This is a genomic window from Sphingomonas hominis, assembly GCF_013328205.1.
Classification (GTDB): Bacteria; Pseudomonadota; Alphaproteobacteria; order Sphingomonadales; family Sphingomonadaceae; genus Sphingomonas; species Sphingomonas hominis.
Genome location: NZ_JABULH010000005.1, coordinates 226723 through 283087, shown reverse-complemented (window position 1 = coordinate 283087; position 56365 = coordinate 226723). Strand labels below are relative to the sequence as shown.

Genomic DNA, 56365 nt, shown 5'->3' with positions numbered 1-56365 from the left:
CCGGATCGTCGTACACGCCCGCTGCCGCCGACGCTCCGTTAGAATACCATGAGCCCAGCGCCTCCTGCTTGGGCGCATAGGCGACGCCCGCCAGCACGGTCGCCGGCCCGATCGTGCCCGACACCTTGGCATAGGGCTCGATGAAGTCGGTGTTGTTGAACCCGCCGGGATACATGTACCAGGTCGCGCCGACGTCGAGCGCGACGCCTTCACTCAGCGTCGTCTTGTAGCCCGCGATCAGGTCGAGCTCCATGTTGGCGCCGCCGAACGTGCCCCAGCCGGCGAGGTTCGACCCCCAGGTGCCGATATAAACGCCGCTCTCGTGCGCGATCGTCAAGCCGCCTTGCACAGCAAGCTGCTCGTCCGATTGCGACACGCCGCGGAAACGATAGTCGGAGACGAGCCCGACACTGCCCGACACGGTGACGGCCTTGGGCGGCGCGGTTTCCTCCTGCGCCAGCGCAGGGGTTGCGAGTCCAGACAGGACCAGCGCGGATAACAGTACGTACTTCATGGGAACCTCCTTGTTGTAGAGGCTCCTCCTGCTCGCGGGACGCACCGCTCTCACCCCAGGCTAACGCCATGGTGGCGGGCGGTGCTGCACCTGCGAACGAAAAGCTATCCGCGCTTTTCGCTTACTTCAAGCAGCAACGTGCATTCAATGCGACGCGGCAGTCAGTATGGCGATCTTGCCACGCGCGCCGGTGATGTCGACCACCCCTCCCGACTGGCGACGCCGCTGCAACCAATCGCGCAGCATCTCCGCGCTGGTGTGGTCGGCAGCGCGCAAACCCGACACGTCGAGCTTGACCGGCATGCCGACCGGCGCGCGGTCGAGCGTGTCCGACAGCTTCGGCAGCGTCAGGAAGGTTGCGGTACCGTTCAGCGTGATGTCGTGGCGGTCGGCGCCGTTCTCGGTCACGTCGGCCTCGACAACGCCTAGCCGCAGCCGGCTGAGGTGCGGCACCAGCTCCAGCGTGGTCAGCGCGATGCCGACCAGCACGCCGGTCAGCAGGTCGGTGGTCACGACGGTGATCAGCGTCGCCGCCCAGATCAGCACCGGCAGGACACCGTGATCGCGCGCCAGATGCTTGGCATGGTCGAGGCTGACGAGGCGAAATCCGGTGACGACCAAGATCGCGCCCAGCGCCGCCATCGGGATCTCGCGCAGCAACCACGGCAGGATCGCGACGAAGCCCAGGATCCACGCACCGTGCAGGATCGCCGACAGCCGCGTCGCCGCGCCGGCCTGCACGTTGGCCGACGAGCGCACGATCACGCCCGTCATCGGCAAGGAGCCGGCGAGCCCGCACAGCATGTTGCCGACGCCTTGTGCGCGCAGCTCCTTATTATAGTCGGTGCGCACGCCGTCGTGCATCTTGTCCACCGCGGCGGCCGACAAGAGCGTCTCGGCCGAGGCGATGAACGCGATCGCCAGCGCGGCGGTCAGGATCGACGGGTTGAGCCACTGCGCCCAGAAACCCGCCGCCGGCGGCGCGATCGCCGCTGTGATCGAGGCCGGCACCTGCACCCGCGCGACGTCGAGCCCGAGCACGACCGCCAGCAGCGTGCCGGTCAGCACGCCGACCAGCGCGCCGGGTACCAGCCGCAGCGACGCCGGACGCAGCTTCTCCCAACCCAGCATCGCGAGGATCGTCGACAGGCCGATCGCGAAGGCGATCTCGGTCGCCTCCAGGTTGAACGGCGACAGGCCGAACAGGCGTGCCGGCGCGGCCGACAGGTTCTGCAATCCGCTCGGCAACGGCTTGGCGTCGAACAGGACGTGGAATTGTCCGGCGACGATCAGCACACCGATCCCGGCGAGCATGCCGTGCACCACCGCGGGCGAGATCGCGCGGAACCAGCCGCCGAGGCGGAAGATACCGGCTGCCAACTGGATCGCACCGGCGAGCAGCAGGATCGGGCCGAGCGCGCTCAGCCCCTGATCACGCACCAGCTCGTAGACGATGACGGCGAGGCCGGCGGCCGGACCGCTGACCTGCAGCGGCGAGCCCGCGAGCAGCCCCACGACGATGCCGCCGATGATGCCGGTGATCAGCCCCTTCTCCGGCGACACGCCGGAGGCGACCGCGATCCCCATGCACAAGGGCATGGCCACCAGGAACACGACGATCGACGCCGTGACGTCACGCGCGAGGAACTGGCGGGACGGCACCGAGACGCCGGGCCGGGCGATCACGTCGTGTTTCATCGCACGACGACCTGAAAATAGCTGCGCATCTTGTTCACGGCGACCTCTCCTGACGAGACCAATGTGAACGGATATCAACGGGGCGTTGCTGCGGTTACGCCGTTCCGTTTCATTGTATGTCCGGCAGCAGGATACAGGCTTCGAGCCCGCCCTCGCGTCGGTTGGATAGCGTCAACGTGCCGCCCTCGTCCGCCACCGCCTTCGCGACGATCGACAGGCCGAGCCCGAACCCCACCGTGTCGCGGCCGCGTGCGGGATCGAGTCGCACGAATGGTTCGAGCACTTCGTGCAGCTTGTCGTCCGGGATGCCGGGGCCATTGTCGGCCACGCGTATCACGACGCCTGCCGCTTCACGCGCCAGCGTCAGCGTGACGACCGATCCGTAATGCAGCGCATTCTCGACCAAATTGGTCATCGCGCGCTTGATCGACAGCCGGCGTACGCGCACCTCCAGGTGATCGGGCCCGTCGTAGCGCGCATCGGCGCCGCGGTCGGCGGCGTCGTCGATCACCGTTTCGCACAGCACCGCCAGGTCGACCATCGACGGCGCCTCCGGGTCGGCACCGCCGAGGAAGGCGAGCAGCGAGGTGATCATCGCTTCCATCTCGGCGACGTCGTGCAGGATCGCCTCGCGCGTCTCGTCGCGCGGCAGCGCTTCGGTGCGCAGGTGCAGCCGCGCCAGCGGGGTGCGCAGGTCGTGGCCGACCGCGGCCAGCGCCTGCGTCCGTCCCGCGATCAGCGCGCGGATACGCTCCTGCATGTCGTTGAACGCGGAGATCACCCGGCGCACCTCGCCCGGCCCATCGACCGCGACCGGCTCCACCGCGCCGTGCCCGACGCGGTCGGCCGCCGCCGCCAGCATCCGTAAGGGGCGGAAACTCCGCCTGAGCGCAACGCCCGCCAGCACCATCAGCGCGATTGCCGGGATCAGCGCCAGCGCGATCCGCTCGGCGGTGAAGCTGATCCCCGCCAGCGGCTCGCGCGTGCGGAAATACACCCAACTGCCATCGGCCAGCCGCATGCCCCCGGTCACCACCGATCGACGCCCGGGCGACAACAGCCGCAGCGTGAGACGCGCGTCGCGTAACGACGGCTCCCATTCGATCACCTGGCGCTGCATCTCATCGAGCGCGGGGGCGATGCGCGGGGTCGAGTGCGGAGTGGGCGACCAGATCAACGCGTAGCGGTCGGTGGTCAGCTCCGCTGCCATCGTGCCGCGCTGCGCGGGCGCGCGCTCGCCGATCAGGCGGCGGCTGATCACCAGATGCTCGGCCAAGCGATTGGCCTCGTCGTCGCGGACCGCGAAACTGCTGGCGCGCTCGTACAGCAAGGTGCTGGCGCCGAACTCGATCAGCAGCGTGATGAGCAGGATCGCAACCACCTGCCCCAGCAGCCCGGCCGGACGCTTCAGCAGCCGCACGCGCGGCTCCGTCGCGGCGACCGGCGCGCGTGCATGGTTACTGGCGCTCGACCGCGACGTTCAGCATGTAGCCGACGCCGCGCACCGTGACGATCGGCGCGGGGGTTCCGGCACTGCCCAGCTTGCGGCGCAAGCGGCTGACCAGCACGTCGATCGAGCGGTCCGAACTGTCGCCCAGCCGCGTGCGCGACAATTCGATCAAGCGTTCGCGCGCGATCACGCGCTGCGCATGGTCGGCGAGCACGACCAGCAGGTCGAACTCCGCGCCGGTCAAATCGACGATCGCGCCCGTCGGGCTGGTCAGCTCGCGCCGGGGCAGGTTGATCGTCCAACCGTCAAAGGTCAGCACGCCCTGTTCCGCGCTACCCGCCAGCCGGTCCATCGGCGGGCGGCGCAGCACCGCGCGGACGCGCGCGACGAGCTCGCGCGTGCCGAACGGCTTGGCGATGTAATCGTCCGCGCCGAGCTCCAATCCGACGACGCGGTCGGTCTCGCTCGCGCGTGCCGACATGAAGATGATCGGCACGTCGCTTTTCTGGCGCAGCGTGCGGCACAGGTCGATGCCGCTGGTGCCCGGCAGCATGATGTCGAGCAGCACGAGGTCGACGGGGCCGTTTTCCAGCGCGAGCCACATTTCGGGCGCGGCGGAAGCGGGGCGGACGAGGAAGCCGTTCTCCTGCAACGCACGCGCGGTCAGCATGCGAAGCGACGGATCGTCCTCGACGAGCAGGATGGTCGGGGCGGTCATGGCTACAGGCGGGTATCCATCGCATTGATCGCGGTCAATCGAGCGACGGCATCCATTTGCCCGCGGCGGCCCTTTCCTCACGCAAAAATGTCGCCCACGCGAAATTGGCTATTGCCGACCCCCAGGGCCGATGCTAGTGGCGCCGCTCCCCGATCGGAACGGCTTCTCGCCACTCCGATCCGAAGGCGCCAGAGCGGGCGTAGCTCAGGGGTAGAGCACAACCTTGCCAAGGTTGGGGTCGAGGGTTCGAATCCCTTCGCCCGCTCCAGCGTGTTGCCGCGAAATAGCGGCGCTATTTCGCGAACCAGCAACACGCCCGGCCAGCGACGCAAAGCGTCGACTGACGACGCGGCTCTGCCGCGGCGTGGCCCGGTACTACCCGCTAACCCACTGCCGCACCCGCGACGCGCGTGTAGCAGGCAGGCACCCCCTCTTAGTTGACCGCGGTTGCATCAGGATCGGGCAACCCGCCGTGATGCGTCGCGATTGCCGCAGCGTCAGAACGATTGCACCAACCACGACCGGCTAGTCGTGCGCGTCGACGTGATCGTGCAGCAGCAGCGTCGCCGTGACCTGTTTGGTGATGCTCGCCAACCGCCAGCGTTCGGCCACCCAGTGCGGCACGCCACTTTCTGGGCGTATCGTGCCATAGCTGCTGTCGAGCATTACCCGCCCGCCGCCCGCGATCAGCGCCGCGCGACAGCGTCGGGCGTTGCAGGCCCTTTCGACAACCTCGATGCGCGCAATGAGGTGGGCGTACCCGGTGCCGACCAACTCGACTCGGCTGACGAGAGCGGCACTGCCAGGATCGCCAGCAAGCCCCTCTCTCGCGATCAGTCGCTCCGCCGCGCGCAGCCGCCGGCGGTTACAGGTAATTGCCCAAATCAGCGGTCGGCGCGGGCTGGGGCGCGATCGTCGGTGCGGGCGCGGTGATCGCAGGCAGCGGCGGCGCGGGCTGCGTCACCTGACCGACGATCGCGTTCGTCTCCAGCTGGTCGAGTGCGCGGTGCGCGTCGACGTAGCGCTGCGCCGCCGCGGTCCAGTTCGCCGCGTTCGCCGCACCGGGCAGGCGCTTCGCCTCGCTCAGCGCACCCTCCACGTTGCCCGCGTCGATCATCCGCCTGACCCGCGCCAGTCGGTCGGCAGGCAGCGGCGACGGCGTTCCCGCCTCGTGGATCACTACCAGGTTGCGCAGTTCGGCGCCCAGGCCCGCCCACCAGTCGCTCTCGCGCGCGACCAGCACCGGCGCGGCAGCGTCGAGCCCCTGGCGCAGATCCTCCAGCGTCACCGGGTTGCGCGACGCGCGAATCACCGCCGCGGCCTCGCGCGGGTTGTTGGCGAAGCGCGCGCGCAACTGCTCCTCTAGATATCCCAGCCCCAGCCCGCGGTCGATCGCGCGCCTGGCGGCAAAGGCGATCAGGATCGCCTCGGCGCGGCCGGCGCGCGTTTCCGCGTCCGCCGCGCTGGTGCCGAGCGTGGCCGCGCGCGCTTCCAGGCTGGCGATCTGCGCCGCGAGCGAGGTTTCGCGTTCGGACAAGGTCTGCGCGTCGATCGTCGCGGGCGCTTGCGTCTGCTGCACCGGCGCGCGCGCGGGCGCGGCTGCCTGCGTGGTGCCGCGGCGCAGCCAGCCCGGCTCGTCGCGGATCGCGAAGATCATCAATCCCAGCCCGAGCGCCAGCGCGAGCGCCGCGATCAGCACCGCCGGCCCGAACCGCGATCGCCGCGGGCGGCTGCCGAACGGATGGTCGTCACTCATGCCGGGCGTTATCCCCGCGCCCGCACGTCGGGTCAATCGCGCGCATCGCCGCCTCGATCAGCCGCGCGTCGTTCGGCGCGTCGGCGACCGCGACGCGCGCCCAGCCCGTGCCCGCCGCGTCGGCGACGCTCGCGCTCAACGCCGCCACTCGCACCCGATCGCGCGGCAGGTCGGCGGCTAGTTCGGCGAAACGCGCCGCCGCGCGCGCAGAGTGAAGCAGCACCACGCCGTCCACCGCCGCCGACAACGCGCCGGGCGCAACCGCGACATGCTCGCTCGCGTAGGTGATGACGCGCGCCACGCCGGGCAGTTCGACGTGCTCGCGTCCCGCCAGATGGAGCAGCCGCGGGAACGCTCCCCCCGCCGCCGCGACCGCCGTCGCCGCGTCGCCGTCGCCCGTCACCGCGACGCGCAACCCCGCCGCCCGTGCCGCCGCCGCGGTCGCAGCACCCACCGCCACCACCGGCAGCGCCGCCAGTGCCGCGAGCCCCGCGCCGCCGACGCGCACTGCGTTGGCGCTGGTCAGCAGCAATGCATCGAACGCACCCGCGTCGGGCACCGTCCAGTCGAGCGCGCGCACTGCGAACAACGGCACGCCGATCGCCGCCACCCCGCGCACGCGCAGCGCCGCCACCGTGCGCGCATTGCCCGGCTCGGGCCTGAGCACCAGCGCGCGCGCCGCCCCGACCCGCGCCGCGCTCACCCCGCGAACAAGCGCCTGACCGCCGCCGGTGCGCGCGCCAGCAGGTCGCGCGCCAGCGCCGCACCAACCGTGTCGTCGCCGCGCAGTTCGCCCTCGACCGACTCGTCGCCGCGCTCGGTCAGCAATTGCGCGCGCAGGAACACGCCGTCGCCCTCGACCCGCGCCAGCGCCGCGACCGGCGAGTGGCAGTCCGCTGCCAGCGCCGCCAGCAGCGCACGCTCGACCATCACCGCGCAGTGCGTGTCGACGTGATCGATCGCCGCCACCAGTTCGCGCGCCGGTCCATCCGCCAGCGTCTCGATCCCGACTGCCCCCTGCGCCGGCGCGGGCAGCATCTGGTCGAACGCGATCGCCACCCCCGTGTCGTGCCGTCCCAGCCGGTCCAGCCCCGCCGCCGCCAGCAAGGTCGCATCGACCTCCCCCACCGCCAGCTTGCCGAGCCGCGTGTCGACGTTGCCGCGGAACAGCACTGTCTGGACATCGGGCCGCAACCGCCCGAGCTGCGCCGCACGCCTGGGGCTGCTCGTCCCGACCACCGCGCCCTCGCGCAAGGCGGCGATGCTGTCCGCCCCGATCAACCGATCGCGCACGTCGGCGCGCTCCAGCATCGCGGCGATCGCGATCGCTTCGGGCCGGATCGTCTCCACGTCCTTCATCGAGTGGACGCAGGCGTCGACCTCACCCGCCAGAAGCGCGCGGTCGAGTTCCTTGGTCCACAACGCCTTGCCGCCGATCTCGGCCAGCGCGCGATCCTGCACGCGGTCGCCGGTGGTGCGGATCACCACGATCTCGACGCCACCTGCATCAGGCGCCCAGCCGTGCGCCGCCATCAACGCGTCGCGCACCATCCCCGCCTGCACCAGCGCGAGCGGCGATCCGCGGGTTCCCAGCCGGAAAATGTCGTCAGCCATGCCGCGCCTATCGCCGAGCCGCCACGCGCCCGCAAGTTCGGCGCGCCCGCACGCTCAGTCGGGCACGCGCGACAGTCGGACATAGGAGGTCCCGACCTCCACCTCCAGCACCTGCGCCTCGGGGTCGAGTGCGATCGCCGGAATGTCGAACGGTTCCTGGTCGCTCGGGTGATAGGTGAAGCGAAAGCTGTTGGGGCCGCCCGGCCTCACCGCGATCGTCTGCAACACCTTCCGATCGGCCAGCCGCAGCAAATAGACCTCGCGCGCGCCGAGCGTCTCGTTCGCCGACACGACGTGGCGTCCGTCCGCCATCGCGTACAAGCCGCCCGCGTCCTTCCACGTCACGCCCAGCCCTTGTGCCGGGGCGCCATCGGGCAAGCGCACCGTCACCGACAGCGCCACTGCGGGATCGCGCACCGGTGCGCCGACAGGATCGAGCCGCACCGGTCCGGGCTGGTTGTGGATGTGGATCGTCCCCGCCTCGTAGGTCCACACACCCTCGGCGACGATGAAGTCGCACGCCTCCGGCCCTTCGGTGATGCGGTACGAGGCGCGGTGGTCCGCGCCCAGCCGCACGTCGATCGTCAGCCCGCCCTCGCTTTCCTTGTAGCGGAAATGCCCGACCAACACGCGCTGGTCGGTGATGTACGCCGGCAGGCTGTTCGACGGCAGCTGCGCCACAGCCGGCGTGGACGCCAGTACGAATGGCACCAAACAGTATCGCAGTTGGCGAGCACGCATCGCTTCGATCCTCTTGTTCGCCGCCAATTTATTCACCGCCAATCGATCGCGCCGTGCACGGGTTCCACGCCATTCCCCCCCGCACCGCGATCCCCTACATGACGCTTATGCTCATCCTCGGCCTTGAATCCTCCTGCGACGAAACCGCCGCTGCGCTGGTCACCGGCGACCGGCAGGTGCTGGCGCATCGCCTGCTCGGCCAGGAGGCGGCGCACGCACCCTATGGCGGCGTGGTGCCCGAGATCGCGGCGCGTGCACACGTCGAGGCGCTGGAGCCGCTGGTCGCCGCCGCCCTCTCCGATGCGGGCGTAACGCTCAATGACGTCGACGCAGTTGCCGCGACTGCGGGCCCAGGGCTGATCGGCGGGGTGATGGTCGGGCTCGTCACTGGCAAGGCGCTGGCGCACGCGGCCGGCAAGCCGCTGGTCGCGGTCAACCATCTGGAGGGCCACGCGCTCAGCCCGCGGCTGTCCGACCCTGACCTCGACTTCCCGTACCTGCTGCTGCTCGTCTCGGGCGGGCATTGCCAGTTGCTGCTGGTCGAGGGCGTGGCGCGCTATCGCCGGCTCGCCACCACGATCGACGACGCCGCGGGCGAGGCGTTCGACAAGACGGCCAAAATCCTGGGGCTCGGCTTCCCCGGCGGCCCCGCGGTCGAGCGTGCCGCACGCGAAGGCGATCCCCGCGCGGTGCCGCTGCCGCGCCCGCTGCTGCGCTCGCCTGAGCCGCATTTTTCCTTCGCCGGCCTGAAAGCCGCGGTCGCGCGCGCGGCCAACGATCACGCGGCCGTCGACCTCGCCGCCTCGTTCCAGGCCGCGGTGGTCGACTGCCTGCTCGACCGCACCCGCCGCGCATTGGATCGCGCCGGCCCGGTCACTGCGCTGGTCGTCGCCGGCGGGGTCGCCGCCAACGGCGCGATCCGCGCCGCGCTCCAGGCGCTCGCCGCCGAGCACGATCTGCGCTTCGTCGCGCCGCCGCTCTGGCTGTGCACCGACAATGCCGCGATGATCGCCTGGGCGGGGGCGGAGCGCTTCGCCGCCGGGCTCACCGACCCGCTCGACGTGCCGGCTCGTCCGCGCTGGCCACTCGACCCACACGCCGAAGCCGTGCGCGGCGCGGGGGTGAAGGCGTGAGCGCGCCGATCGGTGTCGTCGGCGGCGGCGCCTGGGGAACCGCGCTGGCGCAGGTCGCGGCCGGTGCGGGCCACGCCGTCCGGCTGTGGGCGCGCGAGGCCGACGTCGTTGCCGGCATCAACGACATCCGCGAGAACGCTGCTTTTCTTCCCGGCATCGAGCTGTCGCGGGCGATCGAGGCGACGCAGGACTGGTCCGCGCTCGCCGACGCGCGTGCGATCCTTATCGTGACCCCGGCGCAGCACATGCGCGCGGTGCTGGGCCACCTGCGCGATCACACCGCGCCGCTGATCCTGTGCTCCAAGGGGATCGAGGCGGGCACGCTGCTCCCCTTGCACGAGGTCGCGCGGCAGGCGGTGCCCGGCGCGCCGATCGCCGTTCTCTCCGGCCCGACCTTCGCGCACGAGGTCGCCGCCGGCCTTCCCACCGCGGTCACGCTGGCGGCGGAAGACGCGGACCTCGCCGCCGACCTCGCCGCCTTGGTCGCGCAACCCACCTTTCGCCCCTACGCCTCGACCGACGTGATCGGCGCGGAGATCGGCGGCGCGGTGAAGAACGTGCTCGCGATCGCCTGCGGCGTGGTCGACGGCGCGGGGCTGGGGCAGAATGCACGCGCCGCGCTGATCGCGCGCGGCTTTGCCGAGATGACGCGCTTCGGCCTCGCGCGCGGTGCACGCGCCGAGACGCTCGCCGGCCTGTCGGGGCTCGGTGACCTGGTGCTGACCTCTTCCTCGACCAGCTCGCGCAACTTCTCGCTCGGCCGCGGCATCGGCGCGGGGACGCCCGCGGCCGCGCTGCTGGAGAACCGCCGCACCGTGGCCGAGGGCGCGCACACCGCACCCGTCCTGCGCGAAGCCGCCGCGCAGGCGAGCGTCGACATGCCGATCACCGAGGCGGTCTGCGCCCTGCTCGAAGGCGCGCCCGTGACCGCAACGATCGACCGCCTCCTCTCCCGCCCGCTCCGCACGGAGGCGTGAGGGAGAGCCAGTCGAGCGTGATGCCAAGCCGAGTACGGAGCTTATCCACAGCTTTGCCCACAGGGAGGAGAGCGGTTCGCCGCACCGGCGAATTGATCGTCTCAGACACGAACGCAGTTTGGATCGCCGTTGCGCGACGGCGATTTGTTCGAGAGCCGTGGATAACATCGGCAGAACTTTTGGTTCGTGATCTTTAAGGCGCGCAACGCCCGAGACGCGAGTTCACCGCGTGGCGCGCTCTAAGGAAAAGGCGAGGATCCGCTAGAAGGCAAGGCGTCGGCTACGGCACTGGCCTATGACACACGGTCAACGCTAACCTGACCGGTGGCGGAGTGGTCGTACCGCCTCACCGAAACGCGCCGCCCTCGACGTTCGTCCACCGCCATCATCGCCACGATCCTCGGCCGACCTCAGCGATCGTCCGCGTCTCTTGCCCGTTCCCGGTCATCACGAGGCGCGACCAGGTTCAACCGCGTCAGCAGCATTGGCAGGTCCTCGGTCACGAAGGTGTCGCGCGGCGGTGACCACGCGGCACGCAACGCGTCGCGCACTGCGACGAACGGCTCCACACGTGCCGCCGTGCTCGGCAGCGAAGCGGTGGCCCCGCCATCACGCTCCTGCAAACGGAAATCATGGTGAACGGGACGGTCGTCCCGCATCGGCTCGGTCATGGCACACGCAACTGGAAAAAGGGGTCGTGGCGGCGACGGCAGGCCGTCTCCGTCCGGTCATGGCGATTGAACGCGCCAAGCCGCCGCCGGTTGCTACAAAGCTGCGCGTAGCCGCCACGGCTCGCCGCATCGCCAGCATGGACCACCGCTGTCCTACACGCCCGCGGTCACGCACCGTGCTGCACCTTGGGCCACCGCGCCGTGCAGGAGAAAGCGTTCGTGAACCTCCACTTCCTCCACTTCGCATTTCTGCAATCGTGTGCCTCGCATCATGCGAAGCGCCGCGCGCGCACTCATCCGATCACGCCTGACACTCGCTCCAGCCACGTGACCGAGCGAGTACGCCACACCTGTCACCTCGCTGCAAACACCTCTGCGAGCCTCCACTTCCTCCACTTCGCCAGCCAGCAACCGCCGTCAGCGCGCGCAGGCCAGGCTCGCCGCGTCGATCGCGGTTGCCGCGCCGTTCAGCGCGTAGGTGTCGGCGAAAGGGCGCCCGCCGGCGGCGATCCCCGACACGCTCATGCTGCGCCCGCCGCGCATCGCGGCGACAATCGCGCGGTCGGTCGCGGCATCGGGCGCGCGCGCACCGCGCGTGTCGCCGCGCAAGCCGAAACGCCGCTCGCCGATCACCAGCGTGATGGGCGTGCCCGGCTGCCGCGCCGTCGAGAAACGCACGAATACCGCTTGCCGCCGCGTGCCGTCGACCCGCGCTGCCACGCTCGCGAAGCCGCCACGCCGATCGGTGCCGCCGCTTGCCGTCGCCGGCTGCGCCAACGCGAAGCAGCGCCGCGGTGGCCCGGCGTCGCGGATCGCACCCCAGCGTTCCCACACTCCGACCGCCTCGCGCTCCCCCGCCAGCAGCGCCGCGGCGAGCCAGATCACGCCACCGCTCAAGCCGGCGCGTGTCCGGTGCCGCGATGAACCAGCGTCTCGACCCCGCCCGCGATCATCGACACGCTGCCTTGCGGATCGCCGGGCAGCACAGGCGCGCCGCACGCGCCCACCGGCGCACCGGTCGCGACCCCCCGCAGCACGCGGCTGGAGATGCCGTGCATGATGACCAGCCGGTCGCCGGGATCGTCGTTCGTGTCCGCCAGCCAGCCGCCGACCCGCTCGGCGATCGCCTCGTACCGCTCGCCGTCGGGTGCGCAGCGCAACAGGCCACCCGCGTCGATCACCGGACCCACCTCCGCAACGACGTCGGCATAATAGCGCCCGCCCCAGCTACCCATGTCGATCTCGACCAATCGGTCGTCAGTACGCGCCTGGTGCCAGTCGAGTTCGAGATGCTCGGCGACGATCGCCAATGTCTGCAACGCGCGCCCGGCGGAGGAGGACCACAAGGTCAGCGGTGGACGCACCCCCAGCAGTTCGCGCAGCGCCCGCCCCATCTCGTCGGCTTGCGCGAAGCCCGCGCGCGTCAGCGGCGTGTGCGGGTGGTCGCCCTGCAACCGCCGCGCGGCGTTGAACACCGTTTCGCCGTGCCGCGCCACGAAGTCGCGGCCCTGCCGCTTCGTGAAGTCGAACCCTGTTTCCATGCCCGCGGTGTCAACCGGGTGTGGCGCGAAAGCAACGCGAAAAGCTGTTTAGCTGAGGTTCATGCAACCGGCAGCGCCGCTGACTATTTCCCGCATCCCACCCCAGTTGAGGGGTGCCACGATACGGAGTTTCCCATGCGTACGCTCGTTCTCGCTACCACTGCCCTCGCCGCCGGCATCGCCGCGCTTCCCGCCGCCGCGCAGACCGGCCCCGCTGCCGCCGCGCCGTTCACCGGGCCGCGTGTCGAGGCGCTCGCCGGTTACGACAACCTCCAGGACGGCGGCGACGGCGATTCGGAAGGGCGCGATGGTTTCCTGTACGGCGGCGCGATCGGTTATGACGTGCAGGCAGGCGGCGTGGTGCTGGGTGCCGAGGCCGAGCTAACCGATTCGACGTCGCGCGCGCGCAGCTACAATGCCTTCGCACCGGGCGACCGTTTCTCGGTCAACGCCGGCCGCGACATCTTCCTCGGTGGCCGCGTGGGCTACGTCATCTCGCCGCTGGCGATGATCTACGCCAAGGGGGGCTACACCAACGCACGGGTGGAATCGCGCTACACCGCGGGCAACACCGAGTTCCGCGACCACACCAACCTCGATGGTTTCCGCGTCGGTGCGGGTCTCGAATACAACATCACCCCGACCGCCTATGTGAAGGGTGAGTATCGTTACTCGCACTACAGCGAGGTCGACGGTTTCGACATCGATCTCGACCGTCATCAGTTGCTCGGTGGCATCGGCATCCGCTTCTGACGCGATTTCGCGCGGGATTAACGCTTTCCACAGGGTAAGCGCACAAGAAAGACGGCCGGGGCGCTTGCTCCGGCCGTTTTCTTTTGGCTAGGAAACATTGGCCATATCGCCCCTGGTAAAGACCTGCGGGCCGGGGGAATTTCGATGAAGGCGACGATCGAACGCGCAACGCTCCTCAAGGGGCTGAGCCACGTGCAATCGGTGGTGGAACGGCGCAACACCATCCCGATCCTGTCCAACGTGCTGATCGAGGCGGTTGAGGGCTCGCTCAGGCTGATGGCGACCGATCTCGACCTGCAAATCAACGAGAGCGTCGCGGCGGCGGTCGACCAGCCCGGTGCGATCACCGTGTCGGCGCACACGTTGTTCGACATCGCGCGCAAGCTGCCCGAGGGCGCGCAGGTGTCGCTGTCGGCGGCGGACGGGCGCATGGCGATCGTCGCGGGGCGCGCGCGGTTCAGCCTGGGCACGCTGCCGCGTGACGACTTCCCGGTCATCGCCGAGGGCGAGCTGCCGACGAGCTTCGAGCTGCCGGCCGAGACGCTGAAGCAGATCATCGACAAGACGCGCTTCGCGATCTCGACCGAAGAAACGCGCTATTACCTGAACGGCATCTTCCTGCATCTGTCCGACGACGTGCTGAAGGCCGCAGCGACCGACGGCCACCGGCTGGCACGCGTGACGGTCGCGAAGCCGGAAGGGTCGGACGGGATGCCCGACGTGATCGTGCCGCGCAAATGCATCGCCGAGCTGCGCAAGCTGCTCGACGAGGTCGACGGCTCGGTCGGCGTGTCGCTGTCGTCGACCAAGATCCGCTTTGATCTAGGCAGCGCGATCCTGACGTCGAAGCTGATCGACGGCACCTTTCCCGATTACAGCCGCGTGATCCCGACCGCGAACGACAAGATCCTGAAGCTCGATCCCAAGAGCTTCATGGAGGGCGTCGACCGTGTCTCGACGATCGCGACCGAAAAGACGCGCGCGGTGAAGATGGGGCTCGATCGCGACCGCATCACCTTGTCGGTGACCAGCCCGGAGAACGGGACTGCGGCGGAGGAAGTACCCGGCGACTATACCTCCGCACCATTCGAGATCGGCTTCAACAGCCGCTACCTGCTCGACATCCTGGGACAGATCGACAGCGATTTGGTCGAGGTGCACCTGGCCGACGCGGCCGCGCCGACGCTGATCCGCGAGAACGACAAGTCGCCCGCGCTCTACGTGCTGATGCCGATGCGGGTCTGACCCGCGCGGAAGGTCACGCGAAGGTCACACCAACGCGGTGCCGTTGCGCCGGTCGCAGGATCGGAAGGTCACGCTAAGGTCACGCTAAGGTCACGCCAACACGTGGCGTTGGGCGCTTGCGTGAACCAATCTGAGGCGCGGGTGATGACACCGTTGACCCGGCGTTTCGCTTCTCTGGCGGCGGGGTGGAGAAGCGGGATCCCGGGTCGAGCCCGGGATGACGAAGTTTGGGGAGCGGTTGGTCTTGCGGCATCTACGTGGTGGATTTCCGCGCTTGGTCGCTCAGGCAGAGGTTCAGGCGAACGAACGGACGATGCGTAGTTGCAGACCGCGCTCTTTATACGTCGCCGCTGATGCCACGCGCGCGGGACGAGGCGGCGGGTGCGTGGAACGAACGATGGTAAAGAGCCGGGCGGGTGCGTCGCGCCCGGCGCGTAGCGTAGCGCCGGGCTGTAGGACAGCGTGGCCGTGACGCACCGCGTTACGGCTGATCGGATCATCCCCTGAGCGTCGCGCCTTGCCTCGCGGCGGCGGCGACGACCTTGTCGCTGATCGCCTTCAACTCCGCGTCGGTGAAGCTCTTTTCGCCGGGCTGGAGCACGATTTCGAGCGCGACCGACTTGGTGCCTGGCTCGACGCCCGTGCCGGTGAACACGTCGAACACGCGCGCAGAGACGATCGCCGCCTTGTCCGCGCCCCGAACCGCGCGGGTCAGCGCGTCGGCGCTGACGCCCTCTGGCACCAAGAAGGCGAAGTCGCGGCGGACCTGCTGGAGCGTGGGCGGCGCGTAGGGCGCGCGCATGAAGCCAGACCCGCCGCGCTTCGCGGGGATCGCGTCGAGGTAGAGCTCAACTGCGGCGACCGGGCCCGACAGGTCGAACGCCTTCAACGTGCGCGGGTGGAGCATGCCGAAGGCGGCGAGCACGGTTTTCGGCCCGAGCCTGAGCGTGCCCGACTGGCCGGGATGCCACGCCTCGCCCGACCAGACACCGTCCGCACCCAGCACCTGCAGATTGTCGACCGGTGCGCCTGCGGCGGCGAGCAGCGCCAGCGCCTCCGCCTTGGCATCGAAGGCGTCGAACGCCGCCGCCTTGCCCGTGCGCCAACCACGCGCGCGCGCGTTGCCGGCGAGCACGAGGCCGAGCGTCGCGCGCTCGTCAGCCGCGCCGTCCTTGCCGCCGGCAAGATAACGGCGGCCGAGCTCGAACAGCCGCACGCTTTCCGCCCCGCGCTTCAGGTTGCGCTCGGCGGCCGAGAGCAGGCCGGGCAGCAGCGACGGGCGCATGACCTTGAGCTCCTCGCTGATCGGGTTGGCGAGCGTCCAGTCGCCGCCGCCGAACGCCGCCGCGGCGGGTTCGGAGACGAAGCTCCACGTCACCGCCTCGTCGAGCCCGCGCGCGGCGGCAGCGCGGCGGACGCGGCGCTCCAGCTTCTGTGCGGGCGTTGCGGTCGGCGTCGCGACGCCGGCGGGGCGGGGCAAGGCGACCGAGGGGACGTTGTCGATCCCCTCGATACGGATCACCTCCTCGACCAGGTCGGCGCTTCCGTCGATGTCGGGGCGCCAGGTCGGCACGGTGACCTGCCAATCGTCGGCAACGGTGAAGCCGAGCGACGTCAGGATTTCGCGCTGGCGATCGGGCGCAACGGCGAGGCCGCCGAGCGTCTCGGCGCGGTCGGGATCGTAGGCGTAGCGGCGCGGCTCTAGCGGCGGCTCGCCGACGCGCGTCACATCGCTCGGCTGCCCGCCGCACAGCTCGACCACCATGCGGGTGGCGATTGCGAGGCCATCATCGAGGAAGGCGGGGTCGACCCCGCGCTCGAACCGGGTGCGCGCGTCGCTGGTCAGTTGCAGCGCTTGTCCCGTGCGCGCGATGGCGTCGGGATCGAAATACGCGCATTCGATCAGCACGTCGGTCGTGTCCGCGGTGACGCCCGAATGCTCGCCGCCCATCACGCCGCCAATGTCGTGGACCGCGGTGTCGTCGGCGATCACCGTCATGCCGGCGCGCAGGGAATAAGTTCGGCCGTTGAGCGCGAGCACCTCCTCGCCGTCGCGCGCGGTGCGGGCGACCAGCGCGCCCGACAGCTTGGCGCGATCGTAGACGTGCAGGGGACGGCCGAGATCGATCATGACGTAGTTGGTCACGTCGACAAGCGCGCTGATCGGCTTCTGCCCGATGGCGGTCAGGCGGTGGCGCAGCCATTCGGGCGACTCGCCGTTCGCGACGCCCGTCACCGATTGCGCGTAAAAGGCGCGGCAACCTGTCGCGTCCTCGATCCGCACGTCGGGGCCTGCGCCCTCACCCGCGACCGCCCCCACGTCGAGCGGCTTCATCGTGCCGAGCCCGGCGGCGGCGAGGTCGCGCGCGATGCCGCGCACGCCCATGCAGTCGGGGCGGTTGGGGGTGACCGACACGTCGATCACCGGATCGTCGAGCTGCGCGTAGGCGGCGAAGTCGGTGCCGACGGCTGCGTCGGCGGGCAGTTCGATGATCCCGTCGTGATCCTCGCCCAACTCCAGCTCGCGGGTCGAGCACATCATGCCGTTCGATTCGACCCCGCGGATCGCGGCGACGCGCAGCACCATGCCGTTCGACGGGACCGTCGCGCCGGGCAGGCCGAACACGCCCACCAGGCCGGCGCGCGCGTTGGGCGCGCCGCAGACGACCTGCAGCGGGCCGTCACCGGCGTCGACCGACAGCACCTGGAGCTTGTCCGCTTGCGGGTGACGCTCGGCGGTCAGCACGCGCGCGACGCGGAAGCCCAACAGCCGCTCGGCGGGGTTCTCGACGCCCTCGACCTCCAGCCCGACGCGGGTCAGCGCGCTCAGGATCGCGCCGAGCGACGCGTCGGTGTCGAGGTGGTCCTTGAGCCAGGAAAGCGTGAACTTCATGGATTTGACTTCCGTGATCCCGCTTGCCCGTAAATGGAGGGGCGGGTCGGTAAAAGGAAAGGCTGGTTCAGGCGGTGCCGACGCCGCCTGACAGCGTGGGTACGTCGAGCGCGGCGAAGCCGTAATGCTTCAACCAGCGCAGGTCGCCCTCGAACACCGGGCGCAGGTCGTCGATGCCGTATTTGAGCATCGCAAGCCGGTCGATCCCGCACCCAAAGGCAAAGCCCTGCCACTCGGCGGGATCGAGCCCGCAGGCGGCGATCACCTTGGGGTGGACCATGCCGCTGCCCAGCACCTCCATCCAGCCGCCGCCAGGGCCGTTCGGGTCGCCGCCGATCACGCGCTTGCCCTTTTCCATCGTGAAGCCGACGTCGACCTCGGCCGAGGGTTCGGTGAAGGGGAAATAGCTCGGGCGCAGGCGGAGCACGACGTCGTCGCGCTCGAAGAAAGCGCGCAGGAACGTCTCCAGCGTCCATTTGAGGTGGCCGAGCGTGATGCCGCGGTCGATTACCAGCCCCTCGATCTGGTGGAACATCGGCGTGTGCGTCGCGTCCCAGTCCGAACGGTAGACGCGACCGGGCGCGATGATGCGCAGGGGGGGCTGCTGCTGCATCATGGTGCGGATCTGCACGGGGGACGTATGCGTGCGCAGGACGAAGGGGGCAGGCCCCGCTTGGCCCGCGCCGTCGGACGACGCGCTGGGCGCGTCGCCGGCCGCTCTCGCCTGTGGCTCGAGGTAGAACGTATCCTGCATTGCGCGCGCGGGATGCGTGTCTGGAATGTTGAGCGCGCCGAAATTGTGCCAGTCGTCCTCGATCTCCGGCCCCGTCGCGACCGCGAAGCCGAGGTCGGCGAGGATCTCGGCCAGCTCGTCCATGACCTGGCTGACGGGGTGGACGCTGCCGGTGGACATCACGTCGACCGGCAAGGTCACGTCGACGCGCTCGGCGGCGAGCTTTGCTTCGAGCGCGACGTTCTCCAGCGTGGCGCGGCGGGCGGCGAGCGCCGACGTGACCGCCTCGCGCAGGCCGTGGATCGCGGGGCCCTTCACCTGCCGCTCCTCCGGCGACAGCGCACCCATCGTCTTCAAGAGCGCGGTGACGCGGCCCTGCTTGCCGAGCGCCTCGACGCGCACCGTCTCCAGCGCCTCCAGCCCGGCACATGCGTCGATCGCGACGAGGTAGTGCGCCTTCAACTCTTCGATATCGGTCATGGGCGCAGCCGTCCGCGAGGATGGCGCGGAAATCAAGCCCCGCGCGCCTCCGTCCGCCCCGACAATCCCACACCGGACCTTCCCGCTCGCCCCCCGATCGGCTAGGCGGATCGGCAATGCGCTCCACCATCCTCTGCGATGTCGCGATCGTCGGCGGCGGGCTTGCCGGATCGCTGATTGCGCTCGCGCTGCACGCGCGGCGGCCCGATCTCGACGTGCGCGTGATCGAGGGCGGCGAGACGTTCGGCGGCCATCACCTGTGGTCGTTCTTCGGCGCCGACGTGGTGAAGGCGCATCGCCCGCTGATCGCGCCGATCGTCGCGCATGCCTGGCCCGATTACGACGTCCGCTTTCCCGCGCACGCGCGGACGCTCGCGCAGGCTTATTATACGGTGCGCTCGGAACGGCTCGACGCGCATCTGCGCGCGACGCTGCCCGCGCTCGCGCTGATGACCGGACGCAAGGTGCTGGCGTGCAGCGCGACCGCGGTGGTGCTGGCGGACGGCGACCGCGTCGAGGCGCGCGGCGTGATCGACGCGCGCGGGCCCGGCGACCTCGCCGCGCTCGAATGCGGCTGGCAGAAATTCGTCGGGCAGGAGCTGAGCGTAACCGCAGGGCACGGCGTCGCGCGGCCGGTGGTGATGGATGCGACGGTCGAGCAACTCGACGGCTATCGCTTCGTCTATCTGCTGCCCTTCTCCGCCGACACGTTGCTGATCGAGGATACCTATTACAGCGACACGCCCGAACTCGATCGGCCCGCGATCCGAACCCGTATCGGCGATTATGCAAGCGCCGCGAGCTGGACGGTCGGCAATCCGCTGCGCGAAGAACATGGCGTGCTGCCGGTGGTGCTCGGCGGCGATTTCGAGGCGTACTGGCGCTCGACCGGCAAGGTCGCGAAGGCGGGTGGGCGCGCAGGGATGTTTCATCCGACCACCGGCTACTCGCTGCCCGACGCCGTGCGGTTCGCGCATCTGATCGCGGACGCGAACGACCTGTCTGGCGCGGCGCTCCACGACCTGACCCACGCGCACGCGCGGCAAGCGTGGCGCGAGCGGAAATTCTACCGCATGCTCGACCTGATGCTGTTCAAGGCGGCCGAGCCCGCGGAGCGTTACCGCGTGCTGGAACGTTTCTACCGCCTTCGTCCCGGATTGGTGTCGCGTTTCTACGCGGGCCGTTCGACGACGCTCGACAAGATGCGCGTGCTCGCCGGCAAGCCGCCGGTCCCGATCGGGCGCGCGCTTCACGCTTTGAAGGATGCATCATGACGCGTGCAGTGGTGATCGGCGCAGGCTTCGGCGGGCTCGCGCTCGCGATCCGGCTTCAGTCCGCCGGGGTCGAGACGACGATCCTCGAATCGCGCGACAAGCCGGGTGGCCGCGCTTATTATTGGGAACGCGCGACCGAGGCCGGGACCTTCACCTTCGACGCCGGCCCGACCGTCATTACCGACCCGGCGTGCCTGGAGGAATTGTGGAACCTGTCGGGCAACCGCATGGCCGACGACGTCGTGCTGGAGGCGGTGCAGCCCTTTTACCGGCTCCACTGGCCCGACAGCACCAGCTTCGATTACACCAACAACGACGAGATCCTGCGCGCCGAAATCGCGAAGCTTAATCCAGCCGACGTCGCGGGCTACGGCCGCTTTCTCGATTATTCGGCGGGCGTATACCGCGAGGGTTACGAGAAGCTCGGCCATGTCGCGTTCCTCGATTTCGCGTCGATGGTGAAGGCTGCGCCCGCGCTCGCCAAATATCAGGCGTGGCGCTCGGTCTATTCGATCGTGTCGAAGTTCGTCGAAAGCGAGAAGCTCAGGCAGGCGCTCAGCTTCCACACCCTGCTCGTCGGCGGCAACCCGATGACGACCAGCGCGATCTACGCGTTGATTCACAAGCTGGAGCGCGACGGCGGCGTGTGGTTCGCGCAAGGAGGCACCAACCGGCTGGTCGCGGGCATGGTCGCGCTGTTCGAGCGGCTGGGCGGGAAATTGCGGCTGAACGACCGGGTTTCGAAAATCGAGACGCTGGGCGACCGCGTGACCGCGGTGCAGACCGCGGGCGGATACCGGCAGGAGGTCGACCAGATCGCCGCCAACGCCGACATCATGCACGTCTATCGCGACCTGCTGCCCGATTCGGGGGCGGCGAGGCGAACTGCGGGCAAGCTGGAACGCAAGCGTTATTCGCCGTCGCTGTTCGTGGTCCATTTCGGCGTGACCGGCACGTGGCCGGGCATCCCGCACCACATGATCCTGTTCGGTCCGCGCTATAAGGGGCTGCTCGACGACATCTACGACCACGGCGTGCTGAGCGAGGATTTCTCGCTCTACCTCCACCATCCGACCGTCACCGACCCGAGTCTGGCGCCCGAGGGACATTCGACCTTCTACGCGCTGGCGCCCGTCCCCCACATGGGCAAGTTCACCGGCGACTGGGAAACCGTGAAGCCGATCCTGGAGAAGCGCATCCTCGACGAGGTCGGGCGGCGGCTGATCCCCGACATCCATTCGCGGATTGTCACCAAGTTCAGCTACGCGCCGACAGATTTCCAGCACGATTTGAACGCGCATCTGGGCAGCGCCTTCAGCCTCGAGCCGGTTCTGACACAGAGCGCCTATTTCCGCGTCCACAACCGCGACGATGCGATTTCGAACCTGTTCTTCACCGGCGCGGGGACGCATCCGGGCGCGGGCATTCCGGGCGTCGTCGGCAGCGCCAAGGCGACCGCGGCGCTGATGCTGGAAGGGTATCGCACGCCCGTCGCGGCGTGACCTGCAAGCGGCGCACGGTTGTCGGCGTGCGTCGCTTCGCCTAGCGGGGCGGGCATGAAGCGTCTCGCCATTTATTGTGGTTCCGCCACCCCCGCCGATCCCTCTTACGTCGATCTCGCCCGCGAAGTCGGCGAGGGACTCGCGCGGCGCGGGATCGGCCTCGTCTACGGCGGTGGGCGGCTGGGGTTGATGGGCGCGGTCGCCGATGGCGCGCTGGCGGCGGGCGGCGAGGTGATCGGCATCATCCCGCAGGCGCTGGTCGACGCCGAGGTCGCGCACCGCGGACTGACCGAGCTCCACGTCGTGACGGGCATGCACGAGCGCAAGCGCGCGTTCACCGATCTGTCGGACGGTTTCGTCACACTGCCCGGCGGCACGGGCACGATGGACGAATTGTGGGAGGCGCTGAGCTGGGCGCAGCTCGGCTATCACGCCGATCCGGTCGGGCTGTTGAACGCCCGCGGCTATTACGACCATCTGATCGCCTTCTGGGAGAAGATGGGCGAAGTCGGTTTCCTGCGCGCGCAGCACCGCGACCTGTTGATCGTCGCCGACACGTTCGACGCGCTGCTCGACCAAATGGCGGATCACCGCCCGACGCAGCCGATCGTGCGCATGGCGGCGGAGGACCTTTGAGCGCACACGCCGGAGCTGCGCCCGCGCTGCCGTCGCGCGACGCGATCGTCGCGGCGGCGGAAGAGTCGATCGCGCGCGGGTCGAAGAGCTTCGGTGCGGCGTCGAAACTGTTCGACCGCGAGACGCGCGAGCGTGCGTGGCTGCTCTATGCCTGGTGCCGACGCTGTGACGACATCGTCGACGGACAGGACCACGGCCACGGGATGCGCCGCGTGGCGGACGCGGAAGCACGCGTCACCGAGGTGCGGCGGCTGACCGACCTGGCACTCGACGGTGAGGTGGTGGGCGATCCGGCGTTCGACGCGCTGCGGATCGTCGCGGCCGAGGTGAAGCTGCCGCGCGCGCTGGCGCACGACCTGATCGACGGGTTCCAGCTCGACGCGGAGGAGTGGCGACCGCGCAGCGAGGATGATCTGTACCGTTACTGCTACCACGTCGCGGGCGCAGTCGGGTGCATGATGGCGCTCGTCATGGGCGTGTCGCCCGACGACGAGGAAACGCTCGACCGCGCGTGCGACCTGGGGCTCGCGTTCCAGCTCGCCAATATCGCGCGCGACGTCGAGGAGGATGACCGCGCCGGGCGCTGCTACCTGCCGGTCGAGTGGCTGGTCGAGATGGACATGCCGCCGGGGCAGCACATGAAGCCGCCGTTCCGCGACCGGCTGGCGGTGCTCGCGCGCCGGCTGGCGACGCGTGCGGAGATGCACGAGGCGAGCGCGCGGGTGGGGACCAAGGCGCTGTCCAGGCGGTCGGCTTGGGCGGTGCTGGCGGCGGCGGGCATCTACGGCGATATCGCGCGCAAGGTGGCGCAGCGCGGGGGTGCGGCGTGGGACCACCGGGTGACGACGAGCAAGTGGGAAAAGCTCGCGTGGATCGCGCGCAGCTGGGTCGCGGCGCGCGGGCGGATGGCGCTTTCCGATACGCCGCGGCCGGCGGAATTGTGGACGCGGCCGCGGGGGTAACAAGTGAACCGTCACCCCGGACTTGATCCGGGGTGACGCTATCTTCCAGCGACGAAGAAGCGGGATCCCGGATCGAGCCCGGGATGACGAGGGCGGCTTACGCCACCATCCGCCGACGCCCGCGCATCACGGTGGCGGTGTGGCCGATGCTGGCGGCGGGGGTGCGCTGGCGGATCGTGTCGACGAACAGCCAGTCGTTGCTGACCCGGTCGGGCGTGATCGTCATCGCCATATAGCCGCGGCGCGACGTGTCGCACCATTTCAGCTCCGGGTTCGCCTCCACCAGCACGCGCGCGACGAGTTTCGGGTCCTGCGTCAGCGCGCTCTCATAGCCGGGCGAGCTGACCGCGTGGCCGGCGAACTCGACGCCGGCCGCGCCGTCCTGCGCCAGGTCGAACGCCCAGGCATTGTGGCTGTCGCCGCACAGCACGACCAGCTCGGCGTCGGCCGCTTGCGCCGCCTGCAAGAAACGCCGGCGTGCCGCCGGGTAGCCGCCCCACGAATCGAGGTTCGACGGCAGCCCGTTCTGCGCCGCCATGATCCCGGCCTTGATATAGCCTTGCGCGCGCGGGCTCGATCCCGCGAGCCAGTCACCCGCCGCCTTGGGCGTCGACAGATTGCCCATGATCGTGCCGAAGCCGACCACTTGCCAGCGCTGCCCCGCCTTGACCGAGCGCCGGAGGTCGTGGAACAGCCAGGACTCCTGTTGCGTCCCCATCATCGTCACCGCGGGATCGCTCCACGCGCCGTCGCGGAACGCGCGCATTGCGGCCGCAGGGTCGGGTGCCTTGAGCAGCTCGGCAATCTCGGTCTGGCGCGTGCGCGCGAACAGCCGCGTTTCGGTGCGCCACAAGGTCGCTAGCTGGCCGATCTCATACGCTCTCCACGGTTCGTCTGAGACGGGCATCCACTCGCGATATGCCTGGACCGAGGCGGCACGGCGCGTGTTCCAGTCGCCTTCGGTGGCGGGATCGTGGTTCTGCGCGCCGCCTTCCCACGAATCGTTCGCGCTCTCGTGATCGTCCCATTGCACGATCCACGGCACGCGCGCGTGGAGTGTTTGCAGGTCGGGGTCGGCGCGGTAGCTGGCGTAGCGCAGGCGGTAGTCGGCGAGGTGAATCGTCTCGCCCATCGGCTGCGGCACGCGGCCGGGCACCGCGACGTTCGCGGGCGGATAGGTGCCGGGCGAATATTCGTAGAAATAATCGCCGAGATGGACCGCCAGATCGAGGTCGTCGCGCGCGGCGGCGTGCGCGTAGGCGTTGAACCAGCCGTAGCCCATGTTCGAGCAGGAGAAGATCGCCGCCTTGAACGAGCGCGCCGCGCCTTGCGGCAGCGTCTTGGTGGTGCCGGTCGGCGAGCGCGTGCCGTCGGGCGCGACGAAGCGGTAATGGTAGCGCGTGCCGGGTTTCAGCCCCCAGACGGTGATCTTCGTGGTCCAGTCGCGCCACGGACCGGTGATCTCCGCGCCTGTCGCTGCGACGCGTGCGAAATCGGGCGTTTCGCTCAATTCCACCACCAGCTTCGCCGAGTCGCCGCGCGGCGCTACGTAGCGCGTCCACAGCAGCATCGTGTCCTGCCCCGGCTCGCCGCTCGCGACCGAGTGGGTGAAACCGGTCGCGCCCAATGTCGGCACGACCTGCGCGAGGCCGGGGATCGACAATGCGCCGAGCCCGAGCGTGCCGGTGGCGATCAGCGCGCGCCTGGTGGTGGTGAGCGTCAAGGTTTCTGTCCCTTCCCCGAGTAGGCGCCACCCTTGCCGGACGTCCGTGATGCTATCGTGACAGCGCCTCGGCGAGCGACGTTTGCCGCGTCAGGCCGATCGTCGCGTCCGTCCGGCGTGCCCCGCGGCGATGCGTTCGGCGTAGAAGGCAACCAGGTCGGCGGCGTGTTGTTCGTCCGAGCGAACGTGCACCGCCGCCACGCGCGCCGCACGGCGCAGCAGCGCGGGATCGCGGCTGAACAGGCGCACGATCGCCGCCGCCGCGTCATGCGCGTCGCCTCGGCGGTAGATTTCGGCAAAGGGCGGACGCGCGATCGCGTGCGCGCCGCCCGCGTCGGGTACAATCAGCGGCAATCCGCTCGCCAGCGCCTCGGACGCGACCAGCCCGAACGTCTCGGTGGCGTTGCCGTGGATCAGCGCGTCGGCGCTCGCCATGAAGGTCGCGAGCTGGCGGCGGTCGTACACCGGACGGTAGAGCCGGATATGCGGGCTGCGCGCGATATGACGTTCCAGCGCCGCCGTGTCGGGTCCCTGCCCCAGCATCATCATACCGACGGGCAATCGCGCGCCGGCGCATTGCACCGCGTCGATCACGGTCGGCCACATCTTTTCCGGGTGGTGACGCCCGATCCCGAGCAGCAGGTGCGCGGTCGGCGGCAGCCCGCATTCGGCGAGCATCGAGGCGCGCAACCCTTCGTCGCGCAGGTCGGGGGAGAAGCGCTGCCGCTCGATGCCGAGCGGGATCGCGGCGTCGACGCGCACCCCGCGCGCGCGGTAGCGGTCGAACAGCACCGGGCCGTTGGCGATCACCGCATCGTAACGCGCGAAGCAGCGGTCGAGATAGCGGTTGTACCAGTCGAACGCGCGCTCGATCCGCGCGGGCGACGCGACGCGGCCGAACCAGCGCTTGGGATAAGCGTCGAGATTGTCGTTGTGGAGGAACCAGGATTTGAGCGCCGGTCCCGACCAGTCGGCGACGATCCCGGCCGAGCGCCACGGCGAGCAATTCTCCACCACGTCGGGCTCGAGCTGATGGAGCAGCGCGTGGACCGGTGCGGCATCGCGGAACAGCCCGTAATTGCGGTCGAACGGGATGCCGGGCGATTTGACAAAGATGACGCGTCCGCCGCTCGCGCGCTCGATCACCTGATCGCGGCGGCCGGGCGCTATCACGACCAGCTCGTGGCCGGTCGCAGCCAGGATCGCCATCTTGGCATCGACGTAGGTCCGGACGCCGCCGCCGGTCGGGGAATACAGTTCGTTGACCTCAACGATCCGCACGCGCGTCAGAACCCGAAGCCGCCGAGTCCGCGCAGATATTGCACGCGGATCGTGGTGGCGGTGACGCCGGGACCGACCTGGATCAGCGCGTCGGCGAGTTTGGGGCGCGAGCGGCCGATGCGGCGGTTGCCGGGAAAGCCCGCGCCGTCGACCCAGAAGTCGAACTTGCGCTTCCCATCGCGGTCGTGGCCGAAGAACAAGGCGTAGCGGCCGGGACGCGGCGCGCGGATGCACAGCCGCGCGGTGCCGGGGCCGGGCGCGGCGACCGTGATGCGGCGGAACACCTTTCCCTCGGCCAGCAGTTTCTTGTCATCCTTGAGGAAATCGGCCTCAGTCGCGGGGTAGAGCTCCAGCTTGATCGCGCCGCGCGCATCCTTCAGCCCGGTAACGGTGGCGAGGATCGCCGGCCCCTGCCCGCCGCCGCACGCCGCCGCGTCACCGCCCAGCACCTGCGCGCCGGCCGGCATCGCGGCGGTTGCGGCGGTCGCGGCGGTGGCGAGGATGATCCCGCTCAGCCAGGTCACTCGGGATTTCGCCATGCCTTGATCCTTTTCCACACTGGACTCGCGCCGAACACGCCCGTCACCACGATATGGGCCAGCAAGGTTGACGCGGCCGTGAACGCCATCAACTCCGACAAGGCGCGGTCGTGGCCGATTGCGAGGATGGCGAAGTTGGCGAACAATGCCTCCTTGTTGGGGAGGAACGGCAGCCGCGACACGAGCAATCGGCCCGCCATCAGGAACAGCCACATCAGCACCGAGACGTCCGGCAGCGCGAAATGCCAGGCGAGTGCCAGCAACAGGCTGCCAACCGCGATGCGGGCGAGCGACCAGCGGTAGATCCACCACAGGTCGTGGCCCGGCAGCGAGAAGACGATCGGCGACAGGAACAGCACCAGCCCCACCACCGCGCCCGTCAGCGCGAGCGACCACAGCATCGCGCTGAGCACCTCCGGGTCAATTAACTGGTGGCCGAGCGGCAGCGCGATCGCGGCGAGCAGGATCGCGGCGGTGTTGCCCGCCATGCCCGACATCAACGTCACGTCCTTTACCGCACCGAACGGAGACGCCACCATGTTCAAGCGCTGCCGCGCCCAGGCGTAGAAATACAGGTCGCCGGTGACGCCGATCAGCAGGTCGTTGGCGACGCGCTTGCGATTGAGTGCGCCGAACGCCGCGGCGGGCACGTGCCACAAGCGGCGAAAGATCAGGAAATCGACCGCGGGCAGCGTGAAATAGGACAGCAGGAACAACAGGTAGAAGCCTGGGCCGCGCGGCAGCGTGCGCGTCAGCCCGGTGAGCCCGTCGTCGAACAATTCGTGCGTCAATCCGGCGAGCATCGCGCCCGTCATCACGGTGGCGAGCACGCGCGGCCAGCGCGGGGCATGGCGGCGGATCGGCTCCAGCGCGCGCATCGGTGCAGGATCGTGGGTCTGGTCCGCGCCCGGACGTGCTCCGTCCCGCGAACCCCCGCTCGTCGCCATCATCGTGTCGCGGATAGGTGCGTGATGTAACGGGTTGATGTCACGATCGCGCAGCCGGTGGTCGCTGGTTGGTAGCTGTAGCGATCAGGCCGGCCGCACGCGATCGGGGTGCGCGGCGGCGACTGCGGCGAGCGCCGCCATCGCGGCGTCGGCGGCGCGCAACCGCGGCATGTCGTCCAGCGCCACGTCGAAGCGGCGCGCGTTGTAGAGCTGCGGCACCAGGCACAGGTCGGCGATGTCGGGCGCCTCGCCGCCTAGGAACGGTCCGGTGGGCGTGTCCGCCGCCATTTCCTCGATCGCGGTGAGCCCCTCGATCACCCAGTGACGGTACCAATCGTCGCGCGCTTGCTGATCGGCGCCGAACTGCTGCTCCAACCGTTTCAACACGCGAAGATTGTCGATTGGGTGGATATCGGCCGCCACCACCAGCGCGCGCGCTAGTTGCCCTGAGCGCAGCAGCGGGTCGGCAGACACCATCGCGGGTTCGCGAAAGGTCGCGTCGAGCCAGTCGATGATGGCGAGGCTCTGCGTCAGCGCGTGGCCGTCGACCACCAGCGTCGGCACCAGCCCCTGCGGATTGATCGCGCGATTGTCGTCGCCGCGCTGCGCGCCCTCCAGCAGGTTCACCGCCACCGAGCTATAGCGCACCTGCTTGAGGTTCAGGCAAATGCGCACGCGGTACGCCGCGGACGAGCGCCAGTAATCGTGCAGCACGATCTCGTTCACGCAGCCTCTCCCGTATCCTCGCCTTCGACCTTCTCCGACCGGCGCTCCATCGCGGTCTTGAGCATCGCGGTCATCGGGTCGGCGAGCGCCAGCCCGATGATGCCGAACAGGGCGCTGGCGAGGATCTGCGTGCCGAGCGTCAGCGCGGGCGGCAGGTCCACCGTCCGCTTCGCCACCATGGGGATCACGAGGTAACCGTCGATCACCTGGATCGCGATGTAGATCAGGATCGCCAGCACGCCCGTGTGCACGCCCGCGGAGAAACCGACCGCGATCGTCATCGCGCCCGACACGAACGCGCCGACGTTGGGGATGAAGGCGAGCAGCCCGGTGACGATGCCCAGGATCAGCGCCATCGGCACGCCCGCGATCCACAAGGCGACGCCCATCACCACGCCTTCGAACGCCATGCCGATCAACCGTCCGGCGAGCAGGCGGCGCAGCGTGCGCGCCATCCGCTGCGTCGTCACCGCGACCTCGGCGCGGCTGTCCTCCGGGATCATCCACTGAAAACCGCGATCGTAGACGCGCGGGTCGATCGCGACGAACAGCCCGATCACCATGATCATGAACATGGTGGTGAGCGCGCCGAAGGCGGTGCCGACCCAGGCGGTGACCTTGCCGACCGAGCCGAGCGCCTGACGCGCGATCCCGTTCAGGTCGGATGCGCCGGGCATCAGCCCTTGCGACGACAGCCAGCCCGACACGCGGACTACCTGTGTCTCCACGGTGGAGCGCAGCTGCATGACCTGCTGCGTGATCTGAACACCGGCGAGATAGAAGGTGCCGACCAGGAAGGCGAGCGTCAGCAAACAGACGATCAGCAGCCGCCACCCGCGTCCGATCGGCAGCACGCGCCCGAGCAACCGCACCCCGCCGTCGAGCAGCGCTGCGAACACGAGCCCGGCGAAGATGACGAGCAGCGGCTGGACCAGCAGCACGACCAGCGCGATCGCGCCGGCGAGGCCGAGCCACACCGCGGCGCGCGTCAGCTCGGCACGGACGGCGGGGTCGCGCACCTCGTGCGGGCTCGCGCCGGACACGATTCTGACACGGTCGTCGTGCTCGCCGCTCACTGCACGCGTTCCGGGTGGAGCGAGCTGCCCGCACGGCCCGAGCGCAGCGACGGCCACCAGGTGAGCGGGTTGAGGGTCGCATTGCCGTCGACCGAGAAGGTGATGAACTCCGCACGGCCGCCCAAATTCTCCACCGGCACCGGCCCGCCTAAGCCACGCTCGAAGCCGCCGAGCGCGAAGCGGCTGTCGGCGGAGCGATCGCGATTGTCGCCCATCAGGAACACGCGGCCGGCGGGGATCCGAACCGGGCCGTAATCGTCGCCGGGCGAGTCGGGCTGGAGATCGACCGTGTCGTAGCGGCGGCCGTTCGGCAGCGTCTCGGTCACGATCGGCAGGTGGCAGACGCTGTGTCCGTCGGGCAGCACACGCTTCGCGCCGGGATATTGCGCGGGATCGCAGGTCGCGTTCGCGTCGACGGGCAGGTCACGGTAGTGCAAGGGCCCGCGCGGCACCGCGACGCCGTTCAACAACACCGTGCCGCCGCGCACCTCCAACGTGTCGCCGGGCAGGCCGATCACGCGCTTGATGTAATCGCTCGACGATCCCGGCGGGGTCACGATCACCACGTCGCCGCGCTCGGGCAGGCTGCCCCATACGCGGCCGCGGATGAAGGGGAGTTGCACCGACCAGCTCTCGACCGGCTGGTGGAACACCACGTCGCGCACGATCGCGACCGGATCGGGGATCGTCGGCGAGACGAACGACCAGCCAAAGGCGAATTTCGACACCACCAGCCGGTCGCCGACCATCAGCCCGGGCAGCATCGATTCGCTCGGGATGTAGAACGGCTTGGCGATGAAGGAATGGAAGCCGAGCACCGCCAGGATCAGCCAGAACAGTCCCTTGGCCTCCCCCCACCAATCGAACCCGCCGCGGTCGCGCGGCACCTCCGCCGGGGGAGCGTCGCGGGTAAGCGTCAGGTCGTCGGCCACGTGTGGGTTCATCCGATGGGAAGCGCCTCGATGATCACGAAAGCCTGCGCCCACGGATGATCGTCGGTCAATGTCAGGTGAATATGCGGCGCATAGCCCGGCGGGATCAGCGCGTCGAGCCGCGCCTTGGCCCCGCCGGTCAGCGCCAGCGTCGGCGCACCCGAGGGGGCGTTGACGACGCCGATGTCGCGCATGAACACGCCGGCCTTGAAACCCGTCCCGACCGCCTTGGAGAATGCTTCTTTCGCCGCGAAGCGCTTGGCGAGCGTGCCGGCGCGGGTGAACGGGCGGCGCGCGGCCTTGGCGCGCTCGAGGTCGGTGAACACGCGCTGCTCGAACCGCTCACCGAAGCGGTCGAGCGACGCCTGGATCCGCTCGATGTTGCACAGGTCTGAGCCGAGGCCGACGATCATGACGCAAGCCTCACGATCGGACGCTCATCGCGCAGCCGCCATCTCGACCTTCATCCGCCGCACGCTCTCGTACAGCCCGACGAAGATCGCCTCGCCGATGAGAAAATGCCCAATGTTGAGTTCCACCACCTGCGGGATGGCGGCGATCGGCTGAACGTTGTCGAAGGTCAGCCCGTGGCCGGCGTGGACCTCGATGCCGTTCTTGGCGGCGAGTGCCGCGGCATCGGTCAGGCGGCGGAGTTCGTCGCTGCGCGCCTCGCCCTCGCTCTCGGCGTAGCGGCCGGTGTGCAGCTCGACCACCGGCGCACCGAGCGACACCGCGGCGGCGACCTGCTCGGCAGACGGTTCGATGAACAGCGACACGCGAACCTTTGCCTCACGGAGTGCGCCCACCATCGGCGCGAGCACGTCGTGCTGACCCGCGGCGTCGAGCCCGCCCTCGGTGGTGCGCTCCTCGCGCTTCTCGGGCACGATGCAGGCGGCGCGCGGGCGATGACGCAGCGCGATGCCGAGCATCTCCTCGGTCGCCGCCATTTCGAGGTTGAGCGGAATCGGGCGGGGCAGCGCGGCGAGTTCCTCGACCAGCCGCGCGATGTCGGCATCGGTGATGTGGCGGCGATCCTCGCGCAGATGCGCGGTGATGCCGTCCGCGCCGGCGGAGGCGGCGAGCAAGGCGGCGCGCACCGGATCGGGCACAGCACCACCGCGCGCGTTGCGCACGGTCGCGACATGATCGATGTTGACGCCCAGGCGCAGCGGCTGGGCCATGTCAGGCCGCCGCCCGGCTGCCGGGCTTCATCGCCGGGATCGCCGCGAGTTCGGGCGGCAGCGCGTCGGCCGCGTAGCTGGGCACGTCGAGCCGGAGCAGCGGAAAGAACGGCACGCCGATGTCGGCCGAACCGTTCGAGCGGTCGACCAGCGCCGCGCCCGCGATCACGCGCCCGCCCGCCGCCTCGATCGCCGCGATCGCCTCGCGGCTCGACAATCCGGTGGTGACGACGTCCTCCATCATCAGCACCTCTTGTCCCGATCCTAGGCGGAAGCCGCGGCGCAGCTCGAAGGTGCCGGTCGGGCGCTCCACGAACATCGCCTCGACGCCCAGCGCGCGCGCCATCTCGTAGCCGACGATCACCCCGCCCATCGCCGGCGCGACCACCGCCGAGATGCGTGTCCGCAGTTCGGCCGGGATCGTCGCCGCCAGCGCCTCGCACAATCGCGCGGCGCGGCGCGGGTCCATCAGGACGCGCGCGCATTGCAGGTAGCGCGGGCTGCGCAAACCCGACGAGAGGATGAAATGCCCTTCGAGCAGCGCGTCGGCGGCGCGGAACTCGGCCAGCACCTCGTTCTCGGTCATCGCGCGCACTCCAAGCTGTTGCCCCGGCCAAGCTGTTGCCCCGGCGCAGATACGAGCGCGGGCCCGCCGACGCAACGCGCGGTTCGCGCGAAAATTCGCGCAACCGCGCCCTCTTGAGGCATAAGGGGGCGGCGCGTATAGGCCAAGGTAATGGGCGACAATGCCCAATCGGTATCAGGGGGGGCACTCCCGTGCCACGACGCAGGGGTGATGGAAGCACGATGAACCGCTTGAAGACGATGATCTTGGCAGGCGGGCTCGCGCTCGCGGGCCTCGGGCTTGGAACGGGGGGCGGCGCACAGGCCCAGACGCCGCCAGCCGCGCCGGAGATTAAAGCCGCGCAGCCCGGCGTGCCGAGCGCACTGGAGCCGGCCAATGCGGTTGATCCCGCCGCGCCCAACCTCAACGCCGCGACGCCCGCCACGCTGGGTGAGAAAGCACCCGGCGCGATCGACCTAAAGCAGGACGGCGGGCCGGCGATGGTGATCGATCCGAAGATCGGCCAGCCGACCGACGGCGTGATGCGCATCCAGCCGCAGGTGACCAAGAACGGTCAGCGCGCGCACTGGTTTCACGACAAGATCTTGTTTCCGCTGATCACGATCACGTCGCTGTTCGTGCTGCTGCTGCTGGTGCTGGTGATCGTCCGCTTCCGCGCGGCGCGGAACCCGGTTCCGTCCAAGACCAGCCACAACACCTTCATCGAGGTGGTGTGGACGCTGGCCCCCGTGTTGATCCTGGTCGCGATCGCGGTGCCGTCGATCGGATTGCTCCAGGCGCAGTTCAAGCCCGCGCCGTCCGGGGCCGTGACGCTGAAGGCGATCGGCAACCAATGGTTCTGGAGCTACCAATATCCCGACCACGGCGGGATCGAGATCACCGCCAACCTGCTGAAAGAGCGCAGCGACGTGGCAAAGGGCGAGCGGTTCCGCACCGACGCAGACGGGCCCCGTCTGCTCGCCACCGACAACCGCGTCGTGCTGCCGGTCGGCGTGCCGATCCGCTTGATCACCACCGCCAACGACGTGATCCACAGCTGGGCGATGCCCGCGTTCTGGATCAAGCTGGATGCGATCCCGGGCCGGTTGAACGAGACGAGCTTCACCATCGACAAGCCGGGCGTGTATTTCGGCCAGTGCTCCGAACTGTGCGGCGCGCGTCACGCTTATATGCCGATCGCGGTCGAGGCGGTTCCCCCGGCGCAGTTCGCCGCCTGGGTCCGCGCTAAGGGCGGCACGATGCCGACGCCGGGCAAGGCATCCGACGCGCTGATCCCGCAGCCGGGTTCGGACAATTCGGCCACCGTCGCCTCGGAAGCGGCGATCGTCGACAATCTGACCGGTCCGACCGAGAACGGCACCGCCACTCCCCCCGTCATTCCGCAGGGCGCGACCGGTAATCCCGGCGGCGCCGGCGAATCTGGACGCTGAGCATCATGACCGACACCGCACTCCATCCGTCCGCCTTTCAGGCGCACGACGCGCATCATCACGACGCGCACGCCGACCACCTGCCCGGTTTCTTTACGCGGTGGTTCATGTCCACCAATCACAAGGACATCGGGACGCTGTACCTGATCTTCGCGATCGTGGCCGGCATCATCGGCGGCGCGATCTCGGGATTGATGCGCGCCGAGCTGCACCATCCGGGCATCCAGTACCTGCCGCAATGGGTGGCGATGCTGCACGGCGGGCAGGAGCAGACCTTCGATCAGGCGCTTCACCTGTGGAACGTGCTGGTGACCGCGCACGGCCTCATCATGGTGTTCTTCATGGTGATGCCCGCGATGGTCGGCGGGTTCGGCAATTGGTTCGTGCCGATCATGATCGGTGCGCCCGATATGGCGTTCCCGCGCATGAACAACGTGTCGTTCTGGCTGCTGGTGCCAGCGTTCATCCTGCTGCTCGCCTCACCGTTCTTCGGTGGTGCGGGCACCGGCTGGACGGTGTACGCGCCGCTTTCCACTTATGGTGAGCCGGGGCCGTCGGTCGACATGGCGATCCTGTCGCTCCACCTGGCGGGCGCGAGCTCGATCCTGGGCGCGATCAACTTCATCACCACCATCTTCAACATGCGCGCGCCGGGCATGACGCTGCACAAGATGCCGCTGTTCGCCTGGGCGATGCTGGTCACCGCGTTCCTGCTTCTGCTGGCGCTGCCGGTGCTGGCGGCCGCGATCACCATGCTGCTGACCGATCGTAACTTCGGCACCACCTTCTACGATCCCGCCGGCGGCGGCGATCCGGTGCTGTACCAGCATCTGTTCTGGTTCTTCGGCCACCCCGAAGTGTACATCATGATCCTGCCGGGCTTCGGCATCATCAGCCACATCGTCGCGACGTTCAGCCGCAAGCCGGTGTTCGGCTATCTCGGCATGGCCTACGCCATGGTCGCGATCGGCGTAGTCGGGTTCGTCGTGTGGGCGCACCACATGTTCACCACCGGCATGAGCGTGAACGTGAAGATGTACTTCACCGCCGCGACGATGGTGATCGCGGTGCCGACCGGCATCAAGATCTTCTCGTGGATCGCGACGATGTGGGGCGGCTCGCTTCGTTTCCCTACCCCGATGGTGTGGGCGATCGGGTTCATCTTCATGTTCACGGTCGGCGGCGTCACCGGCGTCGTGCTCGCCAACGGCGGCGTCGACGATTACATGCAGGACACCTATTACGTCGTCGCGCACTTCCACTACGTGTTGAGCCTGGGCGCGGTGTTCTCGCTGTTCGCGGGCTTCTATTACTGGTTCCCGAAGATGTCGGGTAAGATGTACTCGGAGGTGCTCGGCCAGTTGCACTTCTGGGTATTCTTCGTCGGCGTGAACATCCTGTTCTTCCCGATGCACTTCCTGGGGCTGCAGGGCATGCCGCGCCGCTACCCGGACTATCCGGACGGTTTCGCGCACTGGAACGCGGTCGCCTCGGTCGGGTACATGATCATGGCGGCTGGCATGGCGATCTTCTTCGTCAACATTATCTGGTCGCTGATCGCGGGCAAGAAGGCGCCCGGCAATCCGTGGGGCGAAGGTGCAACGACGCTGGAATGGACGCTCTCGAGCCCGCCGCCATTCCACCAGTTCGAGACGCTGCCCAAGATCGACTGATCGACGGCACGACTGACCAACCTTCAGAGCGCCCCGGTTCACGCCGGGGCGTTTTTGTTTGTGCTGCCGTCATCCTGAATTGATCCGGGATCCCGCTTCAAGGCTCCCGCAGCAGGAGGCAGCGGGACCCAGGATCAAGTCTGAGGTGACGCGAGGGAGTGGCCAAACGCGCAGCCCGCTGGTGAATACACGCGCGAAGCGTCCCGTGGCGAGACGTGGCAAAAGCGCCACTGGAACATGGACGGCGCCCGCGCGATCACGTCCTTATGATCCGCCTCGCCCTGCTCGCCTGCCTGCTGGCGATCCTGCCGCTCACGCCAGCCGCCGCGCGTCGGGTTCCGCAGCGCGCGGGCGGACCCGACGTGCACACGGTGCTCGACGTCGGCCACGCGCTCGAGCCGGGCGATTACGTGTGGGACGACGATGGCGCGCCCGCGGGACGCACCCATGTCGTCGTCGATGTCGCGCGGCGGCAGCTCTACGTCTATCGCGGCGGGGTGGAGATCGGGCGATCATTCGCGGTCGCTGGCCCGCCCGAGATGCCGACCCCGCTCGGTCGCTTCCCGATCCTGGAAAAGGACGCGGACAAATATTCGCGTAGCTACAATGCGCCGATGCCCTACGCGCTGCGGCTGACGCGCAGCTACGTCGCGATCCACGGCAGCAAGGTCGAGTGGGATTGGGTCACGCACGGCTGCATCGGCGTGCCGCTGCCGTTCGCGCGCATCCTGTTCCGCAACGTGCGCGTCGGTGACGATGTGCTGGTAACGCGCAATTGGCTGCCGGCCGCCTACGACTGAACAGGCGACACACGGTCGCAGGCGCTTGCTCATCGTCGCGCGTGCCCGAGGTCGCGAACGACGACCGATAACACGTGCGTAATGGCGCTCGGCACTGGCGCTCGACGCGTATCTGGGCTTCACTCGCCCGCGATACGACGACCGTTTGCAGGAGAGTGACGTGCCCGACTTTCGCATCATCGACACGGGCGAGGCACGGCTGCGAGTCGCAGTGGAGGGGTCGGGCCCGCTCGTGGTGATGGTCCACGGTTTTCCCGAGAGCTGGTATTCGTGGCGCCACCAGATGCCGGTGCTGGCAGAGGCCGGCTATACCGCCGCCGCGATCGACGTGCGCGGCTATGGCGAGTCGGACAAGCCAGCAGAGGTGGCGGCCTATTCGATGGAAGCGCTGACCGCCGACGTCACGGGCGTGGCGGACGCATTGCAGCCGGGTGTGCCAGCGATCCTGCTCGGCCATGACTGGGGCGCACCGATTGTGTGGAACACGATCCTGTCGCGGCCAGAGCGGTTCCGCGCGGTGGCAGCACTGTCGGTGCCGTTCGCAGGCGTCGCCAAGCGGCCGTTCAACGAGACGTTCCGCCGCGCCTTCACCGACAAAGGACGCTTCTTTTACCAGGAATGGTTCGCCGCGGTCGGCCCGGCGGAGGCCGAGGCGGAGCGTGACGTGCGCGATTTCCTGCGCAAATTCTACTACGCGATCTCCGGCGACGCGCCGGCGGGCACCTGGCCGGAGAAGCCGGCGGGCGCGACGTTGCTTGAGGGCATGGTCGATCCAGGCGTGATGCCGGCGTGGATGAGCGACGCCGACCTCACTTATTATGTCGCCGAATTCGAGGCGTCGGGCTTCTTCGGACCGCTCAGCCGGTATCGCAATCACGAGCGCGACTGGGCGTGGCAGCAGCAGTTCGCCAACCGCCGGATCGAGGCGCCCGCGTTGTTCATCGGCGGCAGCAAGGACCCGGCGACCAACGGCTTCGGTGCGATGGCCGATCCGATCGCCGTCATGCGGCCGCACGTGCCGAACGTCGAGGGGCATATTCTGGAAGGTGTCGGCCATTGGACGCAGCAGGAGCGGCCGGGTGAGGTCAACCAGTTGCTGCTCGACTGGCTCGCGCGGCTGCCGCGTTGAGGGTTGCTGGAGCGACGAGCGTTCTACGGTCAGCTTGCGTCGGGTTCTCTCGTCACCCCGGACTTGATCCGGGGTTCCGCTTTCTTGGACAGGGCAGGAAAAGCCAGCGGGATCCCGGACTAAGTCCGGGATGACGGTGACGGGTACGGTCGGCAATTGCTCTAGCTGGTCCCCGCGCGGCACAGTGTTCGGCTCGGCCCCTCTTTCAACTAGTTGCCGGCAGTGGGAGGGCTAGCCGTCCGCGTGAAAAGCGAGCCTTTCGCGCCGGGCCTGCGACAGGTATAGCGAGCCCACGCGATGAGCACCGCCCTTCCCCTGCTGCCGCCCGCCGACTGGCGCGATTTTCTGGCGCTGACCAAGCCGCGGGTCATGACGCTGGTCGTGTTCACCGGTCTGTGCGGCATGCTGGCCGCGCCGGTCGGGGTTCATCCGGTGATCGGTTTCACCGCGATCCTGTGCATCGCGCTTGGCGCCGGCGCGGCGGGTGCGCTCAACCAATGGTATGAGGCCGACATCGACGCGGTGATGAAGCGCACCGCCAAGCGGCCGCTGCCCGGCGGGCGGATGGACCGGCAGGCGGCGCTGCACTTCGGCGTCGGGCTGGCCGCTTTCTCGGTCATCCTGATGGGGCTGGCGGTGAACGTCGCCGCCGCCGCGATCCTGACCGTGTCGATCCTGTTCTACGTGCTGATCTACACCGTGTGGCTGAAGCGCCGCACGCCGCAGAACATCGTCATCGGTGGTGCGGCGGGCGCGTTCCCGCCGCTGATCGGCTGGGCCGCGGCGACCGGACAGGTTGCGACCCTGCCGGTGCTGTTGTTCGCGCTCGTGTTCCTGTGGACCCCGCCGCATTTCTGGGCGCTGGCGCTGTTCATCGAGTCCGATTACGCCATGGCTGGCGTGCCGATGCTGCCGGTGGTCGCGGGCGAGCGCGTCACGCGGCGCCAGGTGGGGCTGTACACGATCCCGATGGCTTTGGTCGCGATCGCACCCTGGCCGCTCGGGCTGACGGGTGCGTTCTACGGCGTGGCGGCGGTTGTGCTGACGGCGGTGTTCGGCGTGCTCGCCGCGCGCGTCGCGTTCGGGGCGAACACGCCCGCGATGAAGCCGGAGAAGCGCTTGTTCGCTTACTCCATCCTCTATCTCTTCGTGATCTTCGGCGCGTTGGTCGCCGATCGGTGGTTGGCATGACGCATGACGAACAGGAACTGATCCGCCGCCGGCAGAAGGGCCGCGCGATCGTGATGGCGCTGCTGCTGCTAGCGTTCGTCGCGCTGGTGTTTTTCATCACCATCGTGAAGATCAAGGAAGGCATGGCGCATTGATCCGCGCGCTTGCCCGGATTGATCGCCGGCTGCGCACCGCCTTGTTCGCGGTGGTCGGCATCTGCTTCATGGCCGGCGTCGCCTTTGCCAGCGTGCCGCTCTACCGCCTGTTCTGCGAGGCGACCGGGCTGAACGGCACCACCAACCGGGCACTGACCGCGCCGGGCGGGGTGCACCGAACGATCCGCGTCGCGTTCGACGCCAACACCAGCCCTAAGCTGCCGTGGCGTTTCACGCCTGAGCAGGAGGAGCAGGACGTCGATATCGGCGCGCGCGACATGGCGTTCTTCCAGGCGACCAACCGCGGTGCGCAAGCCGTCACCGGCACCGCGACCTACAACGTCACCCCGGCGATCGCGGGCAAGTATTTCACCAAGATCCAATGTTTCTGCTTCACGCAGCAGACGCTGAAACCCGGCGAGACGCAGCGGATGCCGGTGATCTACTTCGTCGACCCCAAGATCCTGACCGATCCCGACACCCGGGACGTCGAGACGATCACGCTGTCCTACACGTTTTACCCGGTGGATTCCGCCAAGACGCCGGGTTAAGGCGTCAAGAAACGCCTTTAGGGGGATGCCACGCATGGCCGGCGCGAAGAACCACGATTACCACATCCTTCCACCCAGCCCGTGGCCGCTCATCGGATCGATGATGTCGCTCGTCATGGCGACGGGTGGTATCATGTACATGCACCAGGCGACGGCGGGCGGTTGGGTGTTCCTGATCGGGCTGGCGGGCGTGCTGTTCACCATGTGGGGATGGTGGCACCAGGTGATCCGCGAAGCGCATGCGGGCGATCATACGCCGGTCGTCCAGCTCCATTTCCGTTACGGCATGATCCTGTTCATTGCCTCCGAAGTCATGTTCTTCGTCGGCTGGTTCTGGGCCTATTTCGATTTCGCCTTGTTCCCGACCGCGATGAGCATCGTCGACGGCCAGGTCGAGCGCGCGGCCGAAGGCGCTGCGGCGATCGCGGCGCAATGGCCGCCCAAGGGGCTAGAGGTCATCAACGCGTTCGAGCTGCCGCTGCTCAACACGCTGATCCTGCTGACCAGCGGCACGACGGTCACCTGGGCGCACCACGCGCTGATCCACAACCAGCGCGGCGGCGTGAAGCGCGGCGCATGGGGGCTGCTGGGTGTCGGCGACCGCGACGCGGTGCTAAAGGGACTGTGGCTGACGGTCGCGCTGGGCGTGCTGTTCAGCGGCATCCAGGCATATGAGTACATGCACGCGCCGTTCCCGTTCAAGGGCAACAATTACGGCGCAGCGTTCTTCATGGCGACCGGGTTCCACGGTTTCCACGTGCTGATCGGCACGATCTTCCTGATCGTCTGCCTGATCCGCGCCTATAAGGGCGACTTCACGCCCAAGCAGCATTTCGGGTTCGAGGCGGCGGCCTGGTACTGGCACTTCGTCGACGTGGTGTGGCTGTTCCTGTTCGTCACCATCTACGTCTGGGGCGGCTGGGGCGCGCCGGTTCACGGCGGCTGATCGGCGACGCATCGGTTTGAAAGGGGGGCGCGGTTCGGATGCGGACCGCGCCCCTTCTTCTTTGCGCGACGTGTGACGGGCGGCACGGTAAGACGTGCGGATGAAGCGCATTCCCCTCATTCCCACCATCGTCGTCGCGCTCGCGGTCATGGGCATGATCGCGCTGGGCGTGTGGCAGATCGCGGTGCGGCTGCCCGAGAAGGAAGCGTATCTGGCGCAGCTCGCGGGCAATCCGGCGAAGCCCGTGGTTGCGTTCCCCCGGGTGCCCGACGATCGACTGCTATTCCGCCGCTCAAGCATCTTCTGCCTGTCACCCGCCACGATCACGCGCGCCGGCGCGGGAAGCGCTGGGTTCCGGTTGATCGCGGCGTGCCGGACGGGCGCGGAGGGACCGGGCGTCAAGGTGCAGCTCGGCACCACGCGCGATCCGAACAAGCAGGTCGCGTGGGGCGGCGGCGCGGTCAGGGGCTGGATCAGCCACGCGCCGAGCGCACGGCCGCTGATCGCCGGGCTGTTCACCAACGCGCCGCAGGAGCTGCTGCTGGTCGCCGATCGGCCGGTCGCGGGATTGAACGCCAACACGCAGCCCGACATCGGCCTCGTGCCCAACAACCACCTGGCATACGGCGTGCAATGGTTCCTGTTCGCCGCGGTGGCCGCGATCATCTACGCGGTGGCGGTGCTCAGGCGGCGCGCGCCGGTTGCGGGGTCGCGAGCGTAAGGCTAGGCCGCAGCGCCATGCGCTACGTCAGCACGCGCGGCCAGGCGGCCGCACTCGACTTTCGCGAGGTCACGCTCGCCGGGCTCGCCAGCGACGGCGGGTTGTACGTGCCGGAGGCGTGGCCGACGTTCAGCCAAGACGAGATCGCCGCGCTCGCCGGCCTGTCGTACGTCGATACGGCGGTTGCAGTGATGATGCCGTTCGTCGGAACCACGATGACGCGCGACGAGCTGCACGCGCTGTGCGAACAGGCGTACGGCGGCTTCTCGCACGCCGCGGTCACCCCGTTGGTGCAGCTCGATCACGACCGATGGCTGCTGGAGCTGTTCCACGGCCCCACGCTCGCGTTCAAGGACGTGGCGTTGCAGTTGCTGGGATTGCTGTTTGAGCGGTTCCTCACGGGATCGAGCGATCACCTGACGATCGTCGGCGCGACCAGCGGCGATACCGGATCGGCGGCGATCGACGCGGTGGCGGGACGGGCGAACGTCGACATCTTCATGCTCCATCCCGACGGGCGCGTCAGCGACGTGCAGCGGCGGCAGATGACGACGGTGGGCGCACCCAACGTCCACAATATCGCGATCCGCGGCGACTTCGACCAGGCGCAGGCGCTGGTGAAGGCGATGTTCAACGATCCGGCCTTCTCTAGTCGTTTCCGCCTGTCGGCGGTCAACTCGATCAATTGGGCGCGGTTGATGGCGCAGGTGGTCTATTATTTCTACGCCGCGGTGCGGTTGCGCGCGCCGGAGCGCGCGGTCGCGTTCAGCGTGCCGACGGGCAATTTCGGTGATGTGTTCGCCGGCTATGTCGCGACGAAGATGGGGTTGCCGGTCGCGAAGCTGGTCGTCGCGACCAACGTCAACGACATCCTGGCGCGCGCGCTGACGACCGGCGATTATTCGAGCCGGCAGGTGGTACAAACGCCGACGCCGTCGATGGACATTCAGGTGTCGAGCAATTTCGAGCGGTTGCTGTTCGATCTCGGCAATCGCGACGGTGACGCGATTGCAGCGCAGATGCGCGGGTTCGAGGGCAGTCGCGCGATGCGGTTGACCAACGCGCAGTCGCAAGACGCGGCCGGGCTGTTCAAGGCCGAGCGCGTCGATCTGGACGACATGGCGCTGGCGATGCGCTGGGCACACGAGCATGCCGGCCAGGTGATCGATCCGCACACGGGGATCGCGCTCGCCGCCGCACGTCGCCACGCAGGGAATGCGCCGGTAGTGACGCTGGCGACGGCGCACCCGGCGAAGTTTGGCGACGCGGTGGAACGCGCTACCGGTACACGCCCGAACCTGCCGGCGCGCGTCGGCGATTTGTTCGAGCGTGAGGAGCGGTTCGACGTGCTCGACGCCAGCTACGCCGCGGTGAGCGGCTATATCGCCGAGCGCGCGGTCGCCCGATGAAGCTCGACACGCTGATCGGGGAGCCGTGGGGCGATTACGGGCTGATCGACTCAGGTCACGGCCGCAAGCTGGAACGCTACGGCCGTTATCGCTTCATCCGCCCCGAGCCGCAGGCATTGTGGGCACCCGCGAGCGCGGACTGGGATGCGCACGGCGAGTTCGTGCCGGGCAGCGACGAGGATGGTGGCGGCCAATGGCGCTTCAACAAGCGCGTGCCGGCGGACGGCTGGACGCTGGAATGGCACGAAGCGCGCTTCGTCGCGCAGAACACGCCGTTCCGCCACCTCGGCTTCTTCCCCGACATGGCGCCGGTGTGGGTGTGGATGCGGGAGCAGTTGAAGGATGCGGACGCGCCGGAGTGCATGAACCTGTTCGGCTACACCGGGGTCGGCACGCTTGCCTTGTCGTCGATCGGTGCGCGGATGGTGCACGTGGACGCATCCAAGAAATCGGTCGAGGCGGCGCGCCACAATGCGGCGCTGTCGGGGCTGTCCGACGCGCCGACGCGGTGGATCATCGACGACGCGTCGAAGTTCATCGCGCGCGAGGTCCGGCGCGGGCGGCGCTATGACGGGATCCTGCTCGACCCGCCCAAATACGGGCGCGGGCCGACTGGTGAGGTGTGGCGGCTGGAAGAAGATCTGCCGCGGCTGATCGCCGACTGCCGCCAGTTGCTCGATGCCGATTCGCGCTACCTGTTCCTGACCGTCTACGCGGTGCGCATGTCGGCGCTGGCGATCGGCGAGATGCTGCGCCAGGCGTTCGCCGATCTGCCGGGTCAAATCGAGGCGGGTGAGCTGGCGGTGCGCGAGGAAGCGCGCGGATTGACGCTGCCGACCGCGATCTGGGCACGTTGGAGCCGCTGAGTTAGCCCGCAGGGCGAAAGCAGTCACTCCATCGCCGCGCGGATCGCCGCGCCGGCGACGAACGGCGCACCGGCGGCGAGCAGCAGGCTGGTGGCGGCGAGCAGTTTGAGCCCCCCTGCCCCCCCGGTGATCGCGCCCGCACCGAAGATCAGCAACGGCACCGCGAGCGGCAGCATGACGAGCCCGGCGACCGCGCCGCCGCCGCGCGCGGCGGCGACCAGCGCGCCCGTCGCCACCGCCAGCGCGGCGAGCCCCGGCGTGCCGAGCAGCAGCCCCGCCTCGACCATCGCCAGCGTCCCGCCGCTCAGGTCGAGCAAGCCGCCCGCGATCACCGCGGCGAGCATCAAGGGTGGCGCGAAGGAAAGCCAGTGCGCGAGCATCTTCGCCGCCGCCACCGCCGCCATCGACCAGCCGCGCGTGGCGAGTTGGTCGAGCATACCCGCATCGAGGTCGGGCGCGACCAGCCGCTCGATCGGCATCAGCGCGGCGAGCAGTGCTGCGGCCCAGATCACCCCGCCGCCGACACGCGCGAGCAGCGCAGCGTCGGGCCCGATCGCGAATGGGAACAGGATCGCGACCAGCAGGAAAAAGGCGACCACCAGCGTCGCGCCGCCGCCGCTATAGCCCAGTCGCACGTCGCGCCAGACGAGCGCGATCACAGCCGCACCTGCTGCGCATTGGACAAAGCGAGCGGCTGGTGCGTCGCCGCCACGACGATCCCACCGCCGGCGCGGTGCCGCGCGATCAGCGTCGTCAGCCGCTCCACCGCGCCCACGTCGAGCGCGTTGCCGGGTTCGTCGAGCAACCACAGCGCAGCACCGCTCGCCACCACGCGCGCCAGCGCCGCGCGCCGCCGCTGACCGGCAGACAGCAGCCGGACGGGCACGTCGGCGAGATCGGCGAGCGCGACGTCCGCCAGCGCGGCGGCGACGCGCGTGGCGGGATCGGGTCGACCGTCGAGCCTGGCCCAGAAGCGCAGCGCCGATTGTAGCGTCAGAGCACGGTCGAGCGCGGGCGCCTCGTCCATCAAGGCGACGCCACCCGCCGGTCGCGTGATGCTGCCCTCATCCACGCGACCGAGCCCGGCAAGCACGCGTAGCAGGCTCGACTTGCCGACGCCGTTGGGACCGGTGACGAGCACCGCCTCGCCTACTCGCGCGGTGAAGCTCACGGGCTCGAACCGCCGCTCGCCGCGCGCGACGACGAGGCGATCGACGACCAGCGCCTCGCTCAATCCGCCACCGCATCTTCGAGCGCGTGCATGTCGTCGTCGCTGAGGCCGAAATGGTGGCCGATCTCGTGCACCGTGACGTGCGCGATCAGATCGTCGAGCCGCACGCCCGTCTCGCACCATTCGGCGAGGATCGCCTGACGGTAGAGGTGGATGCGATCGGGCAGCGCGCCGCTCTCAAACGCCGATTTCTCGCCCAACGGACGCCCGACATACACGCCGGTCAGCTCGAGCGGATGGTCGAGCCCGACGCTTTCCAGCATCTCGGCATCGGCCTCTTCCTCGACCAGCAGCACCACGTCGCTCAGATGCTGTCGGAAGTCGGCCGGCAGCTGCGCGATCACGCGCAGCGCGTGCGCGTGAATCGCGTCGGCGGACGGCGCCGCGCCCATCAGCTCTTGCCGCTCCATCACGCTCGCCATAGTCGTGACCCTGTTGGGGCGGCAAGCAGGGAGACGGTGCATGATCGAGCAGTTGAGCGAGGCCGAGCGCGCCGATGCCCTCGACGGGCTGCCCGAATGGGATTTCGAGGAGGCGCGCGACGCGATTACGCGCACGATCGTGTTCACCGACTTCGCCGAAGCGTTCGGATTCATGACGCAGGTCGCGCTGCTCGCCGAGCGCGCCGATCACCACCCGGAATGGAAGAACGTCTACAATCGCGTCGAAATCCTGCTGACGACGCATGATGCGGGCGGGCTGTCGTCGCGCGACGTCGAGCTCGCCGGAGCGATCGACGACATCCTGGGTGGGTGAACGGCGGCGCTTGACGCGCGATCGCAGCTAACCAACGATCGCTAACGAGTCGTCAACCATGTCGCGCGGTACGGGGCCGCGCGCGGCGGCGCGGGGGATGATCGATGGCCGGCCTGTCAGCCACGCGTGCGCGACGCGCCATCGGTGTCATCATCCTTGGCACGATGTCGTTGTTTTCGCTCGCGAACCAGACCGCGGCGCGGGTGCGCGAGCCATTGCCGGCTCCCGCCGCACTGGTGCCGGTGGCGACCGTGCTGAACGAGGTAAAGTGCGATTACCTCGACTTCGCTTACTCCGACTACGCGCGGCAGCAGCGACTGCCGCTCGGCAAGGTACGCGGCACGTTGCGGCTGTCGCTGTCCCGCATCGGGACGGCGGCCACGCTCGGCGTGCCGGTCGCGCCGTCCGACCTGCGGCTCGATGATGCGGCGGCGCCGATCGTGGCGCGCGACAACGGCCTGACGGTGTCGTTCGACCTGGATCCGGCACTCGCACTCGATCCCGCGGGTGCGAAGCTCGATTGCGCGGCGCCCAAGCGGCTGGCGCGCACCATCCTGGATTTCACCGATCTGGCGGCGCAGTTCGCCGACGCCCGGCGCGTCGCACCGGGGCTGCGCTCGCCGATCCGCTACCAGGGGCAATTCTTCCTGCGCCGCGGTCCCGGTGGGGTCGACGTCGTATTGGTGAGGGTCGATCCGGCGCGGGTCGGGCGCGATCTGGTGTATCTGCAATCGTTCGACGTGACGATCGAGACCGGTGCTGCCTCATGGTTCGCCGATGTCGGCCCCGCCACCGCGGAGCCGCGTCCCCTGCCCGCGGCGCCCGCACCGGGGGCCGCCGCCCCGATGGTGGCGTCGCGCGTCGAGCGGCGTGACGTTCCTGCGACTGGCCCGGGGACCGCGCCGCGCATCGAATTGCGTGACATTCCGGCGGTCACCCCGGCGACACGGCGCGGCCTTCGCGTGCCCACCGCGCCGCGCCCGGCGGGTGCGCCGCCAGCGCGCCGCTGCGTTTCCGACGCGAGCGGCGAACTCGCCTGCTATTAACGCCCGAGCGCGCGCGTCTTCATCATCCGGCGGACGCGTCCGGGCATCCAGCGCGCGGCAAAGGTCAGCCGCCGCGCGGTCGGACCGATCACCGCGTGCACTTTGTCGCTGTGCACCGCGTTCCACGCCGCCTCAGCCACTGCCTCGACCGGCGTGAACTCCAGCTTGGCCGCGACCACCGCCTCGCGCACGCTGCGATTGGTGCCGGGCAGCCCGGTGTTGAGGAGCGCAGTGTCGACGAAGCCGGGCATCAGGCTGCGCACCTTGATACCCTCCGCCGCCCATTCGGCGTCTAACGCCTCGGTCAGCCCGCGCACCGCGAACTTGGTCGCCGAATAGGCCGCGAGCCCGGCCGAGCCGTAGATCGCGCTCGCAGAGGCGGTGTTGAGCAGGCACGATCCCGGCGTTGCCTTCAAATACGGATAGGCCATGCGCGCGCCGTAGGCGACGCCGCGAAAGTTGATGTCAATCACGCGGTCGAGCGCGTCGAGCGACAGCTCGCCGAACGGCCCGCCGAGCGCGATACCGGCGTTGTTGAACAACACGTCGAGCCGACCACCGCTTGAAGACGCAAACTCGTCGAGCAGATGCTCCCATTCGCTGGGATCACGCACGTCCATCTGGTGCGTGGTGGTGCGCTCTGAGGGCAACAGCGCGGCGGTGTCGCGCAGGCCGCCGCGATCGACGTCGGCGAGCCCGACGCGCCAGCCGTGCCCCGCGAACAATTGCGCCACCGCGCGCCCGATGCCCGAACCGCCGCCGGTGATCAGGATCGCCTGCATCCACCCTCTCCTCTTGTTCCGCGGGCATCCTTCCCGCATCGTCGTGCGCGATGCCAGAAAAATCCGGGCAACCACGAACCGGCCGATCGCCATCCGGGCCTGGGGTGACGTTCGAACGCGTGACCAAGCGCTACGCCGACGGCACGGTCGCGGTCGACGCGGTGTCGTGCGAGGTCACGGCGGGCAGTTTCGTCGCGCTGGTCGGCGCATCGGGATCGGGCAAGTCGACGCTGCTCAAGACGGTCAACCGACTGATCCCGCCGAGCGACGGCCGCGTGCTGATCGACGGCGTCGACGTGAGCGAGGGGCCGGCTTGGCAAGTCCGGCGACGGATCGGCTACGTGTTCCAGAACGTGGGATTGTTCCCGCATTTGTCGGTGGCGGAAAATATCGCGCTGCCGCTGAGATTCGAGCGTCGCAGCGACCCGGCACGCGTAGAGGCGCTGCTCGACACCGTTGAACTGCCGCGCGCACTCGGCGGCCGGATGCCCGCGGAACTGTCGGGCGGGCAGCGGCAGCGCGTCGGCGTCGCGCGCGCGCTGGCGACCGATCCGGGGCTCTTGCTGATGGACGAGCCGTTCGGCGCGCTCGATCCGGTCACGCGCGACACGCTGGGCCGGGCGATCGCGCGGTTGCAGCGCAAGCGCGGGCTGACCGTGCTGATGGTGACGCACGACATGGCCGAGGCGCTGCTCGACGCGGAGCGCGTGCTGGTGATGGAGGGTGGGCGGATCGCCGCCGACACCACGCCGGCGGCGCTGATGCGCGGTGAAGGCGGCGACACCGCGCAAGCGCTGGTCGCAGTGCCGCGCGCGCAGGCCGAGCGGATCGCGGCGCTCGGCCGAGGTGCCACGTGAGCGACGCCTTCGCCCGCGTCCCCGCGCTCGCCGCGCAGCATTTGCTGCTCGCGATGTGCGCGCTGGTGCTGGCGCTCGGCATCGCGCTGCCGCTCGGCTGGTGGTCGGCCAGGCGTCCGCGAGTCGCGCGCGTGACGCTGGGGTTCGCGAGCCTGGTGCAGACCGTGCCCAGCCTCGCGCTGCTGGCGCTGTTCTATCCCGTCTTGCTATCGGTGTCGGGCGTGGTCGGCGGCGGCGTGCCGGCGCTCGGCTTCCTGCCGGCACTCCTCGCGCTGACGCTCTACGCGCTGCTGCCGATCATCCGCAATCTGGTGACCGGGCTGACGGGCATCGATCCCGCTGTGCTGGAGGCGGCGGACGGGGTCGGGATGACGCCGACGCAGAAGCTTAGGCTGGTCGAGATACCACTCGTCCTGCCGGTCGCGATGGCGGGCATCCGTACGGCGGCCGTCTGGACAATCGGCGCGGCGACGCTGTCGACCACCGTCGGGCAACCGAGTCTGGGCGACCTGATCTTCGCAGGGCTGCAGACGCAGGCGTGGACGCTGGTAATCGCGGGGTGCGTGTCGGCGGCGGCGCTCGCGCTGGCGGTCGACGCGCTGCTGGGGCTGGCCGAGCATGGCGCGCGGACGCGGCGCGGCTGGCTGACCTGGGGTGCGGTGGCAGCGCTGGCGGTGGCGACGGTGGCGGCGAGCGCGCCGCTGTGGGCACGCGGCGGCGACCGGGTGGTGGTGATCGGCGCCAAGAATTTTTCCGAGCAGTACATCCTCGCGCGACTGATCGGCGATCGGCTCAGCAAAGCGGGCTACACCGTCCAATACCGCGACGGGCTCGGCTCCGCGGTGGCGTTCGGTGCGGTGGCAAGTGGCGAAATCGACGCCTACGTCGATTACGCCGGGACGATCTGGGCGGGCGAGATGAAGCGCACCGACGTGCCGCCGCGGGCCGAGCAGGTGCGCGCGATCGCCGACTGGGCCGGCCGTACACGCGGAGTCGGGCTCGTCGGTGCACTCGGGTTCGAGAATGCCTACGCCTTCGCGATGCGCGGTGACGACGCCCGGAAACGCGGGATCGCCTCGCTCGCCGATCTCGCCGCCGCCTCCCCGCAGTTGAAGCTGGGCGCCGACCTGGAATTCCTCGATCGCGCCGAGTGGGCGGCGATCCGCCGCGCCTATCCGATGCGGTTCGCCGCTGCCACGCCGTACAGCCCGACCTTTATGTACCGCGCGTTGGAGAGCGGGCGCGCCGACGTAATCAGCGCCTTCTCCTCCGATGGACGGATCGCGGCCGACCGGCTGGTGACACTCACCGACCCGAAGCGCGCGATCCCGGGCTATGACGCGATCCTGCTCGTCGCGCCCACGCGCCGGCAGGACGCGCGTTTCCTCGCCGCATTACGCCCGCTGGTCGGCGCGATCCCGGTCGCAGCGATGCGCGAGGCGAACTACATGGTTGACCGCGACCGCGACAAGGCAACGCCCGAGGCCGCCGCACGCTGGCTGGCGAGCAGGATCGGGCGTTAGAAGAACAGCTTCCTGACCGACACCCGGATCGTACGGCCGAGCGGGTCGAGATAGCCCGGCTGAAAGCCGATCGGCACCGTGCCGGTGCCGTCGGTCACGCGCTGACGCTGGTTGAACGCATTGTCGAGCGACAGCGTGACACGCGTGCCGCGCAGCCACGGATGCGCGCGCACCCAGTCGACCCGCTGCCCCATGTCGGCGAACAAGCGCAGGTTGAGCCTCGTCAGGCTGCCGAAATTGAGCGTCTGCGGGCTGGTCGGCGTGCCACCATTGACCCGCGTCGCGCTCTGGAAGTTGAGCGACGCGCGCGCGCCCAGGCCGTTGTTGGAGTAACCCGCCTGACCCTCGATCTCGTGGCGGGACTGCCCGCCCGATCCGCCGACCGCGTCGCCGTTCAGCAGGTCGAGCACCGGGCCGCCATCGGCGATCGTCATGCGGTTGGTGAAGTTCCAGGTATGGTAAAGCGCAAACTGCACGCGCCCGCCGCCCGCGCCACCGCCGAAGCGTCCTCCGCCGCGACCACCGCCGCGACCACCACCGAAGCGCCGCCCGCCCGGTGCGTCGCCCGCGGGCGCAGCAGCCGGCTGCTCGCCACCGTTCGCGGCCGCGCGCGCGCCGCTGCCGTCCGGTTGCGCGTCGCCATCGCGGCGGCGCCCACCTGGCGGGCGCAGGCCGGCGAACGGGTTGGGTCCGATGCCGGCGCGGAATGCTTCCAGCTCTTTCTGAATCTTTGACTTGAGCTTGAACGAGACGTTGAAGCCGTAGCGCAGCTCTGATCGCTCGCGCCGCGCGAAGTTGATCGGGCGGGTATCGAGCCGGACAAGATCGCCGTTCACGCGCGTGAAGCGATCCGGGAACGCCGACTCGATTGCGGCGCTGGCGGCGGGGAAGCTCGCGATCGGATCGTCGACGCGCTCGGTGACGTAATTGGCGATCAGGTTAATGTCGCGCTCCGACCACGGCTGTAGCGTCGCGCCCAGCTTGGTCACGTGGCGCGTGTCGGCGCGCAGCGCGAGGTTGCCGCCGGTCACCGTGGTGACGGTCGCGGTGGTGCCGCGGACGTAGTCGAACACGCGAACCCCCGCGGTCGGCACCTGCGGGTTGCCGAGCTGCTGCGCGCTGGGTGCCTCGTCCTCCTCGGTCACCGAGTAGATCAGCCGCAGCCCGCGCAGCGGCGACCAGTTCGCGCCGTAGCCGAGCGTCCACAAGGTGCCAAAATCCGACAGGTGATCCGCCGCAACGTTCGCGTTGAGCGAGAAGTCGCCGATGGCGCTCAGCACCCCGCGCGAGCGGCTGGCGATCGGCAGGTCGAGGTTCACCTGCGCGTTGCCGATGTCGCGCGAAATGTCGGGCTGCTGCACCACGCCCGCACGCGTCGAACGGCTGGAGAAATCTGCGCTCGACGCGCCGACACGGATGCTGGTGTTGGCGTCGCCCGCGGGTAGCGAGAACAATGGCCCGGTCGCCAGCGTATCGAGCGACAGGTTGGTCGAGCGCGAGCGGCCGAGATTGTCGGGCGTCCGCACGAGGTCGAACGTGCCGAACGGATTGGCGATCGCATTGCCCGCGTCGAGCAGCGCCTGGAACGCGGTCGTGTCCAGCCCGGTCTGCGTGCGCGTGTTGCTGGCGGCGTAATCGGCATTGGCGTTGACCGTCCAGCGCCAGCGCCCCTGGTCGCCGTTGGCGCTTGCACCCAGATGCGCGTCGGTGCTCTCGACATGCTGGCCGAGCGCGCCGAGTTCGGGAAAGGCGCGGGTCACGCGCGCGTCCTCGGCGAAAGGCGAGAAGGGCGTGCCCGTGGGCAGGGTGAACGCGCCCGCAACGAGCCCGCGGTCGGCGTCGCTCACATTATGTTCGACGCGCGCGTTGAACGTCGCGCCGATGCGGTCAGTCAGGCTGGTGGCGTAGACGCCGTTTGCCTGAAAGCTCTTGGTTTCGGGCAGCAGCGTACGGAACCGCGCCTGATCGCTCGGGTTGGCGGTGGCGAGGAAGTCGCCCGCCGCGAGCGCGCCGTTCGCCGCCGCCGCGGGCACCCCCAGAATGGTGCCATCGGCGAGCGTCACATTGCCCGCGCTCGCCGCACCGCCGGGCGCCTGGATGATGCCGCGCTCCGCCTCGCTCAGCGCACTCGCTTGATTGTATTCGAGGTGGATGCTGGTGCGCCCGGTACGGTTGACGCGCAACCAGTCGCCCTCGACCTCGGGCTGGTTGCGCCCGCCATCGGTGGCGATGCGGTCGTCGAGCTCGAGCGTGTAGGCGCGGAAACGCGGGCGCAGCACGAAGTTCACCACGCGCTGGTCGGCGCGATAGCCATATTTGAGCGCGACCTCCTCGGGCAGGATCTCAACGCGCAGGATCGCCTCGGTCGGCAGGTCGCGAATTTCGGAGAAGCCGCCGATCCGCCGCCCGTTGAGCAGCACGACGGGCGCGCCGCCTGATCCTCGACCCGAGCGCGTCTGCGGGCTGAGTTCGGTCAGCAGGTCGGCGACCGAGCTGACGCCATAGCTGCGGATGTCGGCGGGAGACAAGGTCTGCTCGGGCGGGATGTCGCCCACCACGCTGCCGACCGGCTTGCGGCCCGTGACGACGATCTCCTCACCCTCGCCCGCCTCTCCCTGCGCCTCGGCTGTGGCGGCGGCGGCGTCGCTCGGCGATCCGGCGGGCGGCAGCGCGGGCGGCGTCTGCGCGGCTGCGGGATCGACGAGCGATGTGCCCTGCGCTGCCGGCGCAGCGGTGACGGAGGTGGTAACGTTCGCGGGGTCGGACGACGGCGTGGGCGTGGTTTGCGCCCAGGCCGGCACCGCGGCGGTGGTCGCCAGCAACAGGAACAAACGCACGTCACTCTCCCGCGCCCGATCATGGGCCACGCCGCGCTAAACGCCGTTTGTCGCGGAATTATGCCCGGTTGAGGTTTGCACGGCAGATGACGGTTGGAGCGGAACGTCTCCCGCCATCTGCATCAGGCTGATTGCTCACAAGCACCGTTTATCTGCCTGACACGCACCTGGCTCGTGGTCGGATCATTTCCCCAGCACGGATAAGAAACGGCATCCCGGAACGACGGTGAAAGGAACAGTCGACCGTTCAGCGAAGAACTTCATCGATCGGTAAGCCGGCTCGGACACCAGCCCGAGCCGGCCCGTGCTCAGACCTCGATCCGCACCGGCACCGACTTGGCGGCGGGGACGTGGCTCTCCTCAGCGTGGTGCTCCAGCGCGATCAGCGGGTTGCACTCGGGATAATAGGTCGCGACGCAGCCCTTGGGCACGTCGCGCGCGACCACCATCAGGCCTTCGACGCGGCGCGAGACGTTGTCTTCCGCGTCGCCTACCAGCGTCACCTTCTGTCCCTCCGACAGGCCACGTTCGGCGATATCGGCGGGGCTCATCATCACCACCTGCCGGGTGCCGTTGATGCCGCGGAAACGGTCGGAATAGCCGTAGATCGTGGTGTTGAACTGGTCGTTCGACCGCACCGTCAGCATGCGATAACGGCCGTCGGCGTCGGTGAAGCCGGTGGCGTTGAGCACGTCGGGCACGATGAACTCGGCCTTCTTGGTCGGCGTGTCCCACTCGCGCCCGGCGGCCTTGTTGCCCTTCCAGAACCCGCCCGGCTCCTTCAACCGCTCGTTGAAGCGCTCGAAGAAGTTCGGGTAGATTGCCGCGATCTCGTCGCGCACCAGCGCGTAGTCGCCGACCCAGACATCCCACGGCGCGCGCGGATTGGGGTCGAGCGTTTCCTTGGCAATCCCCGCGACGATCGCGGGTTCGGACAGCAGGTGCGGGCTGGCGGGGTCGACCTTGCCGAACGACGGGTGGATGACGCTGGTCGAATCCTCCATCGTCACGTGCTGCGCGCCGGTCGCCTGCAGGTCGCGCTCGATCCGGCCCAGGCACGGCAGCAGCCAGGTATCGCCGGCAGCGGGGATCAGGTGGCTGCGGTTGAGCTTGGTCGCGATCTGCACCGACAGGTCGAGCTGACGCCAGCCTTCCTCCATCAACCGCGTCTCGGGCGTGGCGCGGACGAAATTGCCGCCGAGCGACACGAAGCCGCGCACGCTGCCGTCGATGATGCCGCGACACGCCTCGACCGTGTCGGTACCCTTCTCGCGCGGCGGCTCGAAGCCGTAGCGTTCGGCCAGCGCGTCGAGCGGGGCGAGCTCGGGCTTCTCGGTGATGCCAACGGTGCGTTGCCCCTGCACATTGGAATGGCCACGCACCGGCGTCGGACCCGCGCCGGGCTTGCCGATATTGCCGCGCAGCAGCAGCAGGTTGACGAGCATCCGTACATTGTCGACGCCCTTGACGTGCTGCGTCAGCCCCATGCCGTAGATTGCGATCGTCGCGTTCGCTCGGCCGTACACCTCCGCCGCCATCGACAAGGCGTCGCGCGTCAGCCCGGACTCGCGCTCGATCTCGTCCCAGGTCGTCGCGCGCGCTTTCGCGGCGAAGGCGTCGAAATCATGCGTGTTCGCCGCGATGAACTCGTGATCGAGCCGGTCGTGCTCGATCAGCCACTTCGCCATCCCCATCATCGCTGCGAGATCGCCGCCCGCGCGCACCTGATGATATTGCGTCGCGATCCGCGTCTCGCCGCCCGTCGCCATCTCGATCGGGTTCTGCGGATCGGTGAAGCGCTCGAGTCCGCGCTCGCGCAAGGGATTGAACACGATGATCGGCACGCCGCGCTTCCGCGCCGAGCGGAGCTGGTGGAGCATCCGCGGGCTGTTGGTCGCGACATTCTGCCCGAAGTGCAGGATGCAGTCGGTGGTGTCGAAATCCTCCAGTCGGGTCGTGCCGACCGGAACGCCGATCGCCGCCTTCAATCCGACCGAGGTCGACTCGTGGCACATGTTCGACGAATCGGGTAGGTTCTGATTGCCGTACATGCGCGCGAGCAGCTGGTACATGTACGAAGTTTCGAGGCTGGCGCGGCCCGAGGCGTAGAAGACCACTGACTTCGGCGCGAGACTCTTCAGTTTGGCGCCGATCTCCTTGAACGCCATCTCCCACGGCACGACGATATATTTGTCGCTCGCCGCGTCATATTTCATCGGATGGGTCAGCCGCCCGGCTTCCTCCAGCCGGTAGTCGCTCCACTCACGTAGCGCCGTCAGCGTGTTGGCGCGGAAGAAGTCGGGCGTGACACGCTGGCTGGTGATCTCCCACGCGGTCGCCTTGGCGCCGTTCTCGCAGAATTCGGCCGGGTTGGGCGGGTATGGCTTCGACCAGGCGCAACTGACGCACATGAACCCGTCGTGCTTGTTCTGCCGCAGCAGCTCGGCCGAGGTCTCGACCGGGTTCTTCTCACGTGGGACGATGTCGGCGAGCGAGCGCATCGACCCCCAGCCGCCGGACGGACCGGTGTAGGGCGTGAAATCGGGGCGATCGTCGTGTTGCTTGGCCATGGGCCATCCAACTCACGAGGCGGCGAAAAGTACCGTGTCGATTGATGGCGGGAACAAAACCGCGTCCGATCGCGCGAGGCTGACGAGCGTCAGGCCAGCCTGCGCCGCACGCGCGAGCGCAAAGTCGGTCGCGGCTGAGATCGTCACCAGCATCGGACACGCGGCCAGCGCCGCCTTCTCGACCAGCTCGTACGAGCAACGCGACGACAGCAACGCGAAGCCACCGTCCCATGCCAGCCCCTGCACTGCCATTGCGCCGATCAGCTTGTCGAACGCATTGTGCCGCCCGACATCCTCACGTGCCAGCCGGATCGTGCCGTCGGCGGCGCACAGCATCGCCGCGTGCGCGGCACCGGTCGCGGCATTGAGCGGCTGATGCGCGCGCATCGCGCCGAGCGCGGCGAAGATCGCAGGCGCGGCAACGTTGCTCATCGGCACCTGCGGCAAGGCGCGGTGGACCGACTCGAGATTGTCCATCCCGCACAACCCGCACGAACTGTCACTGGCACGCTGCCGCACGCGCGCGGCAACGGCAGCGGCCCGCTCCGGCGGCACGCTCAACCGCGCGACCCAGCCGAGCGGCGCGTCGAACAGGTCGAGGTCGGCGATCTCATCGGCCGCGGCGACGATCCGCTCCGATAGTGCGAAGCCGGTGACGAAGTCGGCGAGGTCGGCGGGGGTCGCCATCATCACCGCATAGCCGAAGCCGTTGACCTCGATCGCGACCGGACATTCGGGGATCGTGGCGCGCGTGATCGCCTGGCGCGTGTCGTCCGCCGCGACTCGCGTGAAGGCATGCACCTCGCTCATTGGGGTTCTTGCCGCGATCGGGGCGACGACGAGACGCCGGAACGCACAAGCTGCGGAACGATGGTCAGAAAATTTGCGCTCTTCTGATACATGTCAATGCGGACCCAAATCACGACGTGCACAATATTCCTCAGTCGCCGCGTGACCAGGCGCTCTCACGAAGGAGCTGGAACATGGGTAGCAGAGACGACATCGACTTCTGGCGCAATCGTGCCGAGCAAGCGCGCGCGATGGCCGATCGCGCGATCACTCCGGCGATCCGCCAGATTCATCTCACCCGCGCCGACCTCTACGCCTCGCACGTGCGCGACAGCGAGCAGTTGATCAATCGACCCTATATTCGATCGGTTTGAAGCTGCCGCCGTTGGACGCGCCGGCCGAACAGGCGGTGAGCCCGATGACGAGGTCCATCGCCGCGCGGAACACGATGCGGTCGCCGGCCTTGCTGACCGGCGGCAGCACCTGCAACTTGCCCGTGATGCCGTCGATCGGCACGTTCATGAAGCAGTTGAACGCGATCGGAATCATGTCCTCCGTTACGCCGTAAGGGGCGAGCGCGGCGGCGAGGTTGCCGAAACACCCGCGGTGCGGCGGCTCGTCGGGGTAGAAATGGTGAAACGTGTCGTACGAGCACGGCGTCAGTAGGAAGTCGTGCACCCCGACGTCGTCGGCGACGATCTCCAGCATCGGACGCGAGCGGTTGGAGCATAACACGTGCCCGGTCGTCAGCCGGATCGTCTCGGCATAATCGAGCGTGCGGCCCGACGAGATCACCTCACGCAGGTCATCGCGATTATACGCCAGTAGATCGGCCACCTGCA

At 68.9% G+C, this 56365-nt stretch carries 56 protein-coding genes and 1 tRNA gene (2 of these 57 running past the window's edge); 25 read left to right on the top strand and 32 right to left on the bottom strand.

The window, feature by feature from the left end; genetic code table 11:
* The 4 genes from HRV97_RS13155 to HRV97_RS13140 all read right to left on the bottom strand — a co-directional run.
* Positions 1-514, bottom strand: the 5' portion of a protein-coding gene (locus HRV97_RS13155; protein WP_174194718.1) for a TorF family putative porin. Its footprint begins 338 nt before the window's first position; the window shows 514 of its 852 coding nt (coding positions 1-514); it begins with the start codon at positions 512-514; the stop codon falls past the left edge of the window.
* A gap of 144 nt (positions 515-658) precedes the next feature.
* Positions 659-2212 (bottom strand): SulP family inorganic anion transporter, encoded by a 1554-nt coding sequence (locus HRV97_RS13150; protein ID WP_174194717.1) that lies wholly within the window; start codon positions 2210-2212, stop codon positions 659-661.
* Positions 2213-2321: 109 nt separating this feature from the next.
* Positions 2322-3632, bottom strand: coding sequence for an ATP-binding protein (locus tag HRV97_RS13145; RefSeq protein ID WP_174194716.1), 1311 nt, complete (start codon positions 3630-3632; stop codon positions 2322-2324).
* A 37-nt stretch (positions 3633-3669) separates the two neighbouring features.
* On the bottom strand, positions 3670-4380 hold the full coding sequence (locus tag HRV97_RS13140; RefSeq protein ID WP_174194715.1) for a response regulator: 711 nt from the start codon (positions 4378-4380) through the stop codon (positions 3670-3672).
* A gap of 193 nt (positions 4381-4573) precedes the next feature.
* Between HRV97_RS13140 and HRV97_RS13135 the strand changes: the two genes are divergently transcribed.
* A tRNA-Gly gene (locus HRV97_RS13135) sits at positions 4574-4648 on the top strand.
* Positions 4649-4905: 257 nt separating this feature from the next.
* On the opposite strand, the gene HRV97_RS13130 is transcribed toward HRV97_RS13135, so the two are convergent.
* The 5 genes from HRV97_RS13130 to HRV97_RS13110 all read right to left on the bottom strand — a co-directional run bounded on the left by HRV97_RS13130 (position 4906) and on the right by HRV97_RS13110 (position 8461).
* Positions 4906-5154 carry a serine hydrolase gene (locus HRV97_RS13130; protein ID WP_174194714.1) on the bottom strand — a complete coding sequence of 83 codons (249 nt, stop codon included), beginning with the start codon at positions 5152-5154 and terminating at the stop codon, positions 4906-4908.
* A 91-nt stretch (positions 5155-5245) separates the two neighbouring features.
* Positions 5246-6136 carry a hypothetical protein gene (locus tag HRV97_RS13125; RefSeq protein WP_174194713.1) on the bottom strand — a complete coding sequence of 297 codons (891 nt, stop codon included), beginning with the start codon at positions 6134-6136 and terminating at the stop codon, positions 5246-5248.
* The gene (locus tag HRV97_RS13120; RefSeq protein ID WP_174194712.1) at positions 6129-6839 is read right to left on the bottom strand and encodes a uroporphyrinogen-III synthase; all 711 of its coding nucleotides are present in this window, start codon (positions 6837-6839) and stop codon (positions 6129-6131) included. The genes HRV97_RS13125 and HRV97_RS13120 overlap by 8 nt, the downstream gene beginning before the upstream one ends.
* Positions 6836-7750 carry a hydroxymethylbilane synthase gene (hemC, locus tag HRV97_RS13115; RefSeq protein WP_174194711.1) on the bottom strand — a complete coding sequence of 305 codons (915 nt, stop codon included), beginning with the start codon at positions 7748-7750 and terminating at the stop codon, positions 6836-6838. The genes HRV97_RS13120 and hemC overlap by 4 nt, the downstream gene beginning before the upstream one ends.
* Positions 7751-7804: 54 nt before the next feature.
* The gene (locus HRV97_RS13110) at positions 7805-8461 is read right to left on the bottom strand and encodes a hypothetical protein (RefSeq protein ID WP_174194710.1); all 657 of its coding nucleotides are present in this window, start codon (positions 8459-8461) and stop codon (positions 7805-7807) included.
* 128 nt (positions 8462-8589) lie between these two features.
* Between HRV97_RS13110 and tsaD the strand changes: the two genes are divergently transcribed.
* Complete coding sequence (gene tsaD, locus HRV97_RS13105) at positions 8590-9624, top strand: tRNA (adenosine(37)-N6)-threonylcarbamoyltransferase complex transferase subunit TsaD (RefSeq protein WP_425505774.1); 1035 nt, start codon at positions 8590-8592, stop codon at positions 9622-9624.
* The gene (locus HRV97_RS13100; RefSeq protein ID WP_174194709.1) at positions 9621-10601 is read left to right on the top strand and encodes an NAD(P)H-dependent glycerol-3-phosphate dehydrogenase; all 981 of its coding nucleotides are present in this window, start codon (positions 9621-9623) and stop codon (positions 10599-10601) included. Before tsaD ends, HRV97_RS13100 begins: the two co-directional genes overlap by 4 nt.
* Before the next feature lie 410 nt (positions 10602-11011).
* Here HRV97_RS13100 and HRV97_RS13095 read toward each other — a convergent pair whose 3' ends face one another.
* The 3 genes from HRV97_RS13095 to HRV97_RS13085 all read right to left on the bottom strand — a co-directional run bounded on the left by HRV97_RS13095 (position 11012) and on the right by HRV97_RS13085 (position 12813).
* Entirely contained in the window at positions 11012-11272 is a 261-nt protein-coding gene (locus tag HRV97_RS13095) for a hypothetical protein (RefSeq protein WP_174194708.1), read from the bottom strand.
* Positions 11273-11689: 417 nt separating this feature from the next.
* A complete protein-coding gene (locus HRV97_RS13090) occupies positions 11690-12157 on the bottom strand; it encodes an invasion associated locus B family protein (RefSeq protein ID WP_343044507.1) in 468 nt (155 codons plus the stop codon).
* Between the two features lie 8 nt (positions 12158-12165).
* Entirely contained in the window at positions 12166-12813 is a 648-nt protein-coding gene (locus tag HRV97_RS13085) for a histidine phosphatase family protein (protein WP_174194706.1), read from the bottom strand.
* Positions 12814-12948: 135 nt separating this feature from the next.
* On the opposite strand from HRV97_RS13085, the gene HRV97_RS13080 reads away from it, so the two are divergent.
* Together HRV97_RS13080 and dnaN are read left to right on the top strand one after the other, a co-directional pair.
* Positions 12949-13566 carry an outer membrane protein gene (locus HRV97_RS13080; RefSeq protein WP_174194705.1) on the top strand — a complete coding sequence of 206 codons (618 nt, stop codon included), beginning with the start codon at positions 12949-12951 and terminating at the stop codon, positions 13564-13566.
* Between the two features lie 144 nt (positions 13567-13710).
* A complete protein-coding gene (gene dnaN / locus HRV97_RS13075; RefSeq protein WP_174194704.1) occupies positions 13711-14811 on the top strand; it encodes a DNA polymerase III subunit beta in 1101 nt (366 codons plus the stop codon).
* A 496-nt stretch (positions 14812-15307) separates the two neighbouring features.
* Here the strand turns inward: dnaN and pheT are convergent, their stop codons facing one another.
* Both pheT and pheS read right to left on the bottom strand, forming a co-directional pair.
* Entirely contained in the window at positions 15308-17704 is a 2397-nt protein-coding gene (gene pheT / locus HRV97_RS13070; RefSeq protein ID WP_174194703.1) for a phenylalanine--tRNA ligase subunit beta, read from the bottom strand.
* Positions 17705-17771: 67 nt separating this feature from the next.
* Positions 17772-18917, bottom strand: coding sequence for a phenylalanine--tRNA ligase subunit alpha (pheS, locus tag HRV97_RS13065; protein WP_174194702.1), 1146 nt, complete (start codon positions 18915-18917; stop codon positions 17772-17774).
* Positions 18918-19033: 116 nt separating this feature from the next.
* Between pheS and crtY the strand changes: the two genes are divergently transcribed.
* Genes crtY through HRV97_RS13045 form a run of 4 tightly spaced genes read left to right on the top strand, consistent with a single transcriptional unit; the run spans position 19034 to position 23291 of the window.
* Entirely contained in the window at positions 19034-20191 is a 1158-nt protein-coding gene (crtY, locus tag HRV97_RS13060) for a lycopene beta-cyclase CrtY (RefSeq protein WP_174194701.1), read from the top strand.
* Entirely contained in the window at positions 20188-21693 is a 1506-nt protein-coding gene (locus HRV97_RS13055; protein ID WP_174194700.1) for a phytoene desaturase, read from the top strand. The genes crtY and HRV97_RS13055 overlap by 4 nt, the downstream gene beginning before the upstream one ends.
* 54 nt (positions 21694-21747) lie before the next feature.
* Positions 21748-22329, top strand: coding sequence for an LOG family protein (locus tag HRV97_RS13050; RefSeq protein ID WP_174194699.1), 582 nt, complete (start codon positions 21748-21750; stop codon positions 22327-22329).
* Positions 22326-23291, top strand: a complete 966-nt coding sequence (locus tag HRV97_RS13045; protein ID WP_174194698.1) for a phytoene/squalene synthase family protein — start codon at positions 22326-22328, stop codon at positions 23289-23291. Before HRV97_RS13050 ends, HRV97_RS13045 begins: the two co-directional genes overlap by 4 nt.
* A gap of 97 nt (positions 23292-23388) precedes the next feature.
* On the opposite strand, the gene HRV97_RS13040 is transcribed toward HRV97_RS13045, so the two are convergent.
* The 10 genes from HRV97_RS13040 to pyrE form a co-directional block, all read right to left on the bottom strand.
* Positions 23389-25014 (bottom strand): alkaline phosphatase D family protein, encoded by a 1626-nt coding sequence (locus HRV97_RS13040; protein ID WP_174194697.1) that lies wholly within the window; start codon positions 25012-25014, stop codon positions 23389-23391.
* A 90-nt stretch (positions 25015-25104) separates the two neighbouring features.
* Entirely contained in the window at positions 25105-26295 is a 1191-nt protein-coding gene (locus tag HRV97_RS13035; protein WP_174194696.1) for a glycosyltransferase, read from the bottom strand.
* A gap of 5 nt (positions 26296-26300) precedes the next feature.
* On the bottom strand, positions 26301-26834 hold the full coding sequence (locus tag HRV97_RS13030; protein WP_174194695.1) for a DUF2141 domain-containing protein: 534 nt from the start codon (positions 26832-26834) through the stop codon (positions 26301-26303).
* Positions 26816-27712 (bottom strand): hypothetical protein, encoded by an 897-nt coding sequence (locus HRV97_RS13025; RefSeq protein WP_174194694.1) that lies wholly within the window; start codon positions 27710-27712, stop codon positions 26816-26818. The genes HRV97_RS13030 and HRV97_RS13025 overlap by 19 nt, the downstream gene beginning before the upstream one ends.
* A gap of 153 nt (positions 27713-27865) precedes the next feature.
* Positions 27866-28507 carry a maleylacetoacetate isomerase gene (maiA, locus tag HRV97_RS13020; RefSeq protein ID WP_174194693.1) on the bottom strand — a complete coding sequence of 214 codons (642 nt, stop codon included), beginning with the start codon at positions 28505-28507 and terminating at the stop codon, positions 27866-27868.
* Positions 28504-29583 (bottom strand): AI-2E family transporter, encoded by a 1080-nt coding sequence (locus tag HRV97_RS13015; RefSeq protein ID WP_174194692.1) that lies wholly within the window; start codon positions 29581-29583, stop codon positions 28504-28506. The genes maiA and HRV97_RS13015 overlap by 4 nt, the downstream gene beginning before the upstream one ends.
* Positions 29580-30515, bottom strand: a complete 936-nt coding sequence (lepB, locus tag HRV97_RS13010) for a signal peptidase I (protein ID WP_425505772.1) — start codon at positions 30513-30515, stop codon at positions 29580-29582. Before lepB ends, HRV97_RS13015 begins: the two co-directional genes overlap by 4 nt.
* Before the next feature lie 8 nt (positions 30516-30523).
* On the bottom strand, positions 30524-30928 hold the full coding sequence (gene acpS / locus HRV97_RS13005; RefSeq protein ID WP_174194691.1) for a holo-ACP synthase: 405 nt from the start codon (positions 30926-30928) through the stop codon (positions 30524-30526).
* Between the two features lie 24 nt (positions 30929-30952).
* Positions 30953-31696 (bottom strand): pyridoxine 5'-phosphate synthase, encoded by a 744-nt coding sequence (locus HRV97_RS13000; protein WP_174194690.1) that lies wholly within the window; start codon positions 31694-31696, stop codon positions 30953-30955.
* Position 31697: 1 nt separating this feature from the next.
* Positions 31698-32282: an orotate phosphoribosyltransferase gene (pyrE, locus tag HRV97_RS12995; protein WP_174194689.1), complete on the bottom strand. Its 585-nt coding sequence runs from the start codon at positions 32280-32282 to the stop codon at positions 31698-31700.
* 221 nt (positions 32283-32503) lie between these two features.
* On the opposite strand from pyrE, the gene coxB reads away from it, so the two are divergent.
* From coxB to HRV97_RS12940, 11 genes are all read left to right on the top strand, one after another.
* Positions 32504-33712: a cytochrome c oxidase subunit II gene (gene coxB, locus HRV97_RS12990; RefSeq protein WP_174194688.1), complete on the top strand. Its 1209-nt coding sequence runs from the start codon at positions 32504-32506 to the stop codon at positions 33710-33712.
* Between the two features lie 5 nt (positions 33713-33717).
* Positions 33718-35385: a cytochrome c oxidase subunit I gene (gene ctaD / locus HRV97_RS12985; RefSeq protein WP_174194687.1), complete on the top strand. Its 1668-nt coding sequence runs from the start codon at positions 33718-33720 to the stop codon at positions 35383-35385.
* Between the two features lie 266 nt (positions 35386-35651).
* Positions 35652-36185 (top strand): L,D-transpeptidase family protein, encoded by a 534-nt coding sequence (locus HRV97_RS12980; protein WP_174194686.1) that lies wholly within the window; start codon positions 35652-35654, stop codon positions 36183-36185.
* 160 nt (positions 36186-36345) lie between these two features.
* Entirely contained in the window at positions 36346-37314 is a 969-nt protein-coding gene (locus HRV97_RS12975; RefSeq protein WP_174194685.1) for an alpha/beta fold hydrolase, read from the top strand.
* Positions 37315-37611: 297 nt separating this feature from the next.
* The gene (locus tag HRV97_RS12970) at positions 37612-38505 is read left to right on the top strand and encodes a heme o synthase (protein ID WP_174194684.1); all 894 of its coding nucleotides are present in this window, start codon (positions 37612-37614) and stop codon (positions 38503-38505) included.
* Positions 38502-38639, top strand: coding sequence for a hypothetical protein (locus HRV97_RS12965; RefSeq protein ID WP_174194683.1), 138 nt, complete (start codon positions 38502-38504; stop codon positions 38637-38639). Before HRV97_RS12970 ends, HRV97_RS12965 begins: the two co-directional genes overlap by 4 nt.
* The gene (locus HRV97_RS12960) at positions 38636-39190 is read left to right on the top strand and encodes a cytochrome c oxidase assembly protein (protein ID WP_174194682.1); all 555 of its coding nucleotides are present in this window, start codon (positions 38636-38638) and stop codon (positions 39188-39190) included. Before HRV97_RS12965 ends, HRV97_RS12960 begins: the two co-directional genes overlap by 4 nt.
* A gap of 34 nt (positions 39191-39224) precedes the next feature.
* On the top strand, positions 39225-40136 hold the full coding sequence (locus HRV97_RS12955; protein ID WP_174194681.1) for a cytochrome c oxidase subunit 3: 912 nt from the start codon (positions 39225-39227) through the stop codon (positions 40134-40136).
* 100 nt (positions 40137-40236) lie between these two features.
* Positions 40237-40857: an SURF1 family cytochrome oxidase biogenesis protein gene (locus HRV97_RS12950; RefSeq protein WP_174194680.1), complete on the top strand. Its 621-nt coding sequence runs from the start codon at positions 40237-40239 to the stop codon at positions 40855-40857.
* Between the two features lie 17 nt (positions 40858-40874).
* The gene (gene thrC, locus HRV97_RS12945) at positions 40875-42266 is read left to right on the top strand and encodes a threonine synthase (RefSeq protein ID WP_174194679.1); all 1392 of its coding nucleotides are present in this window, start codon (positions 40875-40877) and stop codon (positions 42264-42266) included.
* A complete protein-coding gene (locus HRV97_RS12940) occupies positions 42263-43132 on the top strand; it encodes an RsmD family RNA methyltransferase (protein ID WP_174194678.1) in 870 nt (289 codons plus the stop codon). The genes thrC and HRV97_RS12940 overlap by 4 nt, the downstream gene beginning before the upstream one ends.
* 23 nt (positions 43133-43155) lie before the next feature.
* Here HRV97_RS12940 and HRV97_RS12935 read toward each other — a convergent pair whose 3' ends face one another.
* From HRV97_RS12935 to HRV97_RS12925, 3 genes are read right to left on the bottom strand one after another with little or no spacing between them, the layout of a single operon-like run.
* Entirely contained in the window at positions 43156-43791 is a 636-nt protein-coding gene (locus tag HRV97_RS12935) for a heme exporter protein CcmB (protein WP_174194677.1), read from the bottom strand.
* Complete coding sequence (gene ccmA / locus HRV97_RS12930; RefSeq protein ID WP_246248712.1) at positions 43788-44366, bottom strand: heme ABC exporter ATP-binding protein CcmA; 579 nt, start codon at positions 44364-44366, stop codon at positions 43788-43790. The genes HRV97_RS12935 and ccmA overlap by 4 nt, the downstream gene beginning before the upstream one ends.
* The gene (locus HRV97_RS12925) at positions 44363-44785 is read right to left on the bottom strand and encodes a metallopeptidase family protein (protein WP_246248711.1); all 423 of its coding nucleotides are present in this window, start codon (positions 44783-44785) and stop codon (positions 44363-44365) included. Before HRV97_RS12925 ends, ccmA begins: the two co-directional genes overlap by 4 nt.
* A 40-nt stretch (positions 44786-44825) precedes the next feature.
* Between HRV97_RS12925 and HRV97_RS12920 the strand changes: the two genes are divergently transcribed.
* Together HRV97_RS12920 and HRV97_RS12915 are read left to right on the top strand one after the other, a co-directional pair.
* The gene (locus HRV97_RS12920) at positions 44826-45119 is read left to right on the top strand and encodes a 4a-hydroxytetrahydrobiopterin dehydratase (protein WP_174194675.1); all 294 of its coding nucleotides are present in this window, start codon (positions 44826-44828) and stop codon (positions 45117-45119) included.
* A gap of 104 nt (positions 45120-45223) precedes the next feature.
* Positions 45224-46165: a hypothetical protein gene (locus HRV97_RS12915; protein ID WP_174194674.1), complete on the top strand. Its 942-nt coding sequence runs from the start codon at positions 45224-45226 to the stop codon at positions 46163-46165.
* Here the strand turns inward: HRV97_RS12915 and HRV97_RS12910 are convergent.
* Positions 46162-46947 carry an SDR family oxidoreductase gene (locus HRV97_RS12910; protein ID WP_174194673.1) on the bottom strand — a complete coding sequence of 262 codons (786 nt, stop codon included), beginning with the start codon at positions 46945-46947 and terminating at the stop codon, positions 46162-46164. The two genes, HRV97_RS12915 and HRV97_RS12910, sit on opposite strands and share 4 nt — an antisense overlap.
* Positions 46948-46997: 50 nt before the next feature.
* On the opposite strand from HRV97_RS12910, the gene HRV97_RS12905 reads away from it, so the two are divergent.
* Both HRV97_RS12905 and HRV97_RS12900 read left to right on the top strand, forming a co-directional pair.
* Positions 46998-47804: an ATP-binding cassette domain-containing protein gene (locus HRV97_RS12905; protein ID WP_174194672.1), complete on the top strand. Its 807-nt coding sequence runs from the start codon at positions 46998-47000 to the stop codon at positions 47802-47804.
* A gap of 53 nt (positions 47805-47857) precedes the next feature.
* Positions 47858-49327 (top strand): ABC transporter permease/substrate-binding protein, encoded by a 1470-nt coding sequence (locus tag HRV97_RS12900; RefSeq protein WP_223176844.1) that lies wholly within the window; start codon positions 47858-47860, stop codon positions 49325-49327.
* Here the strand turns inward: HRV97_RS12900 and HRV97_RS12895 are convergent.
* From HRV97_RS12895 to fdhD, 3 genes are all read right to left on the bottom strand, one after another.
* A complete protein-coding gene (locus tag HRV97_RS12895) occupies positions 49324-52164 on the bottom strand; it encodes a Plug domain-containing protein (protein ID WP_174194670.1) in 2841 nt (946 codons plus the stop codon). The genes HRV97_RS12900 and HRV97_RS12895 overlap by 4 nt on opposite strands.
* A gap of 308 nt (positions 52165-52472) precedes the next feature.
* Entirely contained in the window at positions 52473-54734 is a 2262-nt protein-coding gene (locus tag HRV97_RS12890) for an FdhF/YdeP family oxidoreductase (RefSeq protein WP_174194669.1), read from the bottom strand.
* Between the two features lie 12 nt (positions 54735-54746).
* Entirely contained in the window at positions 54747-55544 is a 798-nt protein-coding gene (gene fdhD, locus HRV97_RS12885) for a formate dehydrogenase accessory sulfurtransferase FdhD (protein ID WP_174194668.1), read from the bottom strand.
* Between the two features lie 173 nt (positions 55545-55717).
* Between fdhD and HRV97_RS12880 the strand changes: the two genes are divergently transcribed.
* Complete coding sequence (locus HRV97_RS12880) at positions 55718-55897, top strand: hypothetical protein (RefSeq protein ID WP_174194667.1); 180 nt, start codon at positions 55718-55720, stop codon at positions 55895-55897.
* Here the strand turns inward: HRV97_RS12880 and HRV97_RS12875 are convergent.
* Positions 55869-56365, bottom strand: the 3' portion of a protein-coding gene (locus HRV97_RS12875) for a DUF1989 domain-containing protein (protein WP_174194666.1). It continues 94 nt past the right edge of the window; the window shows 497 of its 591 coding nt (coding positions 95-591); its start codon lies beyond the right edge, outside the window; its stop codon occupies positions 55869-55871. The two genes, HRV97_RS12880 and HRV97_RS12875, sit on opposite strands and share 29 nt — an antisense overlap.

Excerpts from the sequence above, each read along its gene's own strand:
- HRV97_RS12955 (WP_174194681.1), top strand. The coding sequence starts at position 39,225 with ATGGCCGGCGCGAAGAACCACGATTACCACATCCTTCCACCCAGCCCG.
- HRV97_RS12910 (WP_174194673.1), bottom strand. The coding sequence starts at position 46,947 with ATGCAGGCGATCCTGATCACCGGCGGCGGTTCGGGCATCGGGCGCGCG.
- HRV97_RS12890 (WP_174194669.1), bottom strand. The coding sequence starts at position 54,734 with ATGGCCAAGCAACACGACGATCGCCCCGATTTCACGCCCTACACCGGT.
- dnaN (WP_174194704.1), top strand. The coding sequence starts at position 13,711 with ATGAAGGCGACGATCGAACGCGCAACGCTCCTCAAGGGGCTGAGCCAC.
- HRV97_RS13095 (WP_174194708.1), bottom strand. The coding sequence starts at position 11,272 with ATGACCGAGCCGATGCGGGACGACCGTCCCGTTCACCATGATTTCCGT.
- fdhD (WP_174194668.1), bottom strand. The coding sequence starts at position 55,544 with ATGAGCGAGGTGCATGCCTTCACGCGAGTCGCGGCGGACGACACGCGC.
- HRV97_RS12905 (WP_174194672.1), top strand. The coding sequence starts at position 46,998 with ATGCCAGAAAAATCCGGGCAACCACGAACCGGCCGATCGCCATCCGGG.
- coxB (WP_174194688.1), top strand. The coding sequence starts at position 32,504 with ATGAACCGCTTGAAGACGATGATCTTGGCAGGCGGGCTCGCGCTCGCG.
- HRV97_RS12980 (WP_174194686.1), top strand. The coding sequence starts at position 35,652 with ATGATCCGCCTCGCCCTGCTCGCCTGCCTGCTGGCGATCCTGCCGCTC.
- HRV97_RS12900 (WP_223176844.1), top strand. The coding sequence starts at position 47,858 with ATGTGCGCGCTGGTGCTGGCGCTCGGCATCGCGCTGCCGCTCGGCTGG.
- HRV97_RS13000 (WP_174194690.1), bottom strand. The coding sequence starts at position 31,696 with ATGGCCCAGCCGCTGCGCCTGGGCGTCAACATCGATCATGTCGCGACC.
- pyrE (WP_174194689.1), bottom strand. The coding sequence starts at position 32,282 with ATGACCGAGAACGAGGTGCTGGCCGAGTTCCGCGCCGCCGACGCGCTG.
- HRV97_RS12920 (WP_174194675.1), top strand. The coding sequence starts at position 44,826 with ATGATCGAGCAGTTGAGCGAGGCCGAGCGCGCCGATGCCCTCGACGGG.
- ctaD (WP_174194687.1), top strand. The coding sequence starts at position 33,718 with ATGACCGACACCGCACTCCATCCGTCCGCCTTTCAGGCGCACGACGCG.
- HRV97_RS13055 (WP_174194700.1), top strand. The coding sequence starts at position 20,188 with ATGACGCGTGCAGTGGTGATCGGCGCAGGCTTCGGCGGGCTCGCGCTC.
- HRV97_RS12950 (WP_174194680.1), top strand. The coding sequence starts at position 40,237 with ATGAAGCGCATTCCCCTCATTCCCACCATCGTCGTCGCGCTCGCGGTC.
- HRV97_RS12940 (WP_174194678.1), top strand. The coding sequence starts at position 42,263 with ATGAAGCTCGACACGCTGATCGGGGAGCCGTGGGGCGATTACGGGCTG.
- HRV97_RS13050 (WP_174194699.1), top strand. The coding sequence starts at position 21,748 with ATGAAGCGTCTCGCCATTTATTGTGGTTCCGCCACCCCCGCCGATCCC.
- HRV97_RS12880 (WP_174194667.1), top strand. The coding sequence starts at position 55,718 with ATGGGTAGCAGAGACGACATCGACTTCTGGCGCAATCGTGCCGAGCAA.
- HRV97_RS13025 (WP_174194694.1), bottom strand. The coding sequence starts at position 27,712 with ATGCGCGCGCTGGAGCCGATCCGCCGCCATGCCCCGCGCTGGCCGCGC.
- HRV97_RS13085 (WP_174194706.1), bottom strand. The coding sequence starts at position 12,813 with ATGGAAACAGGGTTCGACTTCACGAAGCGGCAGGGCCGCGACTTCGTG.
- crtY (WP_174194701.1), top strand. The coding sequence starts at position 19,034 with ATGCGCTCCACCATCCTCTGCGATGTCGCGATCGTCGGCGGCGGGCTT.
- tsaD (WP_425505774.1), top strand. The coding sequence starts at position 8,590 with ATGACGCTTATGCTCATCCTCGGCCTTGAATCCTCCTGCGACGAAACC.
- acpS (WP_174194691.1), bottom strand. The coding sequence starts at position 30,928 with ATGATCGTCGGCCTCGGCTCAGACCTGTGCAACATCGAGCGGATCCAG.
- HRV97_RS12925 (WP_246248711.1), bottom strand. The coding sequence starts at position 44,785 with ATGGCGAGCGTGATGGAGCGGCAAGAGCTGATGGGCGCGGCGCCGTCC.
- HRV97_RS13030 (WP_174194695.1), bottom strand. The coding sequence starts at position 26,834 with ATGGCGAAATCCCGAGTGACCTGGCTGAGCGGGATCATCCTCGCCACC.
- pheS (WP_174194702.1), bottom strand. The coding sequence starts at position 18,917 with ATGACCGATATCGAAGAGTTGAAGGCGCACTACCTCGTCGCGATCGAC.
- HRV97_RS13080 (WP_174194705.1), top strand. The coding sequence starts at position 12,949 with ATGCGTACGCTCGTTCTCGCTACCACTGCCCTCGCCGCCGGCATCGCC.
- HRV97_RS12915 (WP_174194674.1), top strand. The coding sequence starts at position 45,224 with ATGGCCGGCCTGTCAGCCACGCGTGCGCGACGCGCCATCGGTGTCATC.
- HRV97_RS12965 (WP_174194683.1), top strand. The coding sequence starts at position 38,502 with ATGACGCATGACGAACAGGAACTGATCCGCCGCCGGCAGAAGGGCCGC.
- HRV97_RS12970 (WP_174194684.1), top strand. The coding sequence starts at position 37,612 with ATGAGCACCGCCCTTCCCCTGCTGCCGCCCGCCGACTGGCGCGATTTT.
- thrC (WP_174194679.1), top strand. The coding sequence starts at position 40,875 with ATGCGCTACGTCAGCACGCGCGGCCAGGCGGCCGCACTCGACTTTCGC.
- hemC (WP_174194711.1), bottom strand. The coding sequence starts at position 7,750 with ATGGCTGACGACATTTTCCGGCTGGGAACCCGCGGATCGCCGCTCGCG.
- pheT (WP_174194703.1), bottom strand. The coding sequence starts at position 17,704 with ATGAAGTTCACGCTTTCCTGGCTCAAGGACCACCTCGACACCGACGCG.
- HRV97_RS13125 (WP_174194713.1), bottom strand. The coding sequence starts at position 6,136 with ATGAGTGACGACCATCCGTTCGGCAGCCGCCCGCGGCGATCGCGGTTC.
- HRV97_RS13150 (WP_174194717.1), bottom strand. The coding sequence starts at position 2,212 with ATGAAACACGACGTGATCGCCCGGCCCGGCGTCTCGGTGCCGTCCCGC.
- HRV97_RS13140 (WP_174194715.1), bottom strand. The coding sequence starts at position 4,380 with ATGACCGCCCCGACCATCCTGCTCGTCGAGGACGATCCGTCGCTTCGC.